A 42,432-nucleotide genomic window follows, 5' to 3' on the forward strand; every position below is an offset into this window, starting at 1 on the left:
TGTAGCTTTCATCACACTACATTTTCTAATTTCAATTCTACCATGGGTGCTGTCTCGCTGTCGCTTAAACACCAACAACGGTGGGAATTTCGTAGTTGTTTTGGTATAAATGTACGAAATCTCAGTTGTATTTTTTTTACAGTTGTCCTCGCTTGGCTTTGCCGAGTGAGTAATATGTATTTAGGCTTCCAACCTGTATTTTTTAGTTGCTGCAAATACCTATGTTTTTTGAAACGCCAGCCAGAGGCTTCCAAGATAGTTACTCACTCGCTTAAAAGCAAGCGAGAGCATACTTTTTCATTTTTTGACAGCCGAGATGGAACAGGGAACGAGCGAGAGCCTACTTTTTTATTTTCTGACAGCCGAGATGCAGCAGGGGAAGGTAAAGAAGTAAATAATAATCAACTCTCCATTGATAAAACTGACTTCCCAAAACTCATAGAAGTTATTTTTGAAGCTGATTTGACTTTAGAAGACGAAAGGAAAGGCAAAAAATCAATCTTGTTTCATAAAAACATAGAAGCCACTTTTATTGCAATCTTTGAAATTAGACGTGTTACAAGCAAGAAGAAAAAGAAACATAGCCGAATTATGCTCCAAACACTCTACAAGAAAAAGCCCTCTAATAACTGAAAAAATCAGCTAAAGAAGGCTTAAAAAATCTCACCGACGTAGTTATGCCTAAAAGCCCAACTACTCACGCCCAAAAACGACTTCGGTTACTGTCTTTCATACAAATATACGAAATTCAAATACGAGAAGTTGCATTTGATGTCTAGCTACTCAAATCTAAGATTTGCCTAACTGATAGGTCGTAGTCTTCACTTCGTTAAAAACTACGCCCAACAATTATTTTTTTTATTTTTTTGTTGATGGAAGACTACGAGGAACGGGGGTTAACACTTATAATATATTCAATATTCATCACGTATTATCTTTTTTCAACCTTCTGAATATTTGAATCTGAATCCTTCATGATGTATCATAACAATAAAACTCAAATCTTGATTTATTAGAATATAGTCCATAGGCTGCATGAACTCTATGTTTTCATCTACAATTTTATCATAATTATTTATCAATAAAAGAAATTCGCTAATATTTCTAAACTCAAACGAAATATTTTTAGAGTAGCTCTCCATAGTTATTAATGTCAGTTCACTCTGTAACAACTGAATGCTATCAATAAAAAACATGTCCCTTATTTCTTCTTCTGTGTACTCTTTCAGTCCTTGTTCAAATTCTCTCCAACTTTCTATTGGAAACCATTTAGGTTTTTTACCCTCTTCGGATAGATAGTTATATATACTATTTATTGTAATTGTAGAGTTTTGTATGACTTTTTTATCTAATGTTTTACAGAAGTCCATAAAATTAGTTACTCTCATAATCTATAACTCTTCTTGACCTTCTATAAAGTATTTAGCTACAGTACGCCCCTTCGGTTTGCCTTTCGCACTAATTTTGTCATAATCAACAACTTTGACATGTGGACCTTCTCCCATTACTGGTTCGCCAGTCATCTGAAACTCTACTCTTCTTTTAGTTCCATCTGGCAAAATACCCTCAAACCAACCATCTTTTATTTCTTTGTATGACTTCATCTGACCCAAATAGTGTTCTGCTACTTGAAAAAGGTCGTCACCGTTAGCAACAAGCCTACGTTCTACCATATTACCTCCATTGTCCATAACTTGTCTAGTATTATAATCTGGGAGACAGGTATTATGCACCAAAATCCCTTGTTTGGTTACTTGGAAATTGTGGTCTCTATAAATTTCTAAGTTATAGACTTTATGGTAGCCTTTCTTATCTTTTACTCTCTTTTTTAACTTAGCTACTCCAGTACCTTCCATAGTACGAACGTGTTCGCCTATCTTTAGCTCAGTAGCAGGAATCCAATCTTTTCTATCTTCCGACCAAATCAAATGTCCTCCTGTAACGCCTAGTGGTTTTGAATCTCCACTAAAAGTAAGATGATATAGGTCTTTAGATTCGTGTATAAACTTTCCTGTAATCGGACGAGCAAGATAATCTCCTTCTCTATGTTCTTCCCAAAAGCGAGTGTCTAGTTGATTTACTCGTATGGCTTTTAATTTAGCCCAGCCTTTAGCTCCAAGTTCTGGTATGTCTAAATATACGCTATCTCCTGCTTTCGTTGCATTATGTTTTTTTAGCCACCAATTCGGGCGACGTAGTTTGGCAGTAGTTAGTGTTCCGTCCACTTGAAGTAGTTCAAAGTCTGCCCACTTCCAAGTGTAAGGTGTAATTTCTTCCTTATCAATCTCTGTCCATTCTATTTCCTTATCCACAGGAGAATAGGTCATTATTCCATCTGTGGTTTTCTTATTGATTTTTTGTTGCGTTTTAATGTCTTTTTCTGAATAAAAAGACTTAGCAATAGGCTCTCCTCCCCACAGTCCTAACAATTCATAAGGGTTTACATGGTAGTAATTAGGTGTATAATTACTCTTTGTAAATAGTGGAGGAAGCGTAGCTGCTTCTAATTGTAAAGTGTTATCTACAACTTTACCTTTATCATTTTTACAACCAAAAAGAGTAAAAGGTAAAAGAAGGAGAAGACTGTAAAGTAGTTTGTAATTGTTCATAATGTCTTGTTATACTTAATGAGTTTTTCATCTGCAAAAGTAAGAAAAACCTACAAGATTAAAGATATTCTTGTAGGTTTTTGTAAATAGTTATCTACATATTCCTCCTATACTGTCCTCCAACTTCAAACAATGCTCTGGTTATCTGTCCGAGTGTACAGATTTTGGTAGCTTCCATAAGCTGCTCAAAGAGATTTTGGTGTTGAATAGCTGCTTTTTGAAGGTTTTTGAGCGTTTGTTTGCTCTTTTCCTCATCAAAAGTATGTAGCTTTTTGCGTGTCTGAATTTGGTATTCCTTTTCTTCTTCTGTTGAGCGAATCACTTCGGCAGGAACAACCGTCGGCGAGCCTTTCGAAGAAAGGAAGGTATTTACACCAATAATCGGATATTCGCCTGTGTGCTTGAGCATCTCGTAGTGCATACTCTCCTCTTGGATTTGTGTGCGTTGGAACTGTCTTTCCATTGCTCCCAGTACGCCCCCACGCTCCGTAATTTGGTCAAAGATTTTCAAAACGGCTTCTTCTACCAAATCGGTTAGCTCTTCGATAATAAACGAGCCTTGAATCGGATTTTCATTTTTTGCAAGTCCTAATTCCTTATTGATAATAAGCTGAATCGCTACGGCACGGCGAACAGAATCTTCCGTTGGTGTCGTGATGGCTTCATCGTAAGCGTTGGTGTGAAGCGAGTTACAGTTGTCGTAAATGGCATACAAGGCTTGTAGCGTAGTACGGATGTCGTTGAAGTCAATTTCTTGTGCGTGAAGCGAACGCCCAGAAGTTTGAATGTGGTATTTGAGTTTTTGCGAACGGTCGTTTGCTCCATATTTGTATTTCATCGCCTTTGCCCAAATACGACGAGCCACACGCCCAATCACTGAATATTCTGGGTCGATGCCATTGGAGAAAAAGTAAGAGAAGTTCGGTGCAAAATCATCGATATTCATTCCTCTACTCAAATAATATTCGGCAAAGGTAAAGCCGTTGCTAAGCGTAAAGGCAAGTTGCGTAATCGGATTTGCTCCTGCTTCGGCAATGTGATAACCAGAAATAGAAACCGAATAGAAATTACGAACGCTTTTATCGATAAAATACTGCTGAATGTCGCCCATTAGTTTCAAAGAAAACTCTGTGCTGAAAATACACGTATTTTGAGCTTGGTCTTCCTTCAAAATATCAGCTTGTACCGTTCCACGAACTTGTATAAGCGTCTTGGCTTTGATTTGCTCATAGACTTCTTTTGGCAACACTTCATCGCCTGTTACACCTAAAAGCATCAAGCCCAAGCCGTCGTTTCCTTCTGGTAAATCGCCGTAGTATTGTGGTCTTGTTTTTCCTTCATATTTCTTAGCAATTTTCGCCTCAACTTCTTCTACCAAATCGTTTTCTTTGATATAAATTTCGCATTGCTGGTCAATGGCGGCATTCATAAAAAAGGCACATACCGTAGCAGCAGGACCGTTGATGGTCATCGAAACCGAAGTCGTAGGATCAGAAAGGTTAAAGCCAGAATAGAGCTTCTTGGCATCATCTAAACAACAAACACTTACACCAGAGTTGCCAATTTTTCCATAAATATCTGGACGATAATCTGGGTCTTCGCCATAGAGCGTTACCGAATCAAAAGCCGTAGAAAGACGAGCCGCAGGCATTCCTTTTGAGAGATAATGGAAACGTCGGTTGGTACGTTCTGGGTGTCCTTCTCCTGCAAACATACGAGTTGGGTCTTCACCTGTGCGTTTGAATGGAAAAACTCCAGCCGTGTAAGGAAACTCTCCCGGTACGTTTTCTTGTAAATTCCATTTCAAAATATCTCCCCAACTTCTGTATTTTGGTAGGGAAATTTTAGGAATTGGAGTGTGTGAAAGCGATTCAGTATGCGTTTTTACCTTGATTTCTTTGTTTCTGACTTGATAAGTAAAAACATCAGCTTTGTATGAAGCTACCTTGTCTTTCCAGTCTTCAATGATTTTCCAGTTTGTACCCTCCAAACCTAATTTTACTTGCTCAAAAGTATCTTTCAAACCTTCCAAAATTGGCGTTTTGATGTCTTCACTCATTTCTTTGTTATCCTCAACCGTTTGGATAGCTTGGTGCAATCCGTAGAGTTTATCAGCAATTTCGGACTGTGTTTCTACTGTTTCATCATAACGGCGATTATTTTCGCTGATTTCAGACAGATAACGAACTCTTGCAGGTGGAATAATGTACTGCTTTTCAGAAGTGGCAGCCGAAAGCTCAAAAGAAGAGTCAAAATCTGAACTTGTTTTTTCATTGATTAAATCAATGATAGCACGGTAAAGCGTGTTTGTTCCCACGTCGTTAAACTGTGAAGCGATTGTTCCATACACTGGCAAGGTGTCGTCTGAAACGTCCCAAAGGTTGCGATTTCGCTTGTATTGTTTCTTTACATCACGCAAAGCATCTAAAGCACCACGCTTATCAAATTTATTAAGAGCAATAATATCAGCAAAATCAATCATATCGATTTTCTCTAACTGCGAAGCTGCACCATATTCAGGTGTCATGACATAGAGAGAAGCATCAGAATGGTCAATAATTTCTGTGTCAGACTGACCAATACCAGAAGTTTCTAAAATAATCAAGTCATATTCGGCAGCTTTAAGAATATCTAAGGCATCTTGAACGTATTTTGAAAGTGCTAAATTAGACTGACGAGTAGCTAAAGAACGCATATAAACACGACCATTTGTAATCGAATTCATACGAATACGATCGCCAAGTAAAGCTCCACCTGTACGACGACGAGAAGGATCGACCGACACAATCGCAATCGTTTTGTCTTCAAAATCCATCAAATAACGACGTACTAGCTCATCTACCATCGATGATTTACCTGCTCCACCTGTTCCTGTAATTCCCAAAACTGGGGCAGATTTCTCTGGAATAAGTGTTTTTACTTTTTCTAAAAGATGCTTGTTCTCTTCTGGGTAATTTTCTACTGCCGAAATAATACGAGCAATATGTTTTGAATCTTTTTCTTTGATTTTTTCTACCTCATCTTCCGTTACATCATCGCCTGTTGGGTAGTCTGACTTTTGTAAAAGGTCGTTTATCATTCCCTGCAAACCCATTGCACGTCCATCGTCTGGATGATAAATTCTTGTAATGCCATAATTATGTAATTCTTCGATTTCGGTAGGCAAAATCACACCTCCACCACCTCCAAAGAGTTTGATATGTCCTGCTCCTCGTTCTTTCAGAAGGTCGTGCATATATTTAAAAAATTCTACATGTCCACCTTGATAGGAAGTAATGGCGATAGCTTGTGCATCTTCTTGAATGGCACAATTTACAATTTCTTCTACCGAACGGTTATGCCCTAAGTGGATAACTTCTGCACCCGAAGACTGAATAATTCGGCGCATTATATTTATAGCTGCATCGTGTCCATCAAAAAGAGCGGCTGCTGTAACGACACGCAGTTTGTTTTTGGAAACGTAAGGACTTTGAACTGGAGGATTTGTACTCATAATGTATTTTATGTATTTATTGGAATGGCTTTTTTTACTTGTATTATTTTCGCACTCTGAAGAGTACGCTATACTTTCACACTCTAAAGAGTGTGCTACAATTACAAAAATACTAAGAAAAAATGAAGTGGGATTGTTTTGTGTCTCTCAAATCAAAATGTGTATATTTATCTTTTCAATCTCAATACAAACAAATTATGAAATATCTTTCTTTAATCATTTTTTTAGTTGCTTTTTCATCCTGCTCTTCTTCTAAAGTTTCCTATTACGAAGATATTATAAAAGGAACTTGGTATCCAGACAAAAGAGACTTCTTAGGTCGTATCCAATTTCAAGACAAGCAAGCCCTTTATGAAAGACAAGAAATCATTGATAAAACGGAGAAATGGAAAGTAAGAGACACTATAAAAATTATAGAGAAGGTAAAGCAAGGCAAAAATGCTGTTATTTTAATCTTGGAAAATAAAAAGAATCATGAAGAAATAGTTTATAATGCTTTTATGATAGAAAATACAAGCAGTTCAACTATTAAAACTGTCGTGATGCCGAGCAGAAAAGGCTACCCTACGGCAGTAGAAGCAAAAGAAGCTATCCAAAATTATGAGTTTAAGCATATCAAACATCAAGTGATGCTTTCTAAAAAACTCATAGATGATATAGACAACACTTTGAAACCTCTCTACGAAATTACAAGAGAAGACTATGTGAAAGTCATCAAAAAGCTAAATTCAATGAAAGAAGAATTGGATAAGTATGCAGAATATCAAGCTAAGGAAAGCTACAACAGCGCAGAAACTATTGTAGGAAAAGTAGGTAAAGAACTTTTCAGAAAAGAACTGTTCTTAATGGGATATAATCCTTACTTAGACCTTGATGAAAATGGAAAGCATTATTCTAAAAAATTTAAAGACGACAAAGAAATACAAGAACTAATGAAGGAAGTAGAAGATAGATAAAAAAAACTTTACCTTTGCACTATTCAATACATTTTAGTGTATCAGAAAAGAAACTTACAGCTTATATCAATTATAGATTTTATGTTAAGAACACATACTTGTGGAGAGCTTCGTCTTTCCGATGTAGAAAAAAATGAAGAAATCATCCTTTGTGGATGGGTACGCCGTATTCGTGATAAAGGAAAGCTCCTTTGGATAGATTTGCGTGATAGATATGGAATCACACAGCTTTTCTTAGAAGAAGATAGCACCGACCCAGCACTTTTAGAGCTTGTTAGAGAAAAATTAGGTAGAGAGTGCATAATTAAAGCTACAGGAAAACTTATTGAGCGCACCTCTAAAAACCCAGACCTTCCAACAGGAGATGTCGAACTCAAAATTTCTGCCTTAGAGATTTTGAATGGTTCTAAAGTTCCTCCATTTTTGATTGAAGAAGAAACTGATGGAGGCGATGAGCTTCGTATGAAATATCGCTACTTAGATTTGCGTCGTCCGAATTTGCAAAAAAATATGATGCTTCGCCACAAGATGGCACAGGCAATGCGTAGATATTTGGATGGAAAGGATTTTATGGAAATCGAAACACCATTTCTGATTAAATCTACACCAGAAGGTGCAAGAGATTTTGTTGTGCCTAGCCGTATGCACCCTGGAGAATTTTACGCCTTGCCACAAAGTCCACAGACCTTTAAGCAAATTTTAATGGTTTCGGGATATGATAAATATTTCCAAATTGTTCGTTGTTTTAGAGACGAAGATTTGAGAGCCGACCGTCAGCCAGAATTTACACAAATAGACTGTGAAATGTCTTTTGTCTCACAAGAAGATATTTTAAATAATTTTGAAGGACTTTTGAAGTATCTTTTCAAAGAACTCAAAGGAATTGATATTGATTACGATTTTCCTAGAATGACGTATGACGAAGCGATGAAAAACTATGGCAACGACAAGCCAGATATTCGCTTTGGAATGAAGTTTAAGGAAATGAATGAAGTTACAAAAGGCAAAGACTTCAAAGTTTTTGATGATGCAGAGCTTATTTTGGGAATTAATGCAGAAGGTTGTGCAGGCTATTCTCGCAAGCAACTAGATGCACTTACTAATTTTGTAAAGAAACCTCAAATCGGAGCAACTGGACTTATCTACTTAAAGTGCAACGAAGACGGAACATTCAAATCTTCAGTAGATAAATTCTTTAATGAGGAAGACTTGAAAAAATGGGCAGACCTTTGTGATGCAAAAGCAGGCGATTTGATTTTGGTGTTGGCTGGAGAAGCTAACAAGACTAGAAAAGCAATGAGCGAACTCCGTTTGGAAATGGGCAATCAGCTTGGCTTTAGAAAAGACAACGATTACAAACCTCTTTGGGTAGTAGATTTCCCTCTTTTAGAATGGGGCGAAGAAGAAAACCGTTGGTTTGCGATGCACCATCCATTTACATCTCCAAAGAAACAAGATATAGAAAAACTAAATACCAATCCTGCCGATGTACGTGCAGATGCGTATGATTTGGTTCTGAATGGCGTTGAGATTGGTGGAGGTTCTATTCGTATTTATGATAGAGCTTTACAGGAAAAAATGCTTTCATTCTTAGGTTTTTCAGACGAAGAAGCAAAGGCTCAGTTTGGTTTCTTGATGGATGCCTTTGAATACGGCGCACCTCCTCACGGTGGAATTGCCCTTGGCTTTGACCGTCTGTGTGCTTTGTTTGGTGGCGAGCAGAGTATTAGAGATTTTATCGCTTTCCCTAAAAACAATGCAGGAAAAGACCTTATGATAGACGCACCTGCTCCAATCGACGAAAAACAGCTTGAAGAATTAGAGATTAAAGTAGATTTGAAAGCAAAAGTGTAACGCATACTTTAGTGTGCGAAAAAAATCATAATGATAAAACTGCTTGATAACTTTCTGTTATTGAGCAGTTTTTTTATAAATCTTCATTGATGGCTGCATTTTGAGCCTCAACAACGGTTATTTTCTCCAACCGTCACATAAAAAAATAAGCAACTACACTATACTGTAATTGCTTATTTTTAAATTAATAGGAAGAGATATTTGTTCTAGGCGAACTACTTACCTTCTCATAGTTGGTTTTATTTTTAAAGTCTTATGCCAAAGCTAAATGCATTGAGTTCTGGTAGATTAGAATTTTCTCTAAAGAGTGTATTGAGGTCGTAATTGAAAAATAAACGAAGACCACTATCAAACTTACCTTCTCCAACACCAACTTCTGCTCTTACACCGTATCTCCAATCATTAAGACGGAAATTTGAATGTTCTTTGTCTTTCTGACGGTCTCCATCTTCGTGATAAACGATTTTGGTATAACCCCCAACTCTGTATCCTGCATAGCCTCCAAATGCTAATTTTAAGCCTTTTCTGTCATTGTCTGCAAAATCTAAATGCACCATAATAGGTAAATTGATGTAAGCAGCTGTTAGCTTAGATTTGTCTAATGAACTTTCATATTCTGGAAAAGATACGCCATTTTCTGTTTCTAAAGCGTAGTTATCTCCAGAGAACATAAAGTTATTCCAAGAGGCTTCTAATCCATATTGTAATATGAGTGGACTTTTTCTTCCTCCAATCTGTGTTTTGAAAGATGTTCCTATGGCAAAATAACGAGAACCCCACGTACGCAATTCATAAGGTTTCCCAGAAGGAATTTCTCCAAAATTGCCATTTTCAAAATAATTATTCAACCCAAAATCAATCGGAATTTGATGACGAGTGCGTGTCCAAAACCTTTTTCTGCGTTTTTCATCATCATCACGTTCAATGCGAATACCACTTGTTCCAATAATAATTGTTCGTGTTTTGGAGTTATCTTTTACTTCATAGACATCTTCGTTGTCAGATATTTCGTTTTGTTGATTCTGATTATCTACCGAAGGCTTTCCCTCTGTATTTTCACCGTCGCTATTTTGATGTGCATTTTCAAGATATACGGCTGTTTTTTCCATGATTAGATTCCAGTCAATATCTCGGATTTCTTGTGCATCCTTCTGATTCTGAACTTGGATAGTTACCTTACTACTATCTCCAAAATCAATCACGACAGTATCGGGTTTTGATTGTGCCAAAGACGTTGAGGCAGTAGCTAGAGTAAATATTCCTAGTAAGAACATCCAAAGACCATTTTTAGGAATAAAATTAGTCTGCCTCAACAGGAGTTGTTTGTTGGTTGTGATTTGCTTTTTCATTTTCATTATTCGGAAGTATTTTTTGTAAATTAACTTTTTTGCCAGTTTTGAAATTCCAAACTTCTTTCAATACATCTTTTGCCTTGTCAAACTGCGAAGGATTTTGATTTGTGTTGTAATCAGTAGTATGTCTTGAGCTACCGTATTCATTGTTCCCTAGCTTCACGGTAATAGCAACTGCATGATTATCAACATTAAGCTCATGTACATTTGCTGTTTTTTCGTTTTTCTTAAAAGAAACATCTGAACTTTGCACTACAAAATCACTCGCCCAAACATTATCAGCAATATGCGTACTTGGGCTTTTTAGCCTCATCTCTTCTTCTGCCTGCTGCTTTTTGATTTTGGTTTGGTCTTTATCCATACTGGCGACTGCCTGCTCAATATGCTTTTGCGTAACAGTCTGTTTTATAGTAATTGTTGGTCTTTTTGTTTGCTTATTAGATGCGACAACTTTTGAAGAGGTTGCTTCTATATTTTGAATTTCTTGATTATTTTTTTCTGCTTTACCTAAACTTTCATCAGAAGAAATAGCTGCAACTTGTGAATTTTTATTTTCTTCATCAATACTCTTATCTTTTATTTCTACTTTATTTGTATTGGCTGTAGTCGAATTATCTTCTACGATTTCTGTAGTAGAAGGGGCAAAGAAAATTGCCCAAATTAGAAGCGAAGCAGCCACTCCACTTACAGCTGACCAAATAGGAAGGTAAGTACGTTTTGTAATCGTTTTGGTAATGGGAGCAACTTCTTTATCTGCCAGTCCATTTTGGATTCTTCTCCAAACGTGGTCATCTGTCGGAACGCTATGATGCTGCAATACTTCTCTAAACAAAGTATCTAACTCTGTATCAGCGTTCTGATTATTTCCAAAAAAGTTATTTTTTTGATTGTCCATTATGACTATATTTTTGAAAAGATTTTTTTAGAATCTTTATGTAAAAATCAAAATTTTTATTGTTGTATTTTTTTGCCTTATAGTACGAAACTATGCGTTGGCTTATTATTATCTGTTGGATTGTTGAATGTATTATCTAAATTATCATCTATCTGTTCCAACCATTTTTTGAGCAATGCTCTTGCTCTACTAAGTTGTGATTTTGACGTATTTTCAGAAATATCTAACTTTTCAGCTATTTCTTTGTGCGAAAATCCCTCAATAGCATACATATTAAAAACTGTTCGATAGCCGTCTGGTAATTGCTTTACCAACGCTAATAAATCATTTGTCTCTAAAGCTGTTGAGGCAGGATTATTTTTTCCTTTATAGTCTGCGTTTTCGATTTCTTCCATAAAGACTTTCTTGCGCTTACGAATAAGACCTAAAGCTTCATTACTGACAATTCTACGAATCCAGCCCTCAAAGCTCCCCTCTCCTTTAAAGGTGTGTAGATGTTCAAATACTTTCATAAAAGCAGAAACAAGTACGTCTTCTGCTTCATGATGATTGCCTACATAACGCAATGCTACACTAAACATCTTGCCAGAGTGCTGTTCATAAAGTTGTTTTTGAGCCTTACTACTGCCGTTCTTACAGGCTTCTATCAGTTCGCTTTCTGATAGTTCTTTAGTAGAGCGTTCTTTATTGCGAAGAAATCCGAACATAAAATTATCTCATAAAAAAGGTGGAATACGTACTTTTAAACAATTACGAATGAAAAATTACGAATTAAGAATCAAGGAAATAGCTATGTTAACTACAATTTTTGAGTTTAAAAACGTAAAACAAGTTTTATCCGATTACTCATTTTTAAAGACGTCTAAATTAAGTTGTTTTTGTTTCTTGCTTTATGAGATGCAGAAAGGTTGCAAGAGGTTGCTTGAGGATGTAGATTTTTTTAAAAAAAGTTTGTCAACTAATTTAAACGAAAATCTCTTCAATGAAACATATAGGTTAGCACTCCTTTTTCTGTAAAAGCTTAATTTTTAATAAACTATCTATAATGCTCCTTTTGCCAATTAAAAAAGATAAGGGATAAACAAAAACATTAAAAATGCCCACAACTAGGAGGGAAATCATAGCAGTAATCATTAAAAAGTCATTATTTCTTGGACGAATAAAAAATAGAGTAAAAAGTAAAAAAACTGGAATCCAATAGATAAGGTTTCTAAAGAAAATTTGTACGTAAATAGGCTTTTTTTCTTTTTTGGAGGAAACGAAATACAAACCAAATATTTTTTTTCCTAAACTGCCTTTTAATGTAAAAATATCTCTGAAAACCATATAGAGAGTAAAAATAAACCACATCGCCATATCATTTTTGATAATAAAGCCAACATTTTTAAACCCAAGTTCTACTAAAAATGCAAGTAAACCTCCAATAATAATATCGAACATAAATGCTCCCAAGCGATTGCCAATATCAGCTTTTTCAAAGTTTTGAACTTCTCTTTTCTTTAGTTTGAGCGCAGAGGTAGAGGGGAAGTTTTTTAATGTTCGTCTCTGATTACAATGCTTCGCCCCCATATATTCCCAACTCTCTTTTGTGAAAGCAGATTTGCATTCAGCACAAAAAACAATTGTATCTCCCAAAGAAAATCCATCACCAGTAATGGGGTCTTTACGATTTTCTTCTAAAAAGTGAATTTGTTTTTCGGTAAGTTTTAGTGTATTTGCCATGATGACAAATTTAACGAGAAAACGGATAAATACGTTTTTAGAAGAGTACTGGACATTTGATAAAATCCTTATTTTCTCGGACACCTCAAAGGTGTCAGGACAGTTAGGTGTGTAAATTGTCCGACACTTTAAAAGTGTCATGACAAATTCATGTCCAGTACTCTAACACGTTTTAATCTTCCAATGTCTGCAAGTCTTTCCAAATTTTCTGAATTATGTTTTGCTGCTTGGGGTTATAAACCCAGTTGTGGTCAAAGACTTCCAAAATTTCGGCGTTGGCATTTTGAGCGATAGCAAGGCTATGAAAACGAGTGTCTTTTTGGCGTTCAGTTTCCATTCGTTTTACAAAATCTTCCCTAAGCGAATACATCACAAAGTCAGAAACCATAAGTACATCGGCATCTCTAAAGTCATTTTCTTTCAATATCGTTAGCGTTTCGGAAAGAGCTGGCGTGGCATCTGTTCCTCCGTCGAAAGACATAGAGAGGAAATCTACAATACGGTCTAAAGATTCGGCAATGTCATCTAATCTGATTTTCTTTATTCCGACAGAAAAAGAAATCAAGTAGGCTTTTCGACTTTCCTTAGCAGCCATTTTCATAATGGCAAAACAAAGCGTTTTGGCAATCTGTGAAGGAGTTCCTTGCATTGAACCACTCGTATCAATACAAACTATAAAAGGACCTTTTTCTTTCTTTTTCTGATGCTGACGAGAAAAAGTCTCTTCATCTGCATTGAAAATAGTCTTTGTTCCCTCATACTGAAATGATAAAAGCTGACTGTCAGCGTATTTTTTCAAAAATAGCCATTCGGTTTCTGGTTTTCCTAACAGAGCAATTTCAGAAGGCAAAATGGTGTTTAAGTCATTACTCATTCGTGTTCCATTGATTTCAGAACGCAAATTTGGGTCTTTTACTTTTGACTGATACACCACCACTTCCTTATACTCCTCTTCTTCGGTTTCGATTTGCGCCTCACGCATTCTGCCGAGCAAATCTACAAGTTCTTGAATGGCAGTTTCATTTTCTAAGATAGAAGCGTATTTTTCTAAGGCTTCAAATCCTGTTTTTTTCCAAAGAGCTTGCGACAAATCCCAATAACGTCCTACTTCCATTGCAAAAGGAGAAATCAGACTGCCTAGTTTCTCTAAGTCATCTGCCTTCTGATAGAGTTTTTGAGAAAACTCTTCACTTTCTTCTTCCAAATATTGCGCTTGAAACTCTAACCATTTTGCTGTCAAGAGTGCATCCCATTGCGCCAAAAGGTCTGCAATCAAGATGTCTAAGGGGAGTTTTTTTTCTGCTTGTGGGTCATATTCTTTTGAAAGGACAAACTCTTTGCTTTTCGGAACAAGCTCCTTAAATTTTTGTGTATAAAAATCTGTGTCTAGTTCTTCTCTGTCGTAGCGAATAGAAAGGTAGTTGATAAGGTTATCCCAATCTGTCAGGTACAGATGAGTAGGTTTGTGTGACCACGCATCAAATTTGTCTTGTTCTTCTTGAAATGGATTTTTAGCATTGATTTTTTTGTCTGTGTCTTTTATCCACTTGATAGTATCTTTTATGATTTGAGTAGTCAGAGACTCGTTTTCTTTGGCAAGTTTTACAATCGTCTGATTCTCAAAAATTTTATCTAATGTTTTTCTTAAATATGAAAAATACGAAGCGCCGAATTCTTCTTGTTCTATCCCTAGCTCATTTTTTTCTCCGTCTCCTTTCAGAATCGAATACAGATAAAATACCAAAAACTTCCGTGTGGGTTTGTCTAATACTTTTCCAAAATCTATAAAACGGCTAAAGGTAAGTTCTAATTCTTCGAAGGACATGCTTTTCAGTTATCAGTTATCAAGAAACAGTTACCAGTTAAATACTTCTTGTATTAAAAATTGTTGTACGATTTTCAACATCTTTCTAAACTAGATTATATCAGTTTATAATTTTATTAATTTTTCTCTACAATTACTTGATAGCGAAATGCCCATTGCCATTTTATCCTATACTTTTTTATTCCTGCTTGTTCTAAAAGATTGGTTAGCTCTTGTTTTTTAAAGGCTCTCAAAACAGAGAGAGGCGCATCATGTCGTACTAAATATGAACCTTTGAAAAGTCTTGTGAGGAAATAAATACTATAATAAGCTATTGGGTTTCTGTGTAAATCATTAATAATAAAACCCTTTGAGTTTAATTTATAAACATTTTTAAAAATAGAAATGAGTTCCTGATCTGTAAAATGATGACAAAAAAGAGACATAGTCGCCCACTCGTATTTGTTTTCATTTTCTGCATCAATATCAAAAACATTGAGTTTTTCATAGCTGATTTGAGGAAAACTCTGTGATTTGTTTTGAGCATAGCTTATCATAAAATCATTGGCATCAATACCCACTAAATCAGCTTTAATATTTCTTTTTTCAAACCATTTGGCAATCTGCCTAAGCGTATCTCCTCCTCCACTTCCAATATCGGCAAGAGAAGTTTCTTTGTTTAGTTTATTTTCTTTGTGAAGTGTTGAGAGGGCAGAAGTCAAGACCTTATAGCCTCCTAAAGTTGTGTTGATAAACTCTAATTCATCAAGATTTTTTTTGAGGTCGGTAGATGCTAAATTGAGATCGTCCATAAGTTCCTTTTTGTAAGAACGAGTGTTGAAATTCATTTTGGGATTTTTAGAATGAAAAAACAGTGTAGTAGAACCAAGCATGCCTTGGCTCTACAAGCTATGTAAAACAAAAATACATTTTTCTATTCTCCCATATCAGCCACGCCATAAACACCACCAAACTGCTTACACCAAATCATTACATAACGATAATCTGTAATAGAAATTTCAGAAGATACATTGACTATCTGTCTACCACTAGAAGAATCCAAATTAGCTAATTCTACAGCATCATTTACATTGTCATTATTTTGACTCAAATAAATTCTCAAATCTGGTGGCGACGAAGAAGTAGAAAAATCATCTGCCAAGACAACTTGTAAAACATCATTTTCGATACGAAGTTTTGCCGTTCCAGAACCTCTATTAGTGAATGTTCCTCTACGGATTACTTGTATTGTTGCTGGGCTACTTTGAATGCCATCTACAGTAGCTGTTACATTTGCTGTTCCGTAGTTTTCTGCTGTTACTTCTCCATTTTCTACAGTTACAAGTTCTATGTTTCCACTATTCCAAGTAGCTGTTTTGCCTGTGATTTCCTCTCCTAAATTATTTTTGACAGAAATTCCTAAAGTAGCCATTTCTGTAAGTGTAATTTCACTAACTGAGGGTGTAATAGTTACGGTAGCTACCTCATCATTGCTTGTTACAACAGTCAGAAGTGCTGTAGCTTCTACACTTTGATAGGTTGCTTTGATAGTTGTCTGTCCTGCTGAAAGCCCACTAGCTACTCCATCTTGATTGATACTAGCTACTGATAAATTACTGCTTTCCCAAGTAATATCTGACGGAGACGCAACAGGATTACCCATATTGTCAAAAAAAGCTGTGGTAAATGTAACCGTTTCGCCAATCATTACGCTCTGAGAAGCAGGAGAAATTTCCAAACGCTCTGGAATTTCTATAGGAGCAACCTCTTCCGTTTTCTTATTACAAGATACTAAAAGAAGTGAAAATAAGCCTAAAAAGACAATAAAATGAAATTGATTTGTGAATGAATGATATAATTGCATTTGAGATTGTAAGTTTTGATAAACGTATTTAAAAAGTTACACTCTCCCCTTGTTTTTATTTGTTAGAACTCCTTTTTGATGGATTTAGTTACTAACACTTCCTAAAATTATTCATATTTTTTCGTTACAAAAGTATAATGTTAGTAGTTTTAATTTTTTTTAAAGAACTCTATTCAAACTCATCTTTGCTATCTCTAGTCAAATTTAGATTCTTGCTAACTTTTTTGGCTAAAATTGGTTATTTTTGCTAGGTTTGATTTTGACAGTCTTCTAGTCTGTCCAAAAAATAACAATAAGGTAAAAAACACTCTATCAACAGGCGACAAGCCTATTCTACATCATAGATTTTTCAAAAATGTCCACTACCACAGAAAAAGCCCTCTCAAAAGCCGAACAAGAACGCATTGCAGCACTAGAAAATTACGATACCAAACAAAATATTGTTATTAAAGGTGCAAGAGTAAACAATCTCAAAAATATTAGTCTTGCCGTACCAAGAAATAAGCTCATTGTCATTACAGGCGTTTCGGGTTCGGGCAAATCGTCACTTGCTTTTGATACACTTTTTGCAGAAGGGCAGCGTATGTATGTGGAGAGCTTAAACAGTTATGCTCGTCAGTTTTTGGGTAGAATGGAAAAGCCAGATGTAGATTGGATACGTGGCGTTTCTCCAGCCATTGCTGTAGAACAGAAAGTAAATACAAGAAATCCACGCTCTACCGTTGGAACAACAACAGAAATTTATGACTACCTAAAACTTCTTTTTTCAAGAATTGGCATTACCTATTCGCCTGTTTCTGGAGAAATAGTTAAGAAAGATAGCGTTTCTGATGTAGTTGATTTTATTGAGAGTTTTGAGGAGAATACAAAGTACATGGTACTTGCGCCTTTGGTCGTGCCAGAAGAAAGAACACTTGAAGACCAATTAAATATCTTGTTACAACAAGGTTTTACAAGAATCAAGGCAGGAGACGATGTTATTTTCATAGAACAGCTTTTACCTAAAGAAATTGACCCTGAAGCACATACAGGAAAAGACCAAACTGAACAGAACCTAGAAGCATTTTTAGACCAGCACAAAGGCGAAAAGCAAAAAGATTACGAAGAAGAGAAGAAAAAGCTAAAAAAAGCAAGCAAAGCTAAAAACACAACTACGAAAAAAACCAAAACCCCAGTTTCTCAACTGACTAAAGAACAACAAGCCGAACTCAAAAGAATTTCAAAACTCTCTTTGTTTATCTTGATTGATAGAGGTGTAGTTCGAAAAGACGATGAGCAAAACCGTTTTCGTATTGCTGACTCTGTCCAAACTTCATTTTATGAGAGTAAAGGCGATTGTGTAGTAGAAATTTATCAACGTGGAAAAGATGTAGAAACAAAGTCGTTTTCAGATAGATTTGAAGCTGATGGAATGCTTTTCGAAGAGCCAAACATCAACTTTTTTAGTTTTAACAGTCCTTATGGAGCGTGTCGTACGTGTGAAGGATTTGGGACAGTCTTGGGAATTGATGAAGATTTGATTATTCCAGACAAAACAATGTCAGTTTATGAGGGAGCGATTGCGCCTTGGCGTACTCCAAAAATGAGCAAATGGCTCAACCCACTTATAAAAAAAGGAATTGATTTTGATTTTCCTATTCATCGTGCCTATCAAGATTTGACAGAAGAGCAGCAAAAACTTCTTTGGACAGGTAATGAATATTTCAAAGGATTAGATGAGTTTTTTGAGTTTATAGAAAGTGAGAGTTATAAGATTCAATACCGTGTATTGCTTTCCAAATATAGAGGCAGGCGTATTTGTCCAGACTGCTTGGGAACACGCATCCGAAAAGAGGCTTCGTATGTCAAAATTGGAGGAAAATCTATTCAAGAACTTGTTTTACTTCCTTTAGATGAACTGATAGAATTTTTTAATGAACTCAAACTAACAGAACATCAAGAAAGCGTTTCGAAACGAATTTTGATAGAAGTCAGAAATCGTCTGCAATATTTGGATGAAGTAGGATTACAATATTTGACTTTAAATAGAAAAACGGCGACCCTTTCTGGTGGAGAATTTCAACGCATTAAATTAGCTACTTCTTTGGGTTCGGCGTTGGTAGGTTCGATGTACATTTTAGATGAGCCAAGTATTGGACTTCACCCAAGAGACACACAAAACCTTATAAAAGTTTTGAAAAAGCTGCGTGATTTGGGAAATACGGTTATCGTAGTCGAACACGAAGAGGAAGTAATGAAGGCTGCCGACCAAATCATCGATATTGGATTAGATGCAGGTTCGAACGGTGGAAACCTTACTTTTCAAGGCACTTTAGAAGAACTCATAAAAGATGCAGGTAGCTACACAGCTAAATATTTGCGTGATGAAATGCAGGTTATCAAGCCTCAAACGCCACGAAAATGGAATGAATATATTGAAGTAGTCGGAGCAAGGGAACACAACCTTAAAAATATTTCGGTCAAATTTCCTTTGGGAATCTTGACGACTGTTACAGGCGTTTCGGGTTCTGGAAAATCTACTTTAGTTAGAAAACTGCTTTACCCTGCTCTTTCAAAGCACCTCGGCAACCACAACGACGAGAGTGGAAAAATGGACAAACTTAGTGGCAATCTCAAAACGGTAACGAGCGTAGAGATGGTCGACCAAAATCCGATTGGAAAGTCGTCTCGTTCCAACCCTGTAACCTATGTAAAAGCCTACGATTATATCCGTGCTTTGTTTGCCGAGCAACCGATGTCGAAACAACGTGGTTTTACACCTGCTTATTTTTCATTCAATGTAGAGGGAGGACGCTGCGAAAACTGCCAAGGCGAGGGCAAGATAAAAATTGAAATGCAGTTTATGGCAGATATTTATCTGACCTGTGAATCTTGTAAGGGAAAGCGTTTTCAATCAGAAGTTTTGGAAGTAGAATACAAAGGAAAAAACATTGCTGATGTCTTGGATATGACGGTAGATGAAGCTGTAGAAATTTTTGCAGACTCAAAGCCGATTATGGCACGTTTGAAGCCTTTGCAGGAGGTTGGTTTGGGTTATATTCAATTGGGACAGTCTTCTAACACACTTTCTGGAGGCGAGGCACAGCGTGTAAAACTAGCGGCTTTTCTTACCAAAAGTGCCAGCGACAGAGCCAACCGAGAGCATATTTTATTCATTTTTGATGAGCCTACCACAGGTTTGCACTTCCACGACATTTCAAAACTCCTAAAATCCATTAATGCTCTCATAGAACACGGACATTCTGCCCTCATCATCGAACACAATGTAGAGGTTATTCGTGCAGCCGATTGGGTGATTGATTTAGGAAAAGAAGGAGGAAAAAATGGTGGACATCTTTGTTTTGAAGGAACACCACAAGAACTGGCTAAAGCAGAGGGAAATTATACTGGGGAGTTTTTGTAAGGAAAATCACATAATATCTAAAGGGCTTCTGATTTTATTCTTGCTGCCTTTGGTAATATGCGTGTAAATCTGGGTAGTTTTAATTGAGTTATGTCCCAAAAATTCTTGAATAAAACGTATATCTGTACCATTCTCTAGCAAATGTGTAGCAAAGCTATGCCTAAGTGTGTGTACAGTAGCTTCTTGTTTGATATTAGCTTTTTTGAGGGCTTTCTTAAATATTTTCTGAATGCTTGTCGTAGAGTATTGTCCTCCATTTTGACCTTCAAATAACCACTCTTTAGGCTTGTAAGCCTTATAATATTCTCGTAGTAAAACTAAAAACTGCTCAGACAACATCACTTCTCTATCTTTGTAGCCTTTTGCTCCTTTTATCCTGATTATCATTCTTTTTGAATCAATATCATTTATTTTGAGTTTAGTAATTTCGCTTATTCTCAAACCAGCACTATAAATACCTGTAAGAATAGTTCTATGTTTTAGATTCGTAGGACTACTTATCAAACGTACAACATCTTCTTTTGATAATACATTGGGTAGTTTGTGTTCCTGTCTATTAGGATATAGGTAGTCAATTTGTAAATCTTTCTTATACATTTCTTTATAAAAAAGCTTGATTGCTCCTACAGTTTGCTTTTGGGTAGAAAAGGATATTTTCTCTTCTCTTATTTTTTGATAGAGATATTCTTGTACTTCTTTTTGTGTTATTTTTTCAATAGGTTTCTCAAATTGGCTAAAAAACTTCTCCAATACAGACTAGGGTAAACGCACGAAACTTTTTATACTAGCTCACTTAGCTTTAAATAAACTTTACTTGTCAGAGTAATATAAATAATCAAAGTAAAAAAGAGCTTCTATTTGATTTAAATGGCTATACTTTTTTTTCGTGCGTTTACCCTAAATACAGACTGATATGTTTTTTTGAGTGCTGTAAGCATAGCGTTTGATTTTTAATAGTTGTACAAATTTTTCTATCTCTTCCATAATAACTCTTTTTTTAGATGGATATATGTAACTGTAAATAAAGGTACGTAATAACGGCTAATTTGGTTTGTTATGTAAACCTTTCTTGTTAAAATTATGTGGATTGTGTAGTATTGAGTTTATATAAACGTTGTGTGCAATTTGAACCGACCACTTCCCTATTAAAATTTCCCTAAAAATTTAAAATAAATGTAACCAGTTACAATAATATTTTATACATTTGCGTAACCAGTTACAAATATTTAGGAAATGGACTTTTTACAACAGATAGGTTTTGCAGGATTGAACAGTAGAATAAAACGTTTAAGCGATGAACTTTTGTACAGTACAAAAGACTACTATAAAAACGCAGGGCTTGACATTGAACCCAATTGGCATCTGATTTTTCTGTTATTGGAAAAACACAAATCATTGACGATTACAGAAATATCACAGGAGTTAAGAATGTCGCATCCTGCTTGCGTGAAAATCATCAACAAGATGAAGAAAAAGGGTTATATCGACACTAAAAAGGACGAAAATGACTCACGAAAACAACTTTTGGAGCTTTCCGACAAAGCCAAAAATAAACTTCCCGAATTTCACAAGCATTGGGATGCTTGTATAAAAACAACCGAAGAACTTATTGAACAAAGTCCAAATTTTATGCAAGAATTGACCGAATTTGAAAACTTGGTAGCTGACAAGAATTATATGGAAAGAACTTTAAAAAACTTTAATGAATTATGACTTTATTGACCGAAATTTTAGGGTATTTGGCAATTGCCACAGGCTTTTTTGCCATCACAAAAAAAGAAATGGGTGCTTTTCGTTTATGGCATCTAATTTCAAGTTTTTTCTACATCATTTACGGATTTCTATTGCAATCAAGTCCGTTAATTATTGCAGGTATAATTTTCTGTATCATACACCTTTATCATTTAAGAAAACTGAAAATGGACACTAAAAGCAAAACACAAGCATTATGATAAAAGTATTTATAGCAGGCGGAACAGGTTGGGCAGGTTCTGCATTGGGCAAAGGCGTTTTCAATAGCCAAAATATGGAACTTGTTGGAGCAATGTCAAGAAAGCACAAAGGACAAAACTTGGCTGAAATTCTTGATTTGGGTTCGGCTAATATTCCTATTTACGACAACATAGAAACGGCTCTGAATGAAACCGACTTTGATGTTCTTGTAGAATATACAAAACCAAATATTGCCAAAACAAACATTATATCGGCACTCAAAAAAGGAAAAAAAGTTGTTATTGGAACTTCAGGTCTGACTGAAACAGATTATACCGAAATTGAGAAAATAGCCAATGAAAATAATACTTCGGTTTTGGCAGTTGGCAATTTTGCGATAACGGTTGTACTACTTCAAAAGTTTTCGGAAATGGCGGCAAAGTATATTCCCAATTTTGAAATTATCGATTATACCCACGAAGATAAAATTGATGCACCAAGCGGAACAGCAAGGGAATTGGCTTACCGACTTTCAAAAGTCCAAAAACCGAACAAATTCGTAACCGAAGATGAACTGATTGGAGAAAAATCAAGTCGTGGTGCAAATCTAAATGAGGTTCAAGTCCATTCGGTCAGACTTCCAGGACACGTTATTTCCATAGAAACCATCTTCGGACTTAAAGACGAAAAACTATCCATTAGACACGATTCGGGAGCGAGTGCAGAACCGTATGTAAAAGGCGGACTTTTGGCCATCGAAAAAGTTGGAACATTTAAAGGATTAAAAAGAGGTCTTGATAGTGTAATGGAATTTTAAAAAAACTGCACACAACAACGTATATAAAAAATAGCGGTTTAAGTGCTTAAATCAAAGTGTTTTCGATAAATTTATCGTCAGTACCAAACCGAAAAGTCCGTGAGTAAAATCCGCTACTTTTCATATACAAGACCGTTGTAAAACATTTGAGAGAAACATTGAAACATATAATTTTAATAATGGGAATACTATCTTTTTTCGGAGCAAATAGTCAGAACAACAAAAAGGAAAATTTTGAAAATCTGACTTCTGAATTAAAAGAACAGTTTAGAAAGGAACTTCAAAGAGATTCGGAAAAGGAATTTAACCCAGAATTTATCCGAACCACAAATTTGGAAAACGAAATCATAAATAAATATGGTTTTGACGGAATCAAACTTGTTTTTGAATCAAGAAATAGTTCAAACTTTCACGAACTCGGAGAATTACCAGAAGACTGTCCTTGGAAAAACTTAAATGATAAAACAATTGCGGAATTCATAACCGAAAACTTTAAACCAATTTCTAAGAAAATTCCAAATTTGATATCTTCATTAAAAGAGCGTTGTAAATTCATTTTCGCAGAGAAAAAAGAAAACACTTGGCATTTACATTACTTGCTGAATATGAAGCTTTATGATGATAGAGATTATTTCAAAATTTATATAGGAGGAGCACCACTCTTAAATGCAGAACCAAATAAAAATTTAAAAACCTTTAATTGGAACGTTCCTAATGACTTGAAAACTTTCTATAAAATACATAACGGATTTGGAGAAATATATGACGCTTATTTTGTTATGGCTAATGACGATATAAAAGTAATGGCAGAAATGATGAATCCAATTTGTAAAGAACAAAATGTACAACCCGAAGGTTATTCTTTTAATGACTTACTTGAGTTCTATCCAGATGGAGCTGGAAATGCCCAATGCTTTTATAAAAATAATGGAAATTCGACTGTAGATTGGGACCACGAAGTTTGGGAAATTTCTGGAGAAATCGGATTTTTTGAGTTTATTAACGAACGAATGTCTGAAATAGACGAGGAATAAAAAATGTTTTACAACAATGGCTATAAGTAATTGCTTCTTCTCGCCTACTTCTGAAAATCCTCCTGCTCCATCTCGGCTGTTAAAAAACAAATAAAAAAAATAGGCTCTAGCTTGGCTCTGCCGAGTTAGGGCTATGTATTCGGCTTCCAGCCGTGGTTTTTGTATTTGTTTTGTCCAAAAATTTCAATATTTGTAGCTATATTTAGAACTGCAAAATACAGTAAATACATATTACTCACTCGGCACAGCCGAGCGAGAGCAGGCAGTGCATTTAAAAAAACATACGCCAGAGATTGAAATGGAAACAAATACACACGAGATAAATAACATAAAGATTGCTGAACTATCATCAGAACAAATCCTGATAAACAACATAGATGATGGACTGAATTTATTAGGGAACGTTTATTACCAAGGATTTGATAAAGTTGTCATTCATCAAAAAAATATTACTCCAAACTTTTTTGAACTCAAAAATCGAATGGCAGGAGAAATCCTTCAAAAATTTTCAACTTATCGTGTTCAATTGGCTATTGTGGGAGATTTTTCGACATTCAACAGCAAGAGCCTAAAAGATTTCATATATGAAAGCAATAAGGGAAACCAAATTAACTTTGTCTCATCAACAGCTGAAGCATTAACAAAATTATCAGGAAATTGAATGTAACAAAACTAGACATAGAAGCAATTATTACTGAGCAAATGATTCAAATCCCTGCTCCATCTCGGCTACTAAAAAATGAAGAAAAAAACGGCTTCGAAAACTATGGTAAAACCAAGCCTATCCTTTAGAAAAATAGTTGAAATTTATTCCGTTTCTATCGTATAGTGTTTTGTTTTTTACAGACACTATCCCACGAAGTCTTTACTAAGTTTTTTTATTAGTTCTTAGTTCACCTCCTTCACTTCCCACTTCCGTATTTTCGGATAATAACGCAAAAATTGATTTTCTTTTAAGTTTGCTAATGTATCAGAAATAGTATAAACGGTAACATTTCCTTCCTTTACCAAAACAAATAAACTATCTTGACTAGATACGTTAAAAATGCCCTCTTTGGTTCTGACCTTGAAACTTCCTGCATCCAACACAAAAGAAGTAAGTTGTTTTTTTACATCAAATTCTGCCAACCCAGCAAGTTGAACGTCTCTTTCCTCACTTCTAAACTCTGTTGGAAAGACAAATCTTGAATCAGTCGTATAACGCACCTTTGAACTATCTGAAAGAATTTTGGTTTTCCATTCTTTAGGCTGACTTTCTAAATATGTGTTTAAATATTGAAGTCCAATACCTAAAGCCACAGCAAAAATTATAACTACTCCGAAAGCAGACCACGAATTTTGCGACTTTCTTCTCTTGAGTCGCTTCTGAAACTCACTTTCTTCAAATTCTTCATATTCTATACGTTCAGATAAAGCTGTGGCTGACGGAACAGTTCGGTTTTGTGTTGTTTTTGCTTGTTCTTTCTTAGAGTTTTCAGTCGTTTTGTTTTCTACTTTATCAAAACCTGTTTTCTGATTGATTTGATGAATAATCTTTTCATATTTTTCATCCTCAAAACTAGGTAGTTCTAAAGCTGTGCGTTGCCAAATTTCTTCCCAAGATAATATTTTTTGAGGAGGCAAAGCTCCATTTGTTTCATCTTCTTGGCTCTCTTCAACAATACGCATCAAAATCACTCGCTCCTGTGGCGTAATCGTATTTTGTAGGTGTTTGAGTAATAACTGTTCGCTTTCTGTAACTTTCATTTTTATTTCATTGAATATAAAAACGAAGATAAAAAAAGATAGAAGAAGTTTGGGTAAATAGCACCTTTTTTGTGTAAATTATGACATAAAAGCAAAAGATTTTTTATCTAAAAAACTACTTACTTATGAACCGTCGTAAATTCTTAAAAGTTGGAGCTATATCAGCAGGAGCAGTTTTGGTAGGAGGAGTTGGAGGAAAATTTGCCCTAGATTACCGACTTTCTACTAAAAATGAAGTCTTGCGCCCTATCTCTTTTTCTTCACTCAAAGAAGCACAACTAGAACTAGACAGACTAGAAAAAATGGCACTCCTAGACCCACAGAAAATTCAGCTTTTAGGCGATTGGTCGCTACATCAAAATTTGGTGCATTGCGCTCAAAGTATTGAGTATTCTCTGATAGGTTTTCCGAAAAATAAGCCAAAACTCATTCAAAATACCATAGGAAAAATTGTCTTTGAAAAGTTTGATGCACAAGGCTATATGAGCCACGACAGAAACGACCCTATTCCAGATGCTACACCTATTGAAAAAGAAGGAAATTTAAAGGCTGCTTTTGAAAGAGTAAGAAAGTCTATTTCAGATTTTGAGAATCATAAGACAGCTTACGAACCTCATTTCATGTACGGAAAACTGACCAAATCGCAGTATGAAAGAGCGCACTATCTTCATCTTGCAGACCATCTTACAGGAATAATGTAGCACACAGTTTAACGTGTGAGCTAAATTTAATAGGTAAAATACATAACATTGACTTGTGAAAAACTATTAGAATAGTATTTGTGTGATATGATTGTAAACTGGTTTTTGAAGTAGTATCTTTGTACTTGCTTACACTCTGAAGAGTGTACTACATAAAATCATAAACCAAAAATTATGTCGTTTCATTCCCTTACAAAACATAAAAAATCGTTTTTCGCAGCTTTGTTTTTTCTACTTAGCATAAATTTCTCGTGTGTACAGGCACAACAAAATACAGACAATGAGACAAAAGTTGCCTATCATTTCAATTTTTCTAATCGTGTACATCACGAAGCAAAAGTTACGATTTCTGTTCCAACTGCTCCTAAAGATGAGCGTTTGAAGTTGCGTATGAGTAGAAGCTCGGCAGGGCGTTATGCACTTCATGAGTTTACCAAAAATGTCTATTCAGTAAAGGCTTACGATGAGCAAAATAAAGCATTAGAAGTAATTCGTACTTCTCCCTATTCTTGGGAAGTTTTGAAACCAACTGACGGAATGAGGGTAGAATACACACTTTTTGCTGATTATGCAGATGGTACATACTCTGGAATAAATACTATTCAAGCACACCTCAATGCGCCAGCAAGTTATCTTTTGGTAGATAATTTTTATGATGAAAACTTTGAGAAAAATGCTTCTATCAGGAGTACAAAAGAAAATAAAGAAACAAAAACTATTGAGGTAACATTTTCATTGCCTCAAAACTATAAAGATTTAGCAGGTTATAGTGATAGAAACACAGACAACTGGACAGTTGCCACACAACTTCCACAAGTGAATGATTCAGTGTTTTATGCTCCAAATTATTATTATTTATTGGATTCTCCTGTTTTGATAGGAAATTTGTTTTGGAGTGAGTGGCAAGAAGACAACCAAAAATATAGAGTTGCCCTCAATAAAACTACCACAGAAACGACAGAAGAAGAAGCAAACGATTATGTAGAGAAAATTAAGAAAATCGTAAAAGAAGAAATTGCTCTTTTCGGAGAAGCTCCCCTGTTTGATTACGGAACTTATACTTTTCTTCTCAACTACCAACCTACTGCTCACGGCGATGGAATGGAACACCGAAATTCTACCATCATTACAGATGCTGATAAACTTACGGATAACCATTTATTTACAGTTGCTCATGAGTTTATCCACGCTTGGAATATTGAGCGTTTGCGTCCTGCTTCGTTAGAGCCATTTGATTTTTCTTCGACCAATATGTCTTCTGAACTTTGGTTTGGAGAGGGTTTTACGTCATATTACACCAATTTGGTTATGCTACGTGCAGGTTTGATTGATGAGACAACCTACGCTGGGCGAATGAATGGAATGCTAAATTATGTTTTGACTTCCCCTGGTCATAACTTTCACTCTCCTTCAGAGATGAGCCAGCAAGCAGCTTTTGCAGATGCAGCCACAGCCAACGACCCACTTTCGCATCACAATACTTTTATCACTTACTATTACTATGGTGGAGTAATGGGATTGGCTTTAGACTTAGAAATGAGGAAACGCTTTGATAAATCTTTAGACGATTATATACAAGCTTTGTGGCAACAGTTTGGAAAGAAGGAAAAACCATATACAACAGACAATTTGAAGCAAGCACTTGCCGAAGTAGTGAGTGATAAGCAATTTGCAGAAGATTTCTTTAATAATCACATCTTGGGAAATAAGTTACCAGATTATAATGCTCTTCTAAATACAGTCGCAATGGATTTTCAGCTTGTTCAGAAGGGAAAATTATGGTTTGGAAAACTAGGTTTAGATATTGATGAGAGAAAAGAAATGAAAAATGCTACTATTTCAAATTATATGCTTTACGGCTCTCCACTTTACAACGCAGGACTGGAAAAAGGCGATGTTTTGGTAAGCATTGACAACAAACTTATTAATTCAGTAAATGCGTACAGAGAAGTTCTTGCAACACTAGAAAAAGACAAAGCTGTAATGGTTACTTTTGAGCGATTTGGACAAAAAAACACTGTAGAAGTTGTTCCTGTGCAGATTCCTTATCGTGCTTTAGTTTACCTTTCTGAAAATGAGCCTATCACAACAAAAAAACAAGTGGAAGAGCGTAAAAAATGGCTTTCTACAAAGCAGAAATAAAAATTAAGTTATTTATTTTTCTCTAATCGGAATCCATATTTCTTCTTCTGAATTTGGGTCGTTATTTTTATATTTCTCTCCCAAAATTTCAAAGTGAGGTCGGTTGTCTAGCTCGTAGGCAGAGTTAGGCAACCATTTCGTAAAGATATATTGAAAAATACTATTGTCATTACTAGAACCTTTGTATTCGAAAACAGCATATTTTCCACCTTGCAGTATAAATGTTTCTAGCTCTTTTTCCACATCATCAAAACTCTCTACTTCAACAGCTGCCCATTTTTCGAAGTCGTTAGTAGGATTAAATTCTCTAAAATATTCTTTATCATAAACTTGCATAGAAATTTTATCTGTGCTGATTCTATTTTTGATATTTTTTATTTTTAGTGCAAAACTTCCCCATAAAACTCCTGTTTGGTTATTGATTAGGTTCATTTTGACTTTTTTTCCAACTAGCTTTTTTTCTGTAATGATGTTTATTTTTGGGTTCATGTAATTTTATTTTTCCAATATGAAAGGCATTAGTTTAGTGGATAAGATAACTTAAAACCGTTTTCTATAAGTTGATTTCTTTGTTCATCAGTGATTTCATTTAAAATTATGACACTCCCTCCTCTCATCAAATTTTCAAACACTTTTTTTGCATCGCTAACTCCCAGTTTGGTTACAGCTTTAATGAGTTGTATTTGCATCAATCTACTACCCAACGAACTATCTTCAAGTTCTACATTTAGCCTACTTTTATCTTCTTCTAAAAATGGGTCGCCATACAATTCATAGGATTTGATATAACTTTCAGCAGGTCTGCCAGAGCCTGTATGATATATTTTTTTAGTTATTTTATCTACCAATACAGCACCTTGTCCAATCGCAAAATGTTCAAAACTTCCTGTCTCAATATATTTCTTTGTTTGATAGAATACAGCAAAACATTTTTCAGATTCTAATATAGAGTTAGGTATTACAGCAAATACATCAGACTCTGCTTCTAAATCTTTTGTTACTATTTCTTCTGCTTCTTTAGCCGTCATAAACTGTACTTTTTGAATTTCTTTTTAAAATCATTTCAAATCAGCTTCATCTTTCAAAAGAAAACAAGCATTATGCTTTTCCATTCCAATACGAGGGTAATACTCTACAGCCTTTGGAGCAGAAAGAAGAATGGTAGTGGCTTTAGGAGTTTGCTTTTTTGTCAGTCGAATAAGTTTTTTTCCTATGCCTTGTCTTTGGTAATCTTCATCAACAGCCAAATCAGAAAGGTAAGTACAGTACACAAAGTCAGTTATAGACCTTGCTACACCAATTAACTTGTCATCATCTCTAGCTGTGATAATTAAGTTAGCATTTTCTACCATTGCCTTAATTCTTTCAAAATCATCTATAGGTCTTCTCTCTGCCAGTGTCGATTTTATGAGTAATTCTTGAAACTCGGTTGCAGAAAGGTTATTTTCTATTTGATATTGTATCATTTTTTTATTCAGATTACCCAGCATTTCCTGCTTTCATAATTAAGAGAGGACTATTAGCGTGAAATGCCATTTGTTTGGTAATACTTGTTCCAAAAATACGCTCCCAAAAGTTACGACGATTTCTGCGAAGCATCACAAAAAGTGTCAGAGGATTGGTGTTGATGTACTCTATGAGCGTATCTTCTACCTTTTGATTGGGAGCAAGAGGAAGTTTTTGGAAGTTTACAAACTGATTTTCAGAGAGCTTCTTCTTAGCTATTTTTTTGTCATAACTTGCCTTAAATTCGTCAAACCATGCACTTGTTTCAGCATCTTTTTCTACATGAATACCCTCCAAACTTGCCTTAAAATTAGAAGCCAACCCTTGTAAATAGTCCAAGACTTCTTCGTCTTCTGGCAGCATCGAAACGCCATATACAATTCGTTCATACGTTCCCTCTTGACTGCCTTCTGGTACAATCACGACAGGACAAGAAGCATCAGAAATTACTTTTGCAGCCACACTTCCCAAAAATACTTCTGTTAAGCCACTTGCTCCTTTTGTCCCCATTACTATCAAATCAGCATTATAACTTTCAGAATAGTAACGAACTCTTTGCAACGGGTCGCCATCTACTACTAAATGTTCAAAGTCCAAATTAGGATGTTCTTCTTTCGTTTGCATCACTACTTTATACATGTTGTCTTCAGCTTCTTGTTTTCCTAGTTCAGAGAGTTTTTTACGTCCTGTAAAACTTCCTCCTCCCATTTGTGGAGGCTGATACGAATGAAAAATAATAATTTTAGCATCCGATTCTTTGGCAAGTTCAATAGCATGACGAAGAGCTAACAAGGAATTTTGAGAGAAATCTAAAGGAACAAAGATAGTTTGCATAGTGTATTTTTTAGTAGGCTTCTTATTGGTAGATAATTACTTTTCAGTTCAATTAACAAAAGAGTATTTAAAACTCCTAACTAATATACAGAATTTCTTTTGAAAACGACATACCTGTATTAGAGTAAACGCCTAAACTGACTATGACAAAACTACTTTACTAAATCTTTCGAAATAAAAAACTATTTGGTAGAAATAGCATCTAAACTTCAATAAGAAGTTATAAAAAAATCCGTATTTTTGAAACTGTCTTTTTTTAAGCAAGATAGTTTTTCTGTGTTTTTGTTTCTTTTGAAATATTGTTTGATGTGTGAAAATAATTTTTGATTTTCCATTCATCATTTACCATTCATCATTAAAAAAATGAACGTTTCGCCTAATGAATCTTTTAAGGTAGTCTATTCGCTTTATGAACATCAGTTTTTGGGCTGCTTGTTTGAATCTTTTGTAGTACAAGTCAAGAATAACAAACTAACCTATAAGTATCAAAACATTTCCTCTCGCAATGCACATGAGTTTGATAATGGACTTTCTACGTCAGATTATGAACTCATAAAACTGATGGATGCAATTCAGCAAGATGCCATAATGAAAAAATTTGGAAGTGCTTCTTCCAAATCTAGTAGAACAAAATCTACAAAAAAACTAACTATTTTCGACTTTGCTGAAAAAGTATATGACAAAGAAAAAGGTGACAAAACTACCCAAAAACTCATTGAAGATTATATAGAAACAAGACGAGTAAAGATTTTGAATCTTTTAAAGGAAAAAAATAAGCTCGTCTATACCATGAAAAAAGATGGCACTCCAACAGGCGAGTTTGTTGAAGTTCCAAAAAAGTCAGCTACTATTCTTTTCCATGTCTATAAAAATCCAGACAATACGCAATATTACCCTACCATTCGCCACGATGGAAAAACAATAGAATTTCGTCAGTCGGATGCAAAAATTGTTTGTAATTCACCTGCTTGGCTACTGCACAACAATATTTTATACCATTTTGACAGACCATTAGAAGGTGCAAAACTGAAACCTTTTCTTCGTAAAAAGTTCATTTTGGTAAACAAAAGTGTAGAGAAAACCTATTATGAAAAATTTGTTGCTTCTCTCATTTCTTCTTATGATGTAATTGCAGTAGGTTTCAAAATTGATATTGAAAGATATGACCCAACAGCCGAGCTACATTTCAAAATACTCTCTTCTACATTAGGTTCTCTTTTTGATAGTTCTACACCTTCTGTTGCTAATCAAGGAGAAAAAGAGAGTACAGTCATATTTGAACTCAATTTTAGATATGATAATGAAGTTTATAAAGTTTCAGAGTTAAATGAAAATCAAAATAGCCATGTCATTTTTGAAGAAAAGGAAGAAGAGTTTGTTTTTACAAAATTTGTAAGACAAATTTTGATAGAAAAAGCAGTCATTTCAAAACTAAAAGAGCTAGGTTTGCCAATTCAGAAAGGAAAAACTACACTTGCTCGTGCTAAGGCTTTTTCTTGGATGGCTGATAATGAAAATATCCTTCAAGAGTTAGGAATAAAACTCAAACAGCATCAAAGCGAAGAAGGGCAACGTTATTTTATTGGAAAATCTCAAATCAGTATTGCCATCAATGAAAATAAAGATTGGTTTGATATAAATGCAAAGGTTTTTTTTGGAGAGTATCAAATTCCATTTATGCAAATTCGTCAGTATATTTTGAAAGGGCAGCACGAATTTACACTTCCCAACGGAGAAATTGCTGTAATTCCAGAAGAATGGTTTGTAGAATATAGTGAGCTTTTTGAGTTTATGCAGTCTAAAAATGATGATTTTTCACTCAAAAAACACCACTTGGCACTTGTTCAAAACCTAGAGCAAGGAAACTTAGCCAACGTAACAATGAACCGAAAACTTCAAAAACTCTATGATGCTGATAATTTTGGAGAGATAGAAGATTTTGCTTTGCCAAAAGATTTTAAGGGAGAATTACGACCATACCAAAAGGCTGGTTATAACTGGCTTCGCTTTTTGCAAGAATTTAATTTTGGTGGGTGTTTGGCTGATGATATGGGACTAGGAAAAACAGTTCAAACACTTGCTTTGCTTCAAGCACAAAAAGAAAAAGAGGGAGAAATTGCCCCTTCGCTACTCATTATGCCTACTTCACTCTTGTATAATTGGGCTGTTGAGGCAAAAAAGTTTGCTCCTAAGCTCAAAGTTTGGCGTTATACAGGGACAGACCGAAACAAAGATATTGCAACATATTTTCCAAAGTATGATGTAATCTTAACCTCCTACGGAACTGTCCGAATAGATGCTGATATTTTAAATAAGTTTTATTTCAATTATGTCATTTTAGATGAATCACAAGCAATCAAAAATCCAACTTCTGGTATTTCGAAGGCTGTAAAAACACTCAAATCTCGCTTCAAACTCATCTTGACAGGAACACCAATTGAAAACTCAACACTTGATTTATGGTCGCAGATGTCGTTTGTCAATGGAGGACTTTTAGGAAATCAGAAATTCTTCAAAACACATTATCAGTTTCCCATAGAAAAGCGAAGTGATATTGATAAATCTAAAAAATTACAGACGATTATTAAGCCGTTTATCCTTCGTAGAACGAAAAATCAAGTGGCGACAGAACTTCCTCCAAAAGTAGAGAATGTCATTTACGTAGAGATGAGTAAGGCACAAGAAAAAGTTTATGAAGAAGCTAAGTCGTATTATAGAAACGAGATTTTGAAGCACATAGAAATACAAGGAATGGCAAAGTCTCAAATTATGCTTTTACAAGGCTTAACACGGCTTCGCCAACTTGCCAATCACCCAAAAATGTTAGATGAAGACTATGAAGGTGATTCGGGTAAATTTTCAGACCTTACCGAAAAACTAAAATCTGTTTTGAGCGAAGGGCATAAAGTTTTGGTCTTTAGTCAGTTTGTCAGACATTTAACGCTGGTTAGAAAGGAATTAGACAAACAAAAAATAAAATATTCTTATTTGGATGGAGGAACAAAAGACCGAAAAGCTGAAGTAGATAATTTTCAAAATAATAAAGACATCAAAGTGTTTTTACTTTCTCTAAAAGCAGGTGGAGTTGGGCTAAATTTAACAGCTGCCGATTATGTTTTTATGTTAGACCCGTGGTGGAATCCAGCCATTGAGGCACAGGCTGTCGATAGAGCGCACCGAATTGGACAAGAAAACCGAGTTTTTATTTATAAATTTATCACTCAAAACTCTGTTGAGGAAAAAATATTAGCTTTGCAACAGCACAAACTGGCACTTTCACAAGACTTGATTACCACAGAATCTAGTTTTGTCAAAACGCTTTCAAAAGACGATATTGCCGATATTTTGAAGTAAAAATAAACGAAAGATAAAAATGAAAAAAAATTTAGTTTCCCTCTTTTCTGGGTGTGGTGGAATGGATATTGGTTTTGAGGGAGGTTTTAAGGTTCTCAAAGAAATCATAAACACGAAAATAAATAAAGATTGGATTGAGAAAGAAGATGACTTATATTATCACCTTAAAGAAACCATTTTTGAAACAAAACTTGCAAATGACATTAATGAGTATGCAAAAAAGACTTGGAATGATTATTTTTTAGCGAAAAAAGAAATTCAAAAAGATAAGGAAAATGAAATTTTTAAAGTGGGTAGTATTGTCGATATTGTAAAGGAGTTTGAAAATGGAAATACAGCACTTTTTCCTCAAAATGCAGAAATTGTTACAGGTGGTTTTCCGTGTCAAGATTTTAGTGTTTCTGGAAAAAGAAAAGGATTCAATTCGCACAAAGACCATAATGGAAAATTGATCGAAAATAATTCAGATGATGATAATATAGAAAATACGATTCCTTCTGAAGAAACACGAGGTAAATTGTATATTTGGATGAAAAAAGTCATAGAAATTACAAAACCTAAAATTTTTATTGCTGAAAATGTCAAAGGACTTACTAATCTAGGAGAAGTAGAAAAGATAATTCAAAGTGATTTTGCAGACATTGATTCAAATGATGGAAAAAAAGATGGATATTTAGTACTTACAAAAGTTCTTCACTCGGGGATGTATGGCGTTCCACAGTCAAGAGAGCGTATATTTTTTATTGGGTTCAAAAAATCAGCTTTGACAAAAGAAGCCTTAGAAGAATTAAGTAAAACTACGATTTCAGAAAGATACACACCTTACCCAATTCCTACGCATCGTTTAAATGGCGAAATTCATAATTCTTCTTTACAAGATTTGATGATAAATTTCACTAAAAGCAAAGTTGTTTTGAAGGATTTGGAAGAACCTGAAAATAGTACAGATATATCCCAAAAATATTATTCAAAAGCTAAATTTATGGGTGTACACTGCCAAGGTCAGAAAGAAGTAGATTTAGAAAAACTTGCTCCTACTATTCGTGCAGAACATCACGGAAATATAGAGTACAGAAGGTTGAGTAAAGAAAATGGAGGAAAAATTAATGAAGAACTAGAAAAAGGTTACAAAGAGCGACGTTTGACACTTAGAGAATGTGCTAGAATTCAGACTTTTCCAGATGATTATAATTTTGTTATTCCAAAAAAAGGAATGAAAAATAGATTTGAAGTAAGTGCTTCGGTAGGCTATAAATTAGTAGGAAATGCTGTTCCTCCCCTTTTAGCCTATCATTTGGCTAAGAAAATTGAAAGTAATTGGGAGTTGTATTTTGGAAAAGAAAAAGTTAAAAGCGAACTCAAAGAAATATTTTAATCAACTCTTATGAATAAATTTAATTTACTGAACTGCTTTTTATATGTCTATTTTTATGAAATTGAACAAAAATTAAATTCTACCAAAAATGAGCTTGATTTAATAAAATTTCAATCAGAAGAAGCAAATACAGATGAGTTTTTGAAACGTTATTTTAAAAAGTTTCTATCACTTCATAATTCGATAAGAGAAACCAAAATTGAAAAACTTAACTTACAAGTTGATTCAGAAAAACATCAGATTGAAACAAAAGAACTTTTCAATTATCAAATAAAGAATGTTTTTCTGCCAGAAGAACTAACAAACAGCCAAAAACAAGAAATTACAAAATCTAAGAGTTCTGTCTACACTAATCTAGATTTATATTTGGAAATAAGTGATAGTAAAACTATTTTTTATGAATCTGTTGAACTGAAATCCACAAAAACAGATACAATTCCTGGTTCAAGTATTCAACAAGTTTCACTTTTTGAATGGGTAATTTTTATTAAACGAAATACTAGTTCTGTTTCGGTTGCGACAGGTTTCTATATCAACAGTATTACTGAAAAATTACCTTTTCCAGATAGAAGCCCTAGACCACAAGTAGGCTTCAAAAATTTAGTAAATTGGAACAAAAAGTACAGAAAAACAGAAAACAATATTCTCTTAATAGAAAATAGAAGTGAAATTAATAGTGAGAAAATAAAACTATTGACTGATTGGCAAGATTATTTAGCTGCTGAGTGGCTGGAAATTATTCAATCAGATTCTTCTAAAAAGAATGAAAAATGGTTTAATAATGCACTAAGAAAATTTTCTCTTAAATTTTTAGAGTATATAGAAAATCTAAATGAAGAAGAGAAAAATAATTTGAAAATAAAATTGAGAAATTTAATCAAATAACTTGATTAGCAGGGTAACAAATAAAATAACCATACAATGTCAAATAAAACTACTATCATTCCTATATTTTCTCTTCAAGAAGCCCAAAAAGCTCTTGAAAATCATATCAAAAATCTAAATACAGAAGGCAAGCCTAAAGATTTGTATGCTCCGATTGAGTATATTATGTCTTTGGGAGGAAAAAGAATGCGCCCTTTGCTTGTTTTGTTAGGCTATTCTTTATATGATTCAGAGTGGAAGAATGCAGTTGCTCCTGCTATCGTAACAGAGGTTTTTCATAATTTTACACTTCTTCACGATGATATTATGGATAATGCTCCCATTCGTAGAGGACAACCCACAGCCCACGAAAAATGGAACGAAAATACAGCTCTTTTGTCTGGTGATTTAATGCTTATCAAGACTTACCAATGGTTTGGAGCAGCTATTCCATCAGATAAACTACCAACTATTTTAGAGCTTTTCAACAAGTGTGCTATCGGAGTCTGTGAAGGTCAACAATTTGATATGGAATTTGAAAGCCGAAATGATGTAACCATAGAAGAATATTTGGAAATGATAAAGCTCAAAACAGCTATTTTATTGGGTTTTTCATTAGAGCTAGGAGCGATTTTAGGAGGAGCAAAACCTTTTGAAGCACAACAACTTAGAGAAGTAGGGATTTTGGCAGGAATTGGTTTTCAACTTCATGATGATATTTTGGATGTTTACGCCAATCCAGAAACATTTGGCAAACGAGTAGGAGGGGATATTACAGAAAACAAAAAAACCTATTTGATGCTAACAGCTTTACAAAAAGAAAAAGAAGCAAGAAGTTCTGCCCTGCAAAAATGGATAAATAAAACTAGTTTTGATGAAGCAGAAAAAGTAGAAGCCGTTACAAAAATTTATAATGACTTAAATATTCGAACTCTGACAGAAGAAAAAATGAATGAATATTTTGAAAATGCTTATAACAAATTGGATGAGCTTTCTGTCAGACATAAAAATCAAAAACAAGTTTTGAAGCAGTTTTTGCTGATGATACAAGAAAGACAAAAGTAAGCTAAATCAATGAGACAAAAAGTTCGTAATAGGACAAGGTCTCCCTTGTCCTATTACTAAAACCTAAACTACTCATTCGTGTTTTTCCATCTCATTTCTAAGTATTTATTAGTAAACCCTAGTCTTTCATAAAGCTTTTTAGCTGGGTTGTCTGGCTCTACGTGTAGTGCAACTGAGCCTTTTACACTACTCAAGGCTTCTTCCATAATTTTTTTTCCGATTCCTTTTCCACGCTGTGAACCATCCACAGCAATATAAACTAAGATATTTTCTGGAATGTAATCTTTCATTCCAGTTTCGTTGATGACAGTTGCACCTACTATTTTATCATTACCATCTTCGTTTTCTGTAGCATAAAAAATATACCCTCCTTTTCCTTCTTCTTTTGAAAGCGAATACTCCATTGCTTTTCTGATGTCTGCTTTAGGGTCGCCATATTGTTCTAAATGCTTAAAGAGAAAATCATTGATTTCCTCTATAAGAGAGTTTTCAAAATTAGAATTAGGAGTAAGTTTTTTTATGGAAATAGCCATTGAACTGTTGTTTAACTTGTAAAAAATCAAAAATTGTAAAGATAACTAAAAAAAATCCTATTTTCAAAGAGAATGAAGCACTTATCAAAATTCAGTTTATACTTTGTTAGTAAAACCTTTAACAAGGTGTAAGCTAAAAGAAAATATTTGTGTTTTTTATTAGGAAAATGCAACCTAAAGCACGAACTTTGAGTACTAAATTAGTACATTAAGTTATTTTCACAACTATTTAGCTTTTTTAATCCCACAAAAAATAACAAAGCAATTCAATCAAAAAGTAATTTACTTCTTTTGATTGCTGCACTCGCATTTATTTTATTTTAATCCTACTACTTTAACCATGTACAAAAACTACATAGCAGGTCTTGTCTTATCATTTCTGTTCTTGATAAGTCAGAGTGCCTATTCGCAATTTGGAGATTTTTCTCCGACTCAAAATGGCACAGAACCTTGTGCCACAGACAATATTCATCAACGCAAACTAGCTCAAGACCCCGAATATCAAACTAGATTTGATAAACTTCAAGAAGATTTGCGTAAATACATCGCAAACAAACAAAACTCTGCTACCGAACGTACGGAAGCAACAGTATATCAGATTCCTCTAGTTGTTCATATTGTTCATACAGGAGAAGCTCAAGGAGTTGTAGTTGATGGTGCAGTATATAACCCTACTGATGCTACAATTACGAGTTTAGTAGCAGGACTAAATCAGCACTTTCGTAATCAAGCTCCTTATAATTCGGCTACTGGCGCAGATATAGAAATAGAGTTCGTATTGGCTCAAAGAGACCCTAATTGTAATTCCACAAATGGAATTGTAAGAGTAGATGGTTCTGGAGTTACCAATTATGATGCAGATGGTATTTCTACTAACTTTGGCGTAAATCCAGGTGCTAACGAAGAAGATGTTAAAGCCTTAAGTCGTTGGTCTAATACAGATTATTACAACATTTGGATAGTAAAAAAAATAAATGGGAATAATGGAACAAGTGGTTCTTTTACAGCAGGGTACGCCTATTTTCCAGGTGCAGGCGCAGATATAGATGGAACAGTAATGTTAGCCTCTCAATTAGACCCAGCAGATATTACTTTGGCACACGAAATAGGTCATGCTCTAAACCTTTATCATACTTTTCAAGGAAGTACAGGAAGTGGTAACTGTCCTACAAATACAGATTGTACTACAGATGGAGACCGAATTTGTGATACAGATCCTCAAGATGCCAATCACTTTCAGTGTTCTACAAATGCTTGTGGAGGAACAGATGTTTTTTTGAATTATATGTCTTACTCACAATGTCAAGAAAAGTTTACAAATGATCAAAAAACACGTATGCGTGCAGCTTTAGAGACACAAAGAGGGGGACTTATTTCTTCTTTAGGAGGCACTGCTCCTAGTGGTTCGCTACCTACAGCAGCTACTTGTACTACAACTTCTTCTACTCCACACTCAGCCATAGGAGTAGGTAGAGTTAGGTTTAATACACTAGATGTATCCTCAGTAGGTTCAGAAAGTGAAGGTGCTTATGTAGATAGAACCTGCTCACAAAGAACAACTGTAAATGCAGGAGATACCTATACGCTTACTGTAAATGGTTTTTCTTCTAATTCTCATCGTGTAAGAGCATATATAGATTATAATAACAATGGAGATTTTACAGATACAGGAGAAGAAGTATTAGTATCAAACTCAGGAAGTGGAGATCATACAGCTAGTGTTACAATTCCTGCAACTGCTGTAACAGGAACACCATTACGTATGAGGATAGTGGCTGATTTTTCATCTGGAGGTGGTACAATAAGTTCTTGTTCTGCTGGGCAATATGGACAAGGAGAAGATTATTCTGTTACAGTACAAAGTGCAGCAACGTGTTCTATTACAGCCATAAGTGCAGGAACTCAAACAGCTTGTGTTCCAGCTTCTAATACTTATACGCAAGAAATAACAGTTACATATTCAAATGCTCCTGCAAGTGGCACATTGAATGTCAATGGACAAACATTTGCTATCACTTCTAGCCCTCAAACAGTAACTCTTACAGGACTTACAGCCGATGGAAATTCAGTAGATGTAGTAGCTGTTTTCTCTGCTGATGCAGGTTGTACATTTACAGAAACCAATGCTTTCACTGCACCTGCAAGTTGTACGCCTACTACACCAGCAACTGCACTAGATTTTGATGGTGTTAATGATTTTGTAGACATTGATACACCTTTTACAGGTTTTAGTAGTGCTATTACAGTAGAATGGTGGGTTCGACCTGTCTCTTTAGTGGTGGGGGCTTCAATTGGACAAGCATTACCAAACATTAATGATATGAATTCTAATGTTTGGTTAATGCATAAAAACTCTGCTGCAAACGGAGGAGGAATAGGATTTTATGTCAATGATGGAGGTGTTTGGCGTATAGCATCTGCTAGTTATACTACAGGCGACTGGGTACATTTTGCTGGAGTATCTGATGCTTCAGGTACTAAATTATATAAAAATGGAATATTAGTGGATGAAACTACAGGTATTATTAACGGAATTATAGATTCTCCTAATGCACATATTCAATTTGGAAAAGATATACGCTATATTTCTGGGAGGTTTGACCAAATGGAGATAGATGAAGTTCGTATTTGGAATATAGCTAGAAGCTGTTCAGAGATAAAAGCAAACATGAATAATGAATTGAGTGGTACAGAAACAGGTCTTGTTGCTTATTATAATTTTAATCAAGGTACTGTTGGAGGAGATAATACAGGTGTTACAACACTAAATGATTTGACTTCTAGCAATAATGATGGTACTCTTAATAATTTTGCCCTTACAGGAACTACCTCTAATTGGATAGATGGAACAGCAAATGGAGTTAGTGGAACTGTACCAACACCACAAGCAGAAATTAATACTCAAGGTAATAACACAGATATAGCAGATGGTGATGCTACACCAAATACTGTAGATGATACTGACTTTGGAAGTGTAAACACAGGTTCTTCAATTACTAAAACTTATACTATCCAAAATACAGGAGGAGCAGACTTAACTGTTTCAAGTATAGTAGTTGGTGGAACAAATAACACTGAATTTGTAGTAAGTAATATTACTTTACCTAATACTGTCTCTGGAAGTGGAAATATAACCTTTGATGTAACATTTACTCCCACAGCTACAGGAATCAGAACAGCTACTATTACTGTAAACAACGATGACTGTGATGAAGGAGTTTACGATTTTGCTGTACAAGGAAATGGTACAACTGCTCCAACACCTACAGGTAAGGTATTAGATTTTGATGGTTCAAATGATTATATAAATACTCCTGTAACTGCAAATCCTAATGTAGGAACAATAGAATATTGGTTTAATACTGGAAGCGTAAATTCTGCTCAGATTCCTTTTTACTTTACCAATGGAGTTGCTGCTCATGATGGATATGGGGATTTTTCAAACTTTTTAGAGGTAAATACGGGTATAGAAAATGGAGAAGTACGATTTTTCTATCAAAATGGGAATAATGGCTCTAGTTCTGTGTTTCTGAATTTAGTTGTTGCTCTTTGTCCTAATACGTGGTATCATTATGCTGCTACCTATGATAGAAATGGTTTTGCTAAGCTATATTTGAATGGAGCTCTAATTGCTGAAGAAGATATGTCCTTAAAAACTTTCCAAAATCATACTCCGACTACACAGCATATTGGTAAACCAAGAGCTAATAGCCGATATGCCGATGGGTTGTTGGATGATATGCGTATTTGGAATACAGTTCGTACTTGTGAGCAAATTCAAAGTAATATGTCTAATGAACTTGTAGGTAATGAAACAGGCTTGGTTACCTACTATAATTTTAATCAAGGAGTGGCAGGAGGAAATAATGCTACTATCACTTCCTTAGATGATGTTACAGTATCTGGTAATGATGGCACATTAAATAACTTTAATCTTAATGGTAGTGCATCCAACTGGCTTTCTACTACTAATGATATAGCTGGCACTACACCAACAACACCTACTCAAATTGATGTTCTAGGTAACTCAGTTTCTATAACAAATGGAGATATAACACCTGATACAAGTGATGACACTGACTTTGGCACGGTTGCTACTTCAGATACTCATACTTTCACTATTCGTAATACAGGTGGTGCTAAACTATATGTATATTCTATTGAAGTTAGTGGTGCTAATGCGAGTGATTTTGTATTAACGGGTTTTGATTGTACGAAACAAATAATAGATACAGGAAATGATGTTACTTTCAATATAGTATTTACTCCATCTGCTGTTGGAGTGCGAAATGCTACTTTAACTATACGAAATAGTGATTGTGATGCATCACCTTATACCTTTGATTTACAGGGTAACAAGGGATCTTCTGGCGATGTTTTGATAGTGGAAACAGGGATTTTTTATCCAACTATTCAACAAGCAGTGGATGCAGCACTAGTAGGACAAACTGTAAAGCCGACTGTAGCTAGAAACTACCCAGAAAATGTAGTTGTAGATAAAAACTTGACCTTCACATCCGACTTTACAGATTATAATAATGTAAATATCAATCAAATTCTAGTGGAGGATGGAAATA

The 42,432-nt window shown here is 34.9% G+C and carries 34 protein-coding genes; 17 read left to right on the top strand and 17 right to left on the bottom strand.

What is annotated here, in order from left to right:
- The coding region (locus QZ659_RS12015; protein WP_291726066.1) for a hypothetical protein at nt 1-633 on the top strand (633 nt) is incomplete at its 5' end.
- Nucleotides 634-941: 308 nt separating this feature from the next.
- Here the strand turns inward: QZ659_RS12015 and QZ659_RS12020 are convergent.
- From QZ659_RS12020 to QZ659_RS12030, 3 genes are all read right to left on the bottom strand, one after another.
- A complete protein-coding gene (locus tag QZ659_RS12020; RefSeq protein ID WP_291726067.1) occupies nt 942-1,370 on the bottom strand; it encodes a hypothetical protein in 429 nt (142 codons plus the stop codon).
- A 21-nt stretch (nt 1,371-1,391) separates the two neighbouring features.
- Nucleotides 1,392-2,609, bottom strand: a complete 1,218-nt coding sequence (locus QZ659_RS12025; RefSeq protein WP_291726068.1) for a polymorphic toxin-type HINT domain-containing protein — start codon at nt 2,607-2,609, stop codon at nt 1,392-1,394.
- A 94-nt stretch (nt 2,610-2,703) separates the two neighbouring features.
- Nucleotides 2,704-6,102, bottom strand: coding sequence for a methylmalonyl-CoA mutase family protein (locus tag QZ659_RS12030; protein WP_291726069.1), 3,399 nt, complete (start codon nt 6,100-6,102; stop codon nt 2,704-2,706).
- A 197-nt stretch (nt 6,103-6,299) separates the two neighbouring features.
- Here QZ659_RS12030 and QZ659_RS12035 point away from each other — a divergent pair, with 197 nt between their 5' ends.
- Entirely contained in the window at nt 6,300-7,058 is a 759-nt protein-coding gene (locus tag QZ659_RS12035) for a hypothetical protein (RefSeq protein ID WP_291726070.1), read from the top strand.
- A gap of 81 nt (nt 7,059-7,139) precedes the next feature.
- Nucleotides 7,140-8,912 (top strand): aspartate--tRNA ligase, encoded by a 1,773-nt coding sequence (gene aspS, locus QZ659_RS12040; protein ID WP_291726071.1) that lies wholly within the window; start codon nt 7,140-7,142, stop codon nt 8,910-8,912.
- 245 nt (nt 8,913-9,157) lie between these two features.
- Here aspS and QZ659_RS12045 read toward each other — a convergent pair whose 3' ends face one another.
- The 7 genes from QZ659_RS12045 to QZ659_RS12075 all read right to left on the bottom strand — a co-directional run bounded on the left by QZ659_RS12045 (nt 9,158) and on the right by QZ659_RS12075 (nt 16,549).
- Nucleotides 9,158-10,261 (bottom strand): outer membrane beta-barrel protein, encoded by a 1,104-nt coding sequence (locus tag QZ659_RS12045; protein ID WP_291726072.1) that lies wholly within the window; start codon nt 10,259-10,261, stop codon nt 9,158-9,160.
- Nucleotides 10,212-11,159 (bottom strand): hypothetical protein, encoded by a 948-nt coding sequence (locus QZ659_RS12050; protein ID WP_291726073.1) that lies wholly within the window; start codon nt 11,157-11,159, stop codon nt 10,212-10,214. The genes QZ659_RS12045 and QZ659_RS12050 overlap by 50 nt, the downstream gene beginning before the upstream one ends.
- A gap of 77 nt (nt 11,160-11,236) precedes the next feature.
- Nucleotides 11,237-11,866: an RNA polymerase sigma factor gene (locus QZ659_RS12055; protein WP_291726074.1), complete on the bottom strand. Its 630-nt coding sequence runs from the start codon at nt 11,864-11,866 to the stop codon at nt 11,237-11,239.
- 289 nt (nt 11,867-12,155) lie between these two features.
- Complete coding sequence (locus tag QZ659_RS12060; RefSeq protein ID WP_291726075.1) at nt 12,156-12,881, bottom strand: RDD family protein; 726 nt, start codon at nt 12,879-12,881, stop codon at nt 12,156-12,158.
- Between the two features lie 172 nt (nt 12,882-13,053).
- A complete protein-coding gene (locus QZ659_RS12065; RefSeq protein ID WP_291726076.1) occupies nt 13,054-14,706 on the bottom strand; it encodes a VWA domain-containing protein in 1,653 nt (550 codons plus the stop codon).
- A 116-nt stretch (nt 14,707-14,822) separates the two neighbouring features.
- Nucleotides 14,823-15,533: a methyltransferase domain-containing protein gene (locus QZ659_RS12070; RefSeq protein WP_291726077.1), complete on the bottom strand. Its 711-nt coding sequence runs from the start codon at nt 15,531-15,533 to the stop codon at nt 14,823-14,825.
- 86 nt (nt 15,534-15,619) lie between these two features.
- On the bottom strand, nt 15,620-16,549 hold the full coding sequence (locus tag QZ659_RS12075; RefSeq protein ID WP_291726078.1) for a DM13 domain-containing protein: 930 nt from the start codon (nt 16,547-16,549) through the stop codon (nt 15,620-15,622).
- Between the two features lie 355 nt (nt 16,550-16,904).
- Here QZ659_RS12075 and uvrA point away from each other — a divergent pair, with 355 nt between their 5' ends.
- A complete protein-coding gene (gene uvrA / locus QZ659_RS12080; protein ID WP_291726079.1) occupies nt 16,905-19,952 on the top strand; it encodes an excinuclease ABC subunit UvrA in 3,048 nt (1,015 codons plus the stop codon).
- Nucleotides 19,953-19,958: 6 nt separating this feature from the next.
- Here uvrA and QZ659_RS12085 read toward each other — a convergent pair whose 3' ends face one another.
- On the bottom strand, nt 19,959-20,702 hold the full coding sequence (locus QZ659_RS12085) for a tyrosine-type recombinase/integrase (RefSeq protein ID WP_291726080.1): 744 nt from the start codon (nt 20,700-20,702) through the stop codon (nt 19,959-19,961).
- A gap of 483 nt (nt 20,703-21,185) precedes the next feature.
- Here QZ659_RS12085 and QZ659_RS12090 point away from each other — a divergent pair, with 483 nt between their 5' ends.
- From QZ659_RS12090 to QZ659_RS12115, 6 genes are all read left to right on the top strand, one after another.
- Complete coding sequence (locus QZ659_RS12090) at nt 21,186-21,665, top strand: MarR family winged helix-turn-helix transcriptional regulator (RefSeq protein ID WP_291726081.1); 480 nt, start codon at nt 21,186-21,188, stop codon at nt 21,663-21,665.
- Nucleotides 21,662-21,904 carry a YgjV family protein gene (locus QZ659_RS12095; RefSeq protein ID WP_291726082.1) on the top strand — a complete coding sequence of 81 codons (243 nt, stop codon included), beginning with the start codon at nt 21,662-21,664 and terminating at the stop codon, nt 21,902-21,904. Before QZ659_RS12090 ends, QZ659_RS12095 begins: the two co-directional genes overlap by 4 nt.
- The gene (dapB, locus tag QZ659_RS12100) at nt 21,901-22,701 is read left to right on the top strand and encodes a 4-hydroxy-tetrahydrodipicolinate reductase (RefSeq protein WP_291726083.1); all 801 of its coding nucleotides are present in this window, start codon (nt 21,901-21,903) and stop codon (nt 22,699-22,701) included. Before QZ659_RS12095 ends, dapB begins: the two co-directional genes overlap by 4 nt.
- A 179-nt stretch (nt 22,702-22,880) precedes the next feature.
- The gene (locus QZ659_RS12105) at nt 22,881-23,735 is read left to right on the top strand and encodes an SMI1/KNR4 family protein (protein ID WP_291726084.1); all 855 of its coding nucleotides are present in this window, start codon (nt 22,881-22,883) and stop codon (nt 23,733-23,735) included.
- 298 nt (nt 23,736-24,033) lie between these two features.
- Nucleotides 24,034-24,396: a DUF4180 domain-containing protein gene (locus tag QZ659_RS12110; RefSeq protein ID WP_291726085.1), complete on the top strand. Its 363-nt coding sequence runs from the start codon at nt 24,034-24,036 to the stop codon at nt 24,394-24,396.
- Nucleotides 24,393-24,527, top strand: a complete 135-nt coding sequence (locus QZ659_RS12115) for a hypothetical protein (RefSeq protein ID WP_291726086.1) — start codon at nt 24,393-24,395, stop codon at nt 24,525-24,527. Before QZ659_RS12110 ends, QZ659_RS12115 begins: the two co-directional genes overlap by 4 nt.
- A 96-nt stretch (nt 24,528-24,623) precedes the next feature.
- On the opposite strand, the gene QZ659_RS12120 is transcribed toward QZ659_RS12115, so the two are convergent.
- The gene (locus QZ659_RS12120) at nt 24,624-25,481 is read right to left on the bottom strand and encodes a FecR domain-containing protein (RefSeq protein WP_291726087.1); all 858 of its coding nucleotides are present in this window, start codon (nt 25,479-25,481) and stop codon (nt 24,624-24,626) included.
- A gap of 125 nt (nt 25,482-25,606) precedes the next feature.
- Between QZ659_RS12120 and QZ659_RS12125 the strand changes: the two genes are divergently transcribed.
- On the top strand, nt 25,607-26,182 hold the full coding sequence (locus QZ659_RS12125) for a DUF1569 domain-containing protein (RefSeq protein ID WP_291726088.1): 576 nt from the start codon (nt 25,607-25,609) through the stop codon (nt 26,180-26,182).
- A gap of 174 nt (nt 26,183-26,356) precedes the next feature.
- On the top strand, nt 26,357-28,324 hold the full coding sequence (locus QZ659_RS12130) for a M61 family metallopeptidase (protein ID WP_291726089.1): 1,968 nt from the start codon (nt 26,357-26,359) through the stop codon (nt 28,322-28,324).
- A 12-nt stretch (nt 28,325-28,336) separates the two neighbouring features.
- On the opposite strand, the gene QZ659_RS12135 is transcribed toward QZ659_RS12130, so the two are convergent.
- Genes QZ659_RS12135 through QZ659_RS12150 form a run of 4 tightly spaced genes read right to left on the bottom strand, consistent with a single transcriptional unit; the run spans nt 28,337 to nt 30,664 of the window.
- Nucleotides 28,337-28,813, bottom strand: coding sequence for a GyrI-like domain-containing protein (locus QZ659_RS12135; protein ID WP_291726090.1), 477 nt, complete (start codon nt 28,811-28,813; stop codon nt 28,337-28,339).
- 29 nt (nt 28,814-28,842) lie between these two features.
- Nucleotides 28,843-29,352 carry a hypothetical protein gene (locus tag QZ659_RS12140; protein WP_291726091.1) on the bottom strand — a complete coding sequence of 170 codons (510 nt, stop codon included), beginning with the start codon at nt 29,350-29,352 and terminating at the stop codon, nt 28,843-28,845.
- 30 nt (nt 29,353-29,382) lie between these two features.
- A complete protein-coding gene (locus QZ659_RS12145) occupies nt 29,383-29,790 on the bottom strand; it encodes a GNAT family N-acetyltransferase (protein ID WP_291726092.1) in 408 nt (135 codons plus the stop codon).
- A gap of 13 nt (nt 29,791-29,803) precedes the next feature.
- Nucleotides 29,804-30,664: a universal stress protein gene (locus QZ659_RS12150; protein WP_291726093.1), complete on the bottom strand. Its 861-nt coding sequence runs from the start codon at nt 30,662-30,664 to the stop codon at nt 29,804-29,806.
- A gap of 363 nt (nt 30,665-31,027) precedes the next feature.
- On the opposite strand from QZ659_RS12150, the gene QZ659_RS12155 reads away from it, so the two are divergent.
- From QZ659_RS12155 to QZ659_RS12170, 4 genes are read left to right on the top strand one after another with little or no spacing between them, the layout of a single operon-like run.
- The gene (locus QZ659_RS12155) at nt 31,028-34,018 is read left to right on the top strand and encodes a DEAD/DEAH box helicase (protein ID WP_291726094.1); all 2,991 of its coding nucleotides are present in this window, start codon (nt 31,028-31,030) and stop codon (nt 34,016-34,018) included.
- A gap of 19 nt (nt 34,019-34,037) precedes the next feature.
- On the top strand, nt 34,038-35,393 hold the full coding sequence (locus QZ659_RS12160; protein ID WP_291726095.1) for a DNA cytosine methyltransferase: 1,356 nt from the start codon (nt 34,038-34,040) through the stop codon (nt 35,391-35,393).
- Nucleotides 35,394-35,402: 9 nt separating this feature from the next.
- Nucleotides 35,403-36,278 (top strand): hypothetical protein, encoded by an 876-nt coding sequence (locus tag QZ659_RS12165; RefSeq protein ID WP_291726096.1) that lies wholly within the window; start codon nt 35,403-35,405, stop codon nt 36,276-36,278.
- A 36-nt stretch (nt 36,279-36,314) separates the two neighbouring features.
- Nucleotides 36,315-37,322 (top strand): polyprenyl synthetase family protein, encoded by a 1,008-nt coding sequence (locus QZ659_RS12170; protein ID WP_291726097.1) that lies wholly within the window; start codon nt 36,315-36,317, stop codon nt 37,320-37,322.
- Between the two features lie 68 nt (nt 37,323-37,390).
- Here the strand turns inward: QZ659_RS12170 and QZ659_RS12175 are convergent, their stop codons facing one another.
- Nucleotides 37,391-37,855, bottom strand: coding sequence for a GNAT family N-acetyltransferase (locus QZ659_RS12175; RefSeq protein ID WP_291726098.1), 465 nt, complete (start codon nt 37,853-37,855; stop codon nt 37,391-37,393).
- A 340-nt stretch (nt 37,856-38,195) separates the two neighbouring features.
- On the opposite strand from QZ659_RS12175, the gene QZ659_RS12180 reads away from it, so the two are divergent.
- On the top strand, nt 38,196-42,432 hold a 4,237-nt coding region (locus QZ659_RS12180), incomplete at its 3' end, for a choice-of-anchor D domain-containing protein (protein ID WP_291726099.1).

The sequence above is a fragment of the Bernardetia sp. genome (genome assembly GCF_020630935.1).
Lineage (GTDB): Bacteria > Bacteroidota > Bacteroidia > Cytophagales > Bernardetiaceae > Bernardetia.

Excerpts from the sequence above, each read along its gene's own strand:
- QZ659_RS12020 (WP_291726067.1), bottom strand. The coding sequence starts at position 1,370 with ATGGACTTCTGTAAAACATTAGATAAAAAAGTCATACAAAACTCTACA.
- QZ659_RS12025 (WP_291726068.1), bottom strand. The coding sequence starts at position 2,609 with ATGAACAATTACAAACTACTTTACAGTCTTCTCCTTCTTTTACCTTTT.
- QZ659_RS12030 (WP_291726069.1), bottom strand. The coding sequence starts at position 6,102 with ATGAGTACAAATCCTCCAGTTCAAAGTCCTTACGTTTCCAAAAACAAA.
- QZ659_RS12035 (WP_291726070.1), top strand. The coding sequence starts at position 6,300 with ATGAAATATCTTTCTTTAATCATTTTTTTAGTTGCTTTTTCATCCTGC.
- aspS (WP_291726071.1), top strand. The coding sequence starts at position 7,140 with ATGTTAAGAACACATACTTGTGGAGAGCTTCGTCTTTCCGATGTAGAA.
- QZ659_RS12045 (WP_291726072.1), bottom strand. The coding sequence starts at position 10,261 with ATGAAAAAGCAAATCACAACCAACAAACAACTCCTGTTGAGGCAGACT.
- QZ659_RS12050 (WP_291726073.1), bottom strand. The coding sequence starts at position 11,159 with ATGGACAATCAAAAAAATAACTTTTTTGGAAATAATCAGAACGCTGAT.
- QZ659_RS12055 (WP_291726074.1), bottom strand. The coding sequence starts at position 11,866 with ATGTTCGGATTTCTTCGCAATAAAGAACGCTCTACTAAAGAACTATCA.
- QZ659_RS12060 (WP_291726075.1), bottom strand. The coding sequence starts at position 12,881 with ATGGCAAATACACTAAAACTTACCGAAAAACAAATTCACTTTTTAGAA.
- QZ659_RS12065 (WP_291726076.1), bottom strand. The coding sequence starts at position 14,706 with ATGTCCTTCGAAGAATTAGAACTTACCTTTAGCCGTTTTATAGATTTT.
- QZ659_RS12070 (WP_291726077.1), bottom strand. The coding sequence starts at position 15,533 with ATGAATTTCAACACTCGTTCTTACAAAAAGGAACTTATGGACGATCTC.
- QZ659_RS12075 (WP_291726078.1), bottom strand. The coding sequence starts at position 16,549 with ATGCAATTATATCATTCATTCACAAATCAATTTCATTTTATTGTCTTT.
- uvrA (WP_291726079.1), top strand. The coding sequence starts at position 16,905 with ATGTCCACTACCACAGAAAAAGCCCTCTCAAAAGCCGAACAAGAACGC.
- QZ659_RS12090 (WP_291726081.1), top strand. The coding sequence starts at position 21,186 with ATGGACTTTTTACAACAGATAGGTTTTGCAGGATTGAACAGTAGAATA.
- QZ659_RS12095 (WP_291726082.1), top strand. The coding sequence starts at position 21,662 with ATGACTTTATTGACCGAAATTTTAGGGTATTTGGCAATTGCCACAGGC.
- dapB (WP_291726083.1), top strand. The coding sequence starts at position 21,901 with ATGATAAAAGTATTTATAGCAGGCGGAACAGGTTGGGCAGGTTCTGCA.
- QZ659_RS12105 (WP_291726084.1), top strand. The coding sequence starts at position 22,881 with ATGGGAATACTATCTTTTTTCGGAGCAAATAGTCAGAACAACAAAAAG.
- QZ659_RS12110 (WP_291726085.1), top strand. The coding sequence starts at position 24,034 with ATGGAAACAAATACACACGAGATAAATAACATAAAGATTGCTGAACTA.
- QZ659_RS12120 (WP_291726087.1), bottom strand. The coding sequence starts at position 25,481 with ATGAAAGTTACAGAAAGCGAACAGTTATTACTCAAACACCTACAAAAT.
- QZ659_RS12125 (WP_291726088.1), top strand. The coding sequence starts at position 25,607 with ATGAACCGTCGTAAATTCTTAAAAGTTGGAGCTATATCAGCAGGAGCA.
- QZ659_RS12130 (WP_291726089.1), top strand. The coding sequence starts at position 26,357 with ATGTCGTTTCATTCCCTTACAAAACATAAAAAATCGTTTTTCGCAGCT.
- QZ659_RS12135 (WP_291726090.1), bottom strand. The coding sequence starts at position 28,813 with ATGAACCCAAAAATAAACATCATTACAGAAAAAAAGCTAGTTGGAAAA.
- QZ659_RS12140 (WP_291726091.1), bottom strand. The coding sequence starts at position 29,352 with ATGACGGCTAAAGAAGCAGAAGAAATAGTAACAAAAGATTTAGAAGCA.
- QZ659_RS12145 (WP_291726092.1), bottom strand. The coding sequence starts at position 29,790 with ATGATACAATATCAAATAGAAAATAACCTTTCTGCAACCGAGTTTCAA.
- QZ659_RS12150 (WP_291726093.1), bottom strand. The coding sequence starts at position 30,664 with ATGCAAACTATCTTTGTTCCTTTAGATTTCTCTCAAAATTCCTTGTTA.
- QZ659_RS12155 (WP_291726094.1), top strand. The coding sequence starts at position 31,028 with ATGAACGTTTCGCCTAATGAATCTTTTAAGGTAGTCTATTCGCTTTAT.
- QZ659_RS12160 (WP_291726095.1), top strand. The coding sequence starts at position 34,038 with ATGAAAAAAAATTTAGTTTCCCTCTTTTCTGGGTGTGGTGGAATGGAT.
- QZ659_RS12165 (WP_291726096.1), top strand. The coding sequence starts at position 35,403 with ATGAATAAATTTAATTTACTGAACTGCTTTTTATATGTCTATTTTTAT.
- QZ659_RS12170 (WP_291726097.1), top strand. The coding sequence starts at position 36,315 with ATGTCAAATAAAACTACTATCATTCCTATATTTTCTCTTCAAGAAGCC.
- QZ659_RS12175 (WP_291726098.1), bottom strand. The coding sequence starts at position 37,855 with ATGGCTATTTCCATAAAAAAACTTACTCCTAATTCTAATTTTGAAAAC.